General features: G+C 35.1%; 62 protein-coding genes, 1 other RNA gene and 2 pseudogenes. 40 read left to right on the top strand and 25 right to left on the bottom strand.

Going from position 1 to position 50,935, the window contains the following annotated elements; all coding sequences use genetic code 11:
- The 18 genes from DMB91_RS07680 to DMB91_RS07595 form a co-directional block, all read right to left on the bottom strand.
- Window positions 1–1,299: cache domain-containing protein (locus DMB91_RS07680; protein ID WP_185900262.1), on the bottom strand; the 1,299-nt coding region annotated here is incomplete at its 3' end.
- A gap of 95 nt (window positions 1,300–1,394) precedes the next feature.
- The gene (purF, locus tag DMB91_RS07675; protein WP_034905444.1) at window positions 1,395–2,735 is read right to left on the bottom strand and encodes an amidophosphoribosyltransferase; all 1,341 of its coding nucleotides are present in this window, start codon (window positions 2,733–2,735) and stop codon (window positions 1,395–1,397) included.
- 1 nt (window position 2,736) lies between these two features.
- Window positions 2,737–3,462 (bottom strand): 4-hydroxy-tetrahydrodipicolinate reductase, encoded by a 726-nt coding sequence (dapB, locus tag DMB91_RS07670; protein ID WP_034905447.1) that lies wholly within the window; start codon window positions 3,460–3,462, stop codon window positions 2,737–2,739.
- Window positions 3,463–3,597: 135 nt separating this feature from the next.
- Window positions 3,598–4,536 (bottom strand): NAD(P)/FAD-dependent oxidoreductase, encoded by a 939-nt coding sequence (locus DMB91_RS07665; protein WP_034905449.1) that lies wholly within the window; start codon window positions 4,534–4,536, stop codon window positions 3,598–3,600.
- Window positions 4,537–4,679: 143 nt separating this feature from the next.
- The gene (gene trxA / locus DMB91_RS07660) at window positions 4,680–4,994 is read right to left on the bottom strand and encodes a thioredoxin (protein ID WP_034905451.1); all 315 of its coding nucleotides are present in this window, start codon (window positions 4,992–4,994) and stop codon (window positions 4,680–4,682) included.
- Window positions 4,995–5,050: 56 nt separating this feature from the next.
- Complete coding sequence (locus tag DMB91_RS07655; protein ID WP_034905453.1) at window positions 5,051–5,389, bottom strand: YraN family protein; 339 nt, start codon at window positions 5,387–5,389, stop codon at window positions 5,051–5,053.
- Window positions 5,390–6,640 (bottom strand): homoserine dehydrogenase, encoded by a 1,251-nt coding sequence (locus tag DMB91_RS07650; RefSeq protein ID WP_034905455.1) that lies wholly within the window; start codon window positions 6,638–6,640, stop codon window positions 5,390–5,392.
- Window positions 6,641–6,643: 3 nt separating this feature from the next.
- On the bottom strand, window positions 6,644–7,849 hold the full coding sequence (locus DMB91_RS07645; RefSeq protein WP_034905457.1) for an LL-diaminopimelate aminotransferase: 1,206 nt from the start codon (window positions 7,847–7,849) through the stop codon (window positions 6,644–6,646).
- 11 nt (window positions 7,850–7,860) lie between these two features.
- Complete coding sequence (locus DMB91_RS07640) at window positions 7,861–8,679, bottom strand: hypothetical protein (protein WP_034905459.1); 819 nt, start codon at window positions 8,677–8,679, stop codon at window positions 7,861–7,863.
- A complete protein-coding gene (locus tag DMB91_RS07635) occupies window positions 8,673–9,596 on the bottom strand; it encodes a hypothetical protein (RefSeq protein ID WP_034905461.1) in 924 nt (307 codons plus the stop codon). The genes DMB91_RS07640 and DMB91_RS07635 overlap by 7 nt, the downstream gene beginning before the upstream one ends.
- The gene (locus tag DMB91_RS07630; protein WP_034905463.1) at window positions 9,589–10,269 is read right to left on the bottom strand and encodes a TrmH family RNA methyltransferase; all 681 of its coding nucleotides are present in this window, start codon (window positions 10,267–10,269) and stop codon (window positions 9,589–9,591) included. Before DMB91_RS07630 ends, DMB91_RS07635 begins: the two co-directional genes overlap by 8 nt.
- A gap of 3 nt (window positions 10,270–10,272) precedes the next feature.
- A complete protein-coding gene (rsmI, locus tag DMB91_RS07625) occupies window positions 10,273–11,109 on the bottom strand; it encodes a 16S rRNA (cytidine(1402)-2'-O)-methyltransferase (protein ID WP_034905465.1) in 837 nt (278 codons plus the stop codon).
- Window positions 11,110–11,117: 8 nt separating this feature from the next.
- Window positions 11,118–11,318 carry a 50S ribosomal protein L31 gene (rpmE, locus tag DMB91_RS07620; RefSeq protein ID WP_034905467.1) on the bottom strand — a complete coding sequence of 67 codons (201 nt, stop codon included), beginning with the start codon at window positions 11,316–11,318 and terminating at the stop codon, window positions 11,118–11,120.
- Window positions 11,319–11,469: 151 nt separating this feature from the next.
- The gene (locus DMB91_RS07615) at window positions 11,470–12,135 is read right to left on the bottom strand and encodes a 16S rRNA (uracil(1498)-N(3))-methyltransferase (protein WP_034905469.1); all 666 of its coding nucleotides are present in this window, start codon (window positions 12,133–12,135) and stop codon (window positions 11,470–11,472) included.
- On the bottom strand, window positions 12,116–12,535 hold the full coding sequence (locus DMB91_RS07610) for a hypothetical protein (RefSeq protein WP_034905471.1): 420 nt from the start codon (window positions 12,533–12,535) through the stop codon (window positions 12,116–12,118). Before DMB91_RS07610 ends, DMB91_RS07615 begins: the two co-directional genes overlap by 20 nt.
- Window positions 12,522–12,758, bottom strand: coding sequence for a hypothetical protein (locus DMB91_RS07605; RefSeq protein WP_034905473.1), 237 nt, complete (start codon window positions 12,756–12,758; stop codon window positions 12,522–12,524). The genes DMB91_RS07610 and DMB91_RS07605 overlap by 14 nt, the downstream gene beginning before the upstream one ends.
- Window positions 12,758–13,339: a 6-pyruvoyl trahydropterin synthase family protein gene (locus DMB91_RS07600; RefSeq protein WP_034905475.1), complete on the bottom strand. Its 582-nt coding sequence runs from the start codon at window positions 13,337–13,339 to the stop codon at window positions 12,758–12,760. Before DMB91_RS07600 ends, DMB91_RS07605 begins: the two co-directional genes overlap by 1 nt.
- Window positions 13,336–14,085 carry a 7-carboxy-7-deazaguanine synthase QueE gene (locus tag DMB91_RS07595; RefSeq protein WP_034905535.1) on the bottom strand — a complete coding sequence of 250 codons (750 nt, stop codon included), beginning with the start codon at window positions 14,083–14,085 and terminating at the stop codon, window positions 13,336–13,338. The genes DMB91_RS07600 and DMB91_RS07595 overlap by 4 nt, the downstream gene beginning before the upstream one ends.
- A 175-nt stretch (window positions 14,086–14,260) precedes the next feature.
- Here DMB91_RS07595 and exbB point away from each other — a divergent pair, with 175 nt between their 5' ends.
- The 5 genes and pseudogenes from exbB (at window position 14,261) to DMB91_RS07575 (ending at window position 17,481) form a co-directional block, all read left to right on the top strand.
- The gene (gene exbB / locus DMB91_RS07590) at window positions 14,261–14,692 is read left to right on the top strand and encodes a TonB-system energizer ExbB (protein WP_034905477.1); all 432 of its coding nucleotides are present in this window, start codon (window positions 14,261–14,263) and stop codon (window positions 14,690–14,692) included.
- A complete protein-coding gene (exbD, locus tag DMB91_RS07585; RefSeq protein ID WP_034905479.1) occupies window positions 14,685–15,077 on the top strand; it encodes a TonB system transport protein ExbD in 393 nt (130 codons plus the stop codon). The genes exbB and exbD overlap by 8 nt, the downstream gene beginning before the upstream one ends.
- A 395-nt stretch (window positions 15,078–15,472) precedes the next feature.
- Window positions 15,473–15,578, top strand: a pseudogene (locus DMB91_RS09305) (energy transducer TonB); the annotation flags it as partial.
- Window positions 15,560–15,742, top strand: a complete 183-nt coding sequence (locus DMB91_RS09300) for an energy transducer TonB (protein WP_409513474.1) — start codon at window positions 15,560–15,562, stop codon at window positions 15,740–15,742. The pseudogene DMB91_RS09305 and the gene DMB91_RS09300, both read left to right, overlap by 19 nt.
- A gap of 359 nt (window positions 15,743–16,101) precedes the next feature.
- Entirely contained in the window at window positions 16,102–17,481 is a 1,380-nt protein-coding gene (locus tag DMB91_RS07575) for an MATE family efflux transporter (protein WP_034905483.1), read from the top strand.
- A gap of 23 nt (window positions 17,482–17,504) precedes the next feature.
- On the opposite strand, the gene ybeY is transcribed toward DMB91_RS07575, so the two are convergent.
- Window positions 17,505–17,918, bottom strand: a complete 414-nt coding sequence (gene ybeY / locus DMB91_RS07570) for an rRNA maturation RNase YbeY (RefSeq protein ID WP_034905485.1) — start codon at window positions 17,916–17,918, stop codon at window positions 17,505–17,507.
- Window positions 17,919–17,967: 49 nt separating this feature from the next.
- Here ybeY and queC point away from each other — a divergent pair, with 49 nt between their 5' ends.
- Window positions 17,968–18,642 carry a 7-cyano-7-deazaguanine synthase QueC gene (queC, locus tag DMB91_RS07565; protein ID WP_081946928.1) on the top strand — a complete coding sequence of 225 codons (675 nt, stop codon included), beginning with the start codon at window positions 17,968–17,970 and terminating at the stop codon, window positions 18,640–18,642.
- A gap of 135 nt (window positions 18,643–18,777) precedes the next feature.
- On the opposite strand, the gene topA is transcribed toward queC, so the two are convergent.
- Complete coding sequence (topA, locus tag DMB91_RS07560) at window positions 18,778–20,859, bottom strand: type I DNA topoisomerase (protein WP_034905489.1); 2,082 nt, start codon at window positions 20,857–20,859, stop codon at window positions 18,778–18,780.
- A gap of 426 nt (window positions 20,860–21,285) precedes the next feature.
- Here topA and DMB91_RS07555 point away from each other — a divergent pair, with 426 nt between their 5' ends.
- Entirely contained in the window at window positions 21,286–21,603 is a 318-nt protein-coding gene (locus DMB91_RS07555; RefSeq protein WP_034905491.1) for a hypothetical protein, read from the top strand.
- A 412-nt stretch (window positions 21,604–22,015) separates the two neighbouring features.
- Here the strand turns inward: DMB91_RS07555 and DMB91_RS07550 are convergent, their stop codons facing one another.
- A complete protein-coding gene (locus DMB91_RS07550) occupies window positions 22,016–23,032 on the bottom strand; it encodes a hypothetical protein (RefSeq protein ID WP_143116885.1) in 1,017 nt (338 codons plus the stop codon).
- Between DMB91_RS07550 and DMB91_RS09160 the strand changes: the two are divergent.
- The 28 genes and pseudogenes from DMB91_RS09160 to DMB91_RS07410 form a co-directional block, all read left to right on the top strand.
- Window positions 23,006–23,104, top strand: a pseudogene (locus DMB91_RS09160) (XRE family transcriptional regulator); the annotation flags it as partial. The gene DMB91_RS07550 and the pseudogene DMB91_RS09160 sit on opposite strands and share 27 nt — an antisense overlap.
- A 166-nt stretch (window positions 23,105–23,270) precedes the next feature.
- Entirely contained in the window at window positions 23,271–23,582 is a 312-nt protein-coding gene (gene rpsJ, locus DMB91_RS07540) for a 30S ribosomal protein S10 (RefSeq protein ID WP_034905496.1), read from the top strand.
- Between the two features lie 11 nt (window positions 23,583–23,593).
- The gene (gene rplC, locus DMB91_RS07535) at window positions 23,594–24,169 is read left to right on the top strand and encodes a 50S ribosomal protein L3 (RefSeq protein ID WP_034905498.1); all 576 of its coding nucleotides are present in this window, start codon (window positions 23,594–23,596) and stop codon (window positions 24,167–24,169) included.
- Entirely contained in the window at window positions 24,166–24,780 is a 615-nt protein-coding gene (rplD, locus tag DMB91_RS07530; protein ID WP_034905500.1) for a 50S ribosomal protein L4, read from the top strand. Before rplC ends, rplD begins: the two co-directional genes overlap by 4 nt.
- A 1-nt stretch (window position 24,781) precedes the next feature.
- The gene (locus DMB91_RS07525; protein ID WP_034905502.1) at window positions 24,782–25,063 is read left to right on the top strand and encodes a 50S ribosomal protein L23; all 282 of its coding nucleotides are present in this window, start codon (window positions 24,782–24,784) and stop codon (window positions 25,061–25,063) included.
- Between the two features lies 1 nt (window position 25,064).
- Window positions 25,065–25,895: a 50S ribosomal protein L2 gene (gene rplB, locus DMB91_RS07520; protein WP_034905504.1), complete on the top strand. Its 831-nt coding sequence runs from the start codon at window positions 25,065–25,067 to the stop codon at window positions 25,893–25,895.
- Window position 25,896: 1 nt separating this feature from the next.
- A complete protein-coding gene (gene rpsS / locus DMB91_RS07515) occupies window positions 25,897–26,178 on the top strand; it encodes a 30S ribosomal protein S19 (protein WP_002779444.1) in 282 nt (93 codons plus the stop codon).
- Window positions 26,179–26,186: 8 nt separating this feature from the next.
- The gene (gene rplV, locus DMB91_RS07510; RefSeq protein WP_034905537.1) at window positions 26,187–26,627 is read left to right on the top strand and encodes a 50S ribosomal protein L22; all 441 of its coding nucleotides are present in this window, start codon (window positions 26,187–26,189) and stop codon (window positions 26,625–26,627) included.
- Window positions 26,628–27,332, top strand: coding sequence for a 30S ribosomal protein S3 (gene rpsC / locus DMB91_RS07505; protein WP_034905509.1), 705 nt, complete (start codon window positions 26,628–26,630; stop codon window positions 27,330–27,332).
- Complete coding sequence (rplP, locus tag DMB91_RS07500; protein WP_034905510.1) at window positions 27,332–27,757, top strand: 50S ribosomal protein L16; 426 nt, start codon at window positions 27,332–27,334, stop codon at window positions 27,755–27,757. Before rpsC ends, rplP begins: the two co-directional genes overlap by 1 nt.
- Entirely contained in the window at window positions 27,744–27,932 is a 189-nt protein-coding gene (rpmC, locus tag DMB91_RS07495; protein WP_034905512.1) for a 50S ribosomal protein L29, read from the top strand. The genes rplP and rpmC overlap by 14 nt, the downstream gene beginning before the upstream one ends.
- Before the next feature lie 4 nt (window positions 27,933–27,936).
- The gene (rpsQ, locus tag DMB91_RS07490; RefSeq protein WP_034905514.1) at window positions 27,937–28,188 is read left to right on the top strand and encodes a 30S ribosomal protein S17; all 252 of its coding nucleotides are present in this window, start codon (window positions 27,937–27,939) and stop codon (window positions 28,186–28,188) included.
- Complete coding sequence (gene rplN, locus DMB91_RS07485; protein WP_034905516.1) at window positions 28,188–28,556, top strand: 50S ribosomal protein L14; 369 nt, start codon at window positions 28,188–28,190, stop codon at window positions 28,554–28,556. Before rpsQ ends, rplN begins: the two co-directional genes overlap by 1 nt.
- On the top strand, window positions 28,556–28,777 hold the full coding sequence (gene rplX, locus DMB91_RS07480; RefSeq protein WP_034905518.1) for a 50S ribosomal protein L24: 222 nt from the start codon (window positions 28,556–28,558) through the stop codon (window positions 28,775–28,777). Before rplN ends, rplX begins: the two co-directional genes overlap by 1 nt.
- A gap of 1 nt (window position 28,778) precedes the next feature.
- Window positions 28,779–29,330, top strand: coding sequence for a 50S ribosomal protein L5 (gene rplE / locus DMB91_RS07475; protein ID WP_034905519.1), 552 nt, complete (start codon window positions 28,779–28,781; stop codon window positions 29,328–29,330).
- Window positions 29,323–29,508: a type Z 30S ribosomal protein S14 gene (locus DMB91_RS07470; protein ID WP_034905521.1), complete on the top strand. Its 186-nt coding sequence runs from the start codon at window positions 29,323–29,325 to the stop codon at window positions 29,506–29,508. Before rplE ends, DMB91_RS07470 begins: the two co-directional genes overlap by 8 nt.
- Before the next feature lie 9 nt (window positions 29,509–29,517).
- Window positions 29,518–29,913, top strand: a complete 396-nt coding sequence (rpsH, locus tag DMB91_RS07465) for a 30S ribosomal protein S8 (RefSeq protein WP_034905522.1) — start codon at window positions 29,518–29,520, stop codon at window positions 29,911–29,913.
- A gap of 64 nt (window positions 29,914–29,977) precedes the next feature.
- Window positions 29,978–30,514, top strand: a complete 537-nt coding sequence (rplF, locus tag DMB91_RS07460; RefSeq protein ID WP_034905524.1) for a 50S ribosomal protein L6 — start codon at window positions 29,978–29,980, stop codon at window positions 30,512–30,514.
- Between the two features lie 9 nt (window positions 30,515–30,523).
- Window positions 30,524–30,880 (top strand): 50S ribosomal protein L18, encoded by a 357-nt coding sequence (rplR, locus tag DMB91_RS07455; protein WP_034905526.1) that lies wholly within the window; start codon window positions 30,524–30,526, stop codon window positions 30,878–30,880.
- 10 nt (window positions 30,881–30,890) lie between these two features.
- Entirely contained in the window at window positions 30,891–31,334 is a 444-nt protein-coding gene (rpsE, locus tag DMB91_RS07450) for a 30S ribosomal protein S5 (RefSeq protein ID WP_034905528.1), read from the top strand.
- Window positions 31,335–31,337: 3 nt separating this feature from the next.
- Complete coding sequence (gene rplO, locus DMB91_RS07445) at window positions 31,338–31,733, top strand: 50S ribosomal protein L15 (protein ID WP_034905530.1); 396 nt, start codon at window positions 31,338–31,340, stop codon at window positions 31,731–31,733.
- Window positions 31,730–32,995, top strand: a complete 1,266-nt coding sequence (gene secY, locus DMB91_RS07440; RefSeq protein WP_034905532.1) for a preprotein translocase subunit SecY — start codon at window positions 31,730–31,732, stop codon at window positions 32,993–32,995. The genes rplO and secY overlap by 4 nt, the downstream gene beginning before the upstream one ends.
- Window positions 32,996–33,271: 276 nt before the next feature.
- Window positions 33,272–34,363 carry an NAD(P)-dependent alcohol dehydrogenase gene (locus tag DMB91_RS07435; RefSeq protein WP_143116884.1) on the top strand — a complete coding sequence of 364 codons (1,092 nt, stop codon included), beginning with the start codon at window positions 33,272–33,274 and terminating at the stop codon, window positions 34,361–34,363.
- Between the two features lie 280 nt (window positions 34,364–34,643).
- Window positions 34,644–38,219, top strand: coding sequence for a pyruvate:ferredoxin (flavodoxin) oxidoreductase (nifJ, locus tag DMB91_RS07430; protein WP_034904448.1), 3,576 nt, complete (start codon window positions 34,644–34,646; stop codon window positions 38,217–38,219).
- A gap of 2 nt (window positions 38,220–38,221) precedes the next feature.
- Window positions 38,222–38,536 carry a hypothetical protein gene (locus DMB91_RS07425; protein ID WP_052043190.1) on the top strand — a complete coding sequence of 105 codons (315 nt, stop codon included), beginning with the start codon at window positions 38,222–38,224 and terminating at the stop codon, window positions 38,534–38,536.
- The gene (gene mshL / locus DMB91_RS07420; RefSeq protein WP_143116883.1) at window positions 38,529–39,929 is read left to right on the top strand and encodes a pilus (MSHA type) biogenesis protein MshL; all 1,401 of its coding nucleotides are present in this window, start codon (window positions 38,529–38,531) and stop codon (window positions 39,927–39,929) included. Before DMB91_RS07425 ends, mshL begins: the two co-directional genes overlap by 8 nt.
- Window positions 39,926–40,597 (top strand): ATP-binding protein, encoded by a 672-nt coding sequence (locus tag DMB91_RS07415; protein ID WP_034904444.1) that lies wholly within the window; start codon window positions 39,926–39,928, stop codon window positions 40,595–40,597. The genes mshL and DMB91_RS07415 overlap by 4 nt, the downstream gene beginning before the upstream one ends.
- A 3-nt stretch (window positions 40,598–40,600) precedes the next feature.
- A complete protein-coding gene (locus DMB91_RS07410; protein ID WP_052043189.1) occupies window positions 40,601–41,194 on the top strand; it encodes a CDC27 family protein in 594 nt (197 codons plus the stop codon).
- Here DMB91_RS07410 and DMB91_RS07405 read toward each other — a convergent pair.
- A complete protein-coding gene (locus DMB91_RS07405; RefSeq protein ID WP_034904441.1) occupies window positions 41,186–42,226 on the bottom strand; it encodes an AI-2E family transporter in 1,041 nt (346 codons plus the stop codon). The two genes, DMB91_RS07410 and DMB91_RS07405, sit on opposite strands and share 9 nt — an antisense overlap.
- Window positions 42,227–42,493: 267 nt before the next feature.
- Between DMB91_RS07405 and DMB91_RS07400 the strand changes: the two genes are divergently transcribed.
- Together DMB91_RS07400 and DMB91_RS09295 are read left to right on the top strand one after the other, a co-directional pair.
- On the top strand, window positions 42,494–45,589 hold the full coding sequence (locus DMB91_RS07400) for an Eco57I restriction-modification methylase domain-containing protein (RefSeq protein ID WP_231549671.1): 3,096 nt from the start codon (window positions 42,494–42,496) through the stop codon (window positions 45,587–45,589).
- On the top strand, window positions 45,552–46,400 hold the full coding sequence (locus DMB91_RS09295) for a hypothetical protein (RefSeq protein WP_231549670.1): 849 nt from the start codon (window positions 45,552–45,554) through the stop codon (window positions 46,398–46,400). The genes DMB91_RS07400 and DMB91_RS09295 overlap by 38 nt, the downstream gene beginning before the upstream one ends.
- A 107-nt stretch (window positions 46,401–46,507) precedes the next feature.
- On the opposite strand, the gene ruvB is transcribed toward DMB91_RS09295, so the two are convergent.
- Together ruvB and DMB91_RS07390 are read right to left on the bottom strand one after the other, a co-directional pair.
- Window positions 46,508–47,509 carry a Holliday junction branch migration DNA helicase RuvB gene (ruvB, locus tag DMB91_RS07395; protein WP_034904439.1) on the bottom strand — a complete coding sequence of 334 codons (1,002 nt, stop codon included), beginning with the start codon at window positions 47,507–47,509 and terminating at the stop codon, window positions 46,508–46,510.
- A gap of 62 nt (window positions 47,510–47,571) precedes the next feature.
- Entirely contained in the window at window positions 47,572–48,522 is a 951-nt protein-coding gene (locus DMB91_RS07390; protein WP_052043188.1) for a class I SAM-dependent methyltransferase, read from the bottom strand.
- Window positions 48,523–48,616: 94 nt separating this feature from the next.
- Between DMB91_RS07390 and DMB91_RS07385 the strand changes: the two genes are divergently transcribed.
- Window positions 48,617–49,027 (top strand): hypothetical protein, encoded by a 411-nt coding sequence (locus DMB91_RS07385; RefSeq protein ID WP_034904437.1) that lies wholly within the window; start codon window positions 48,617–48,619, stop codon window positions 49,025–49,027.
- Window positions 49,028–49,388: a transfer-messenger RNA gene (gene ssrA, locus DMB91_RS07380) on the top strand. It abuts the gene before it with no gap.
- A 147-nt stretch (window positions 49,389–49,535) separates the two neighbouring features.
- Here the strand turns inward: ssrA and DMB91_RS07375 are convergent.
- Entirely contained in the window at window positions 49,536–49,751 is a 216-nt protein-coding gene (locus DMB91_RS07375) for a YqaE/Pmp3 family membrane protein (RefSeq protein ID WP_034904433.1), read from the bottom strand.
- Window positions 49,752–49,921: 170 nt separating this feature from the next.
- Between DMB91_RS07375 and zupT the strand changes: the two genes are divergently transcribed.
- On the top strand, window positions 49,922–50,782 hold the full coding sequence (gene zupT, locus DMB91_RS07370; RefSeq protein WP_034904429.1) for a zinc transporter ZupT: 861 nt from the start codon (window positions 49,922–49,924) through the stop codon (window positions 50,780–50,782).
- The last annotated feature ends 153 nt before the right edge of the window (window positions 50,783–50,935 follow it).

Here is a 50,935-nt window from a genome sequence, read left to right as displayed (position 1 = left end):
AAAAACATCACGAATGGTATTCATATTTGATCCTACTCTGTGTTGTAAGACATCAAGTAAGCGATTTAATACATTTTGAAGTTCAATGAGTTGAGGGTTTTTAGGACTTGCTGTGATCCTTGCTGTTAGATCACCTTCTTCTACTATATGCACGGTTTGAACAGCTTGTTGGACGGCAAGTTTGTCTTGCTCGAGAGTTCTTTGAATTTTGGTTATATTTTCATTGATTGCCATTCCCATTTGTCCAAGCTCGTCTTTTGATCGTAGTTGCACCATTTTTGGTGGAGTTTTACTTTCGTGATTGAGGTATTGGAAAAAGTGCAAGAGTAGTTTTTGTATCTCTTGCACTGGGGAGATGAATTTCTTGATGATATATACTAAAACAACTATACCAAGTATAAGCATTATCAAAGTGATAACAAGGCTAGTAATAGTGTTTTTGATTACAGCATCGGTATAATCACTATATAAAGCACTTGCAACCATAGTCCAGCCAAAAGGAAACTGCCTATAAAAGCCTACTCTATCTCTACCTTGTGTATCTATGTATGAGAAAGAGCCTTCTTTTGCACTTTTTAAATGTTCTTGAAGAGCGATTTCTTGTGAGTATAATTCTTGATGAGCGACGATTTCAGGGTTTTTGTGTGAAAAAATGCGTCCGCTATTATCTGTGATATAGATATCAAGGCTTGGCAATTCTGGTCTTTCAAAGTTTTTAAATCTTTCTTGAAAATCACTTACATACACATCAGCTGCGATAACACCTATAAAAACATCGTCTTTTATCAAAGGATAAGTTATTGTTGCAAGTTGTTTGCCTTTATTTGTGCCAGTTGCAGAAGTATAAACAGATGTTACTATACTTTGTTTTTTCTCTTTAGTTTCTTTATACCAAGGACGTTGTCTTATATCTATATCAAGTTGATCATGAGTATATATGTTTGGATTTTCAACTCCATATTCTTCAAGTAAAACATTTCCGCTATCTTCATACGCCACAATAAAACTTGGGTATTTAATCAAATCCGCAACAGTTTTTAAAACTTTTCTTTGTTCACCTACATCATTAGTTTTAAGAATTGCTTCACTCGCAACTTTTAAGTGTTGGATTGCTTCTGTATTCATTGTAATATTAATTGTAGTATAAGATGCGTTAAGAGCTAAATTTTGGATACTTGAATTTAAAGAAGTTACTTCTTCAGAAGTCTTTTTATAGTTATAAATCGCATTTGCGATCATAATAACAGCGAAAATCAAAGCAACGATCAACGAAAGTTTTGCGATAATACTATTTTTCATAATTTTTCCTTTAAGTTTTTCAAACGCATTTATATCAAAAATAACTTAATTAAAACTTAAAATTAGCTTATTATTAAATAAATTTTAAGTTTTAATTAACTTTTAATAAAATAATCCCCATCAAAACTGACGAGAGAGTATTGCCTTTGTGTGCCTAAACTTTGTTTGAGTTCATCTATGCTTAAAAAACTTAAAGTATCAGCACCTATATATTCACGCACTTCATCAACACTTTTGTTCGCACTGATAAGTTCTTCAAAGGTTGGGGTATCTATGCCGTAAAGATCAGGAAATTTAATCTCAGGGCAAGCAACCGCAAAATGAATAGTTTTTGCCCCAGCATTTCTAAGTAAAGAAATGATCTTTTTAGAAGTTGTGCCACGCACTATGCTATCATCAACCACAACAATTTCTTTGCCTTCAAGGACTTTATGCATGGGATTAAGCTTGAGTTTGACTCTAAGATTCCTTAGCTCTTGAGTTGGTTCTATGAAAGTGCGTCCTACATAGTGATTTCTTACTATAGCCATTTCAAGGGGGATTTTTAAACGACTTGCAAAACCTAAAGCCGCACTTACCCCACTATCTGGCACAGGCACAACAAAATCAACTTTGTGCTTAAATTTATCCGCTAGAATTTCACCCATTTTTTTACGCATTTCATATACGCTTTTTCCCTCGACTATACTATCAGGACGTGCAAAATAAATATACTCAAAAGCACAAATTCTAGGCTCAGCTTTAAAAAGTTCTATGCTTTCAAATTCATCTTTTCCAAGCGTAAAGATAAGCATTTCGCCCGGCTTTACATCTCTTATAAATTCAGCTTCTATCAAGTCAAAAGCACAGCTTTCACTTGCAACTATATAGCCTCCATCTTTAAGCTTTGCAAGGCTTAAAGGACGCACGCCAAAACGATCCCTTACCACAAAAAGCTTGCCTTTACTCGCTAATACAAAGCAATACGCCCCTATGCAGTCTTTTAAGCTTTCTATGAATCGCTCTTTTAAATTTGGCTTTTTACTTCTTGCTATAAGATGAATCACATTTTCAGTATCCATATTTGAGCGAAAAATCGCCCCTTCATTGATAAGCCTTGTCCTTACTTCGTCTTTATTCACAAGATTGCCATTGTGTGCAAGTGCAACTTCTCCTAGCATACAGCTTGCTACTATGGGCTGAGCATCAGCTAAAGAAGCACTTCCAGCAGTAGAATAGCGGTTGTGTCCGATTGCAAGCTCACCTTGAAGCGAGGCTATATTAGTTTCATTAAAGATAGTATTAACCTCGCCTTTTCCTTTTAAGGTTTGCAAATTTTTGCCATCACTTACACTAATACCACTTGCTTCTTGCCCACGATGCTGCATAGCAAAAAGAGCATAATACGCGTATAAACTTGCTTGTTTTGAATTAATCACGCCCACAACAGCACACATCTTAAATTCCTAAAAAATCATTGATCGAATAAAAGCCATTTTTTTGAATCACAAGCCATTTTGCGATTTTAATCGCTCCTTTTGCAAATGTCGCTCTTGAAGTAGCCACATGGCTAAGCTCTAAAAACTCGCCTTCCTCATAAAAGCCTATGGTATGCTTACCAACTATATCCCCGCCTCTTAAACTCATCACACCGATCTCATCAGCTTTTCGCTCTCCTATAAGCCCGTCTCTACCACTTATTCGCACCTTGTTTAAGTCTAAATTTCTGGCATTTGCAAGCCCTTGAGCTAAAGTCATAGCCGTGCCACTTGGAGCGTCTTTTTTATGGCGGTGGTGCATTTCAACAAGTTCTATATCAAAGCCTTTTAACATAAGAGCAGCCTTTTGGGCAAGATGATTAAGCACGGCTACGCCAAGGCTCATATTGCTTGCATAAAATACAGGCATTGTAAGGCTAAGTTCTCTCATCAAGGCAAAGCTTGTTTCATTAAGTCCGGTTGTGCCGATAACTAAGGGTTTGGGGTTATTTTTAGCATATGAAAGGAGGGCTAAACAGGCTTGTGGTGTTGAAAAGTCGATGATAACTTCAGCTTCATCAAAAAAAGCTTTAAGCTCATCGCCTTTATCAAATTGTGTAGCTTTGAAGTCCTTTTCATCTTCTAAGCAAAAAAGAATTTGCTTACCCATGCGTCCTTTTGCACCATAAATGCCTATACTTGTCATCATTTATCCTTTTAAAGCTCAAATTCTAGCCTTTTTTTGATTAAAAAGTAATAAAATTTGAAGGAGTTTAAGTCTTTAAAAAAGTATTTTTGAAATAATGAAAAAACTTTAAGCCCTTGATTTAGGGCTTAAAACTTAGTGTAAGCTTTCTATATAAGCTAAAGCCGAAAGTGCAGCTACAGCTCCATCGCCTGCAGCACAGATAACTTGTTTTGGTGCGTCTTGTCTTAAATCTCCAGACGCAAAAAGTCCGGCTATATTTGTTTGCATTTTAAGATTGACTTTAACTTGTCCGCCATCGCACATATCGCATAAAAAGCTTCCATTATCCTGTTTTAAAATTTCATTTCTCACATCTAAGCCTACAAAGGTAAAAATTCCGGGCACATTTAAATCCCTTATAGAACCATCTTTAAGCTTGACTTTTACGCCACAAACGCCTTTTTGATCTCCATACACTTCATCTATACTTGCCTCAGTGATAAGCTCAATTTTTGCATTTTGTTTAACTTTTTCAGTGGTGTTTGGAGCAGCTCTAAATTCAGCTCTTCTGTGGATTAGATATACCTTAGAACAAATATTTGCAAGGTATAACGCCTCTTCAAGTGCGGTATCTCCACCACCCAAAACAGCTACTTCTTTACCTTTGTAAAAAAAGCCATCGCAAGTAGCACAAGTGCTTACACCTTTGCCAAAAAACTCAGCTTCACCCTTAAAACCAGCTTTTTTAGGAGCTGATCCAGTGCAAACGATGACTGCTTTTGCCTGCTCGCTTTTTCCGCCTTCAAGCTTAATCGTAAAGGTGTTATCAGCGTTTTTGCTAATTTGTTCTACAGCTATCATTTCATGTTTTAAGCCAAAACGCATACATTGTTCATTCCAAGGCTCCATAAACGACATACCATCCATTACTTGAGCAACACCGGGATAGTTTTCTATCTCAGAACTTGAGGTAATTTGTCCGCCGGGCATACCCTTTTCAAACATAATCACATTTTTAAGCCCACCCCTTGTCGCATAAAGTCCAGCACTTAATCCAGCTGGTCCTCCACCAATAATCGCTAAATCTAACATTATTTTCTCCTTGTTTTTTTGATAATATAATAGTAAATTTTTTCTTAATATTTGTTAATAAAAATTATTATTTGAAAAAAAATACAAAGATATAAAAATAAAAAAGACTTAAGAAAGTAAAGCCACAAAAAAAGTGGCTTTTATTAAAGTAAAGAGTTGAGTTTATCAGTGATTGCTTGTTTTGATTGAGCACCGATAAGCTGATCAACGACTTGTCCATCTTTTAAGAAAATAAGTGTTGGTATAGAGCGAACATCAAATTGTTCTGAAAGTTCGCGTTCCTCGTCTGTATTGACTTTGCAAATTTTAGCTTTACCTTCAAAGTCTTCAGCAAGTTGATCGATGACTGGCGAAAGCATTTTACAAGGTCCGCACCAAGGTGCCCAAAAATCAACTAAAGCTACACCGCTTTTAGCTTCTTCAAAATTGCTTGAATTAAGTTCAATGTATTTTCCCATTTGTTTTCTCCTAAAAAATTTTGTGTTATTGTAGGCTAAAAAAGTAAAATTTTTCCTTAAAAACTTATATTTTCTCTAAAATCTATAGTGTTTGGTTTTACACAAAGCAAGTCGATTTGAAAATCGCTCATAAAACCTTGCTGTAAGAAATAATAATCAATAGCTTTCAGCAGTTTTTCATACTTTTTTTGATCAAGTCTGTATGCAACTTCATAGTTTCTTTGTGTGCTTTTTACCTCAATGAAGTGCAAAATTTCATCCTTTTTAGCGATGATGTCAAGTTCGCCAAATTTGGAGTGAAAATTGCGTTGCAATATAACAAAACCTTGTTTTTTAAGATAAGCACAAGCCCTATCCTCGCCTACAATTCCGCTTAAATACTCTTTAAGCCCCATTTAGCTTTGAATTCTCATCATAAAAGGCTTGGCTTTGATAAAATCTTGTTTTTCAAGTGTGTTTAAAAGGGTTTGAATGCTTTTTTCATAAGTATGATGTGTGGTGAAAAAAAGTGTGCTGTGATCCACTTTTGACTTTGGTTTTTGCAAAAAGCTGTCAATTGAAATTTGATTTTCACTCATAAGTTGGGTGATTTTTGATAAAACACCGATTTTATCTTCAACTTTAAGGCGAAGATAGTATTTAGTGTAAATTTCATCTTGAGACACAAGAGTATAAGGAATTTGACGCTCAAAGCCTAACATTGAAGTTTTTGATCTAGCCCTTGCACAATCCATCAAATCAGAAATCACCGCACTAGCCGTTGCCTTTCCACCAGCTCCAGCACCATAATAAAGGCTATCTTCAAGCATATCGCCCTTGATATTAATAGCATTCATCACTCCATTTACCTTAGCTAAAAGCCTGTTTTTATCAAGCATGGCAGGATGCACCCTAAGCTCAACCTTGCCATTTTGTGCTCTAGCTATGCCAAGAAGTTTGATCGTAAAGTCAAATTCCCTTGCAAAATACATATCTTCACTTGAAATTTCATGAATGCCTTGTATTAAAATATCTTCTGGTTTGTGCCTAAGTCCATAAGCAAGACTTGCTAGGATTAAAAGTTTATGGGCTGCGTCAATGCCTTTTATATCAAAGCTAGGATCAGCCTCAGCATAACCTAAATTTTGGGCTTGTTTTAAGGCTTCATCAAAACTGCAGTTTTTTTCATTCATAGAGCTTAAGATGAAATTACTTGTGCCATTTAAAATGCCTTCTATACCTAAAATTTGGTTTGCGCTTAAGCCTTCTTTGAGAATTTTGATGATAGGAATTCCTCCTGCAACGCTAGCTTCATAGCCAAAAAAGGCATTCTTGGCAAACTCTTCAAGCTCATAGCGATGATAAGCAAGCATAGCTTTGTTTGCACTGACAACAGCTTTTCCTTGTTTTAAAAGCTTTGAGATAATGGCAAAAGGCTTATTTACTCCGCCCATAAGCTCCACAAAGATATCTATATCTTCTCGTTTTATGATCTCTTCTATATCTTGCACTACAGGCACCAAAGCATTTGGCTTTGGCGTTATAGCTAAAGCTACAACAGGCTTTAATTCTTTCCCACACCTTGCTTTGATAAGCTCTTTATTTTGTATTAAAGCTTCACAAACTGCTGATCCAACCGTGCCATAGCCTAAGATCGCTACATTCATACCTTATTCACTTTTGAGGTATTTTTTGATATTTCTTGCAGCTTGACGAATTCTGTTTTCATTTTCTATTAAGGCTATACGCACATACTCATCGCCAGCTTCTCCAAAACCAATCCCAGGACTTACCGCCACGCCAGCATTTTGTAAAAGTTGCTTTGAAAACTCTAAACTTTTAAGATGAGTCTTACTTTGTGGAAGTTTTGCCCACACAAACATACTTGCACGAGATTTTTTTAAGCTCCAACCTGCATTTTCAAAGGCATCGATTAAAACATCAAGTCTTTTTATATAGGTATTTTTAATCTCCTCTATACAAGCTTGATCCCCATCAAGTGCTATAGTTGCTGCTACTTGTATAGGTGTATACATACCATAATCAAACCAAGATTTGATCTTTTTAAGTGCAGCTATAAGGCGTTTATTACCCACGACAAAACCTACACGCCAGCCAGCCATATTGTAAGTTTTTGAAAGTGTATAAGCCTCAACAGCCACATCCTTAGCACCCTCAACTTCAAAGATAGAAGGGGTTTTATAATCCCCAAAAGCAAGTTCAGCATAAGCAATGTCCGAGATGATATAAAAACGTTCTTTTTTTGCCACAGCCACAAGTCTTTCATAAAAGCTTTTTTCAGCTGTTATGGTGGTAGGATTGTGCGGGAAATTCACTACAAGATATTTTGCACGCGGTATGCTTTCTTTCAAAGCTGTTTCAAGGCTAGCGAAAAATTTATTTTCATCAAGTTCAAATTGCTCATTATAATGAAGAGGCATTTTAGCTACATTGCCCCCAGCAATGATAAAGGCTTGAGTGTGTATAGGATAAGCTGGATCAGGCACTATGGCTACATCGCCGGGATTTATGATAGCTCTTGCTAAATTCACAAAGCCTTCTTTACTGCCCATAGTCGCTACTGCTTCAGTTTCTGGATCAAGCTCAACGCTGTATTTTCTTTTATACCAATTACAAATTGCAAGGCGAAGCTTGTAAATTCCAGCTGAAACTGAATAGCCAGAAGTTTTGTCTTTATTTGCACTTTCACAGAGTTTATCGATGATATGTTGTGGAGTTTTGCCGTCTGGATTACCCATAGAAAAATCTATGATGTCTTCTCCGGCTCTACGTGCTGCCATCTTGATAGCATTTACTTCTGCAAAAACATAATTTGGTAGCCTTTCTATGGTGTTAAAGCGAATTTCTTCAAACATAGTCTTCTCCTTTATTTTGAAAGATAAATTTCAAGTCCTCTACGTATATTATCCAAATTATAAGAATCTCCAACAATCGCATAAACAGCATTCGAAGGTATGGAGCTTGAAAAATTGTTATTTTTTTCTTGACTTTCTAAATTTTCGATGAGCTTTAGATCTTTATCTACAAAGATGATCTTAGGAAACCAAGCATCAGCAGGACTTGCTTTAAGACTTATCGTGCTTGCTCCTTTAAGATCGATTATATAATCTTTTAAAGGGCGTCCTAATTTCGTGCTTTGATTAAGCATAACATTTGTATTTGTGCTTAATTTGGCTCTTGAAAAATCAAGGCTATATTCATAGCTATATGCTCCTGTTTTTCGAACATTTTCGATAAAAACGAAATTTTGTTTTAAAAGTGTATAAAAACTACCCGGATCAAGGATATATCTTGATTCAATGCGAAGTTTATAAGTGCTAAGATCAGTGCTTAAATCAAGCTGTATAGGAGTAAAATACACAAAACCGGCTTGATTTAAAGCATCATTAATAACCTTTAAAAATAAAATATTTGAAGCCTTGCTCTTAAAGCTTAACTCAAGGCTTTGTGAACTGGCTAAAGTAAGACTAAGCAAGGAATTTGTTTTGAGTATCCTTGAAATTTCACTTAAATTTGCATAACCATTTTCATCAGTATAATCTCTGCCTTCAAACAAAAGTTTCAACTTTTCTTCTAAATTTGGATTTGCTATGATATTTTGAGCAAGCTCTAAGCTACTTATAGCAAATACCTTTGTGCCAAGTAGCACACCTAAAATCAAAACTTTTGCAAACAACCTTACCATTCTTTACCCCTGTTATAACTCATAAATTCAGCCAAAGAGATACTTTTGATCTTGCCATTTTGCACCAAAAAGCGTTTTGAACTGCCAGCTGGAAATTTTTGCTCTTTACCCTCATCATCAATAAGCGTTAGTGCGGTTGCTCCGATTAAAAGGAGTTGGTTTTTATTAAGATCAACTGAAAAATTATTTTCTGCGACTACAGCACTTTTTGAATTTGAGTCAAGATCGATAAAACCAACCCAAACCTTACCAGAAGTGCTAAAAATCGCTTCTTTTGGGCTTAAATTTTCATTGATAATAGGCTGAGTTTGGGCGGTATTTTGTAAGTTGATACTTGAAATTTCATTATTTGAACTTGTATTTTGTTCATTTTTTTCTTGCTCATTTGCCTGGCTTTTTACTTCAGTGTTTTCTTCACTTGTATTTTGTTCGCTTTCATTTTCATTTGAGCTTACTTCTTTGCTATCTGTGTTTTTGACATTATTTTGTGCTTCATCGATAATTTGCACCACAGAAGAACTTGAGTTTTGCGTAATTTGCTCGCTACTTGTGCCAAATTTAAACCAGTCGTATTGATAGATAAACCAGCCAAGTGCGATGATGATGATAAGAATTAAAAACCATATCCAAAAGCTTGATGATTTGTGTGAATAGGCATCAAGTTTTGGTGGAACGCCAATTTGTTGAGAGAGCACATGGTCTTCATTTGTCTTACTTTCGTTTAAAAAAGCATTGTATTCTTCAAGAAAAAGAGTGAAATCAAGATCATATTCACGACTTAAGATTTTTAGAAAGCCTTTGACATTAAAGCGACTCAACTTTTTGAAGTCTTTTTCAATCAAAGCTTCTAAAAAAGCCATTTCTATCTGTGTTCTTTGAGAGACCTCTTTGAGGTTTAAATTTTCTAGCTTATTCATTTACCATCCTATCACAAAGTATTGCAAAAGCAGCACTCACATTGAGGCTGTCAAATTCACTTTTCATTTTTATACCTACACTTTCATCGCATTTTTTTATGACTTTTTGAGTCAAACCAAAACCCTCACTTCCCATAATCAAAACCTTTTTATCTTTTGTTTTAAGCGAACAAATGTCCTTGCCATTTTTATCACTTGCGTAAAGATAAAAACCAAGCTGCTTAAGCTCATTTAAGGCACTCAAACCATCTTGCACCAGCGTTATTTTCATATCCATCGCTGCACCTGCACTTGTGCGGATAATGCCTTCAATACCTACACTTGAGCCAACTATAAGCAAGCTTTTCACGCCAAAAACATAAGCCGTTCTTGCGATAGAGCCTATATTTCCAACATCACTAACACCATAAAGCATAATGATAAAATCATCTTTTTTAAGCTCATGAAAAGGCGTAAAAACAAAGTCTTTCACCCTCATCAAAAAACCTTGATGATTGCCACCTTTTGCCAAAGCTTGTGCGGCTTTAAAATCAAGCTTTTTAATCTTCACACCACTTTGGGCGATTTTTGCAAAACTTACTTTGTCGCATTCTTTGGCTAAAAAAAGCTCTTCAATCTGCTCTTTATGCCTTGCAAGAACATAGAAAAAGATTTGTTTTCCGTAAATTATCATCGCTCATTCTACCTTATTTTGACTTAAAAGCAGTTTGTTATAAAGCTCTTTTGCATTTTTTTGAGTGATTTTTGCTAAAAGTTTGCTTTTTTCTTTTAAGGAAATATCAAGAGCTAAGATATCACTTTGACTTAAAGTGCCTCTGGCAAAATTTGTTTCTTTGTTAGCATCGATAACTAGCACCCATTCGCCATTTAAATTTTCATTTTGAAGTATGTTTAAAAGTTCTTGTGCTGGGGCTTTAAATTTTTTTTCAAATTTTTTGCTGATCTCTTTGATGATAAAGATTATTCTTTGTGGATCAAGTAAAACTAAGCTTTCAAGTAAAGCTAAAATACGAGTTGGAGCTTCATAAACTATACTTACAAAAGGATTTAAAAGCAAATTTTCAAGCTCGTTTTGTCGTTGCTTGCCTTTACCGCTTAAAAAACCCATAAAAATAAATTCTTTTGCCTCAAAACCACTTGCTACAAATGCAGTGATAGCAGCATTTGCTCCGGGTAAAACCTCATAAGCTATATTATTTTTCAAAGCAAAATCAACCAAAATACTGCCCGGATCACTCACGCAGGGCATACCTGCATCACTCATAAAAACAATGTCTTGTTTAAAAAAATCAGTATTTAAAGAAGCAAGCACTTCTTTTTCGTTGTGGCTATGAAAGGAGATGAATTCTTTACTTTCAAAACAAAGCTTAAATTTTTGGCTTAGCAAATGAAGCAAGGATTTACAAACCCTTGTATCTTCACAAAGCACTATTTTACAAGTTTTTAAAAGCTCTATCGCCCGATAAGAAATATCAGCTAAGTTGCCTATGGGCGTGGGGATAAAATAGAGCATAAAAAGGCTTATTGCATAGCGTATTTTTTCTTGAATTTCTCTACGCGACCTGCAGCATCGACGATTTTTTCACTACCGGTAAAGAAAGGATGGCAGTTTGAACAAATATCAACGCGGATTTCAGCCTTGTTTGACTTTGTTGTAAAGCTGTTTCCACATGCACAAGTTACTTTGCATTCTATAAATTCTGGGTGTATATCTTTTTTCATTATCATGCCTTTAAAAATATTTTGAAAATAAACGCAGATTATACCCAAAATAAAATAAATTTAAACTAAAATCTTAAAAAGCCTTTAATTTTATAAAAATTTAAACTTATTTTTGAAAAGCTTTAAGACAAGGTATCTTTATCTATAAAATTTAACCTAAACTTAAATTCGCAACCACGCTTATAGCAGCACTTTGGCTTTTGAGGATATAAGGGTGTATGAATTTTACTTTTTTTGCAAAAAGCTCTCTTTCTCGCTGAGAAAATCCCCCTTCTGCACCAATGAAAAAAATTTCTTTTTTATAATCGCTAAAGCTTTTTAACTCTTCTCCTTCAAAATCAAGCAAAACAGCTTCAGGATAAGCTTTTTTAAACTCATCGCTGCTCTTAAAAACTGAAATTTTCATTAAATTTGCTCGCCCGCACTGCTCGCAAGAAGCAATTAAAATTCGCCTCAAACGCCCTAAATCAAGTTTAAAATTGCGTTGGGAAAAGTCAGCATACACAAGCAGAAGCTCTTCTAAGCCAAGTTCGTTTAAAATGGGCAGGGTTTTCTCAAGCACGCCTGTATCAATCATACCTAAAGCAAGCCTTATATCACTTGAAAATCCCGGCTTTTCTTCACTTTTTTTCAGCTCAAGCAAGATGTGCTTTTTATTAAGTTGGCAAAGCTCATACTCATATAAAAAAATATCGTTTAAATTCCTAAGTTTTAGGCTTTCATTTTGTTTCACTCTTCTTGCTTTAAGGTGCAAAAAGGCTTCATTTTCTAAACAAATGCAAGCTTCGCCGGCTTTTTCATGATATAAAAACTGCATAATATCGCTGATATAAATATGGCAAAGCTAGCAAAAAAAGCGTGATAAGCAAGATAAAAAAACTCCACGCCCTAAAACCTTGATAGCGTCTCCTTTGCCTTGCTTTTTTAAAGCGGTTAAATTGAAAGATATTCAAAGCGACAATGAGACACCAGCTAGCAAGCATTAAGCCGCGAAAAAAACTCAATTCAAAGCTTTTTAAAGCTAAAAGCAAAGAGCCGGTAAAAAAAACTATACTTAAAAAAAGATAATACACCGGTAAAAAAAGCCGAATGCGTCTTATAAAATAAAACTCTGTCCTAAAGCTACTTTGCGTTAAAACCAAATAAAAAACCATCAAAAACCCACTCGCATAAAGGCTATATATATGAAAAGCAAGCACGAGATCATAAATTTGCATACCCTGCTCCGCTTTTTAATTTTTTACTTTCAAGCTCAAAGCTTAGATCATCTTGCACCGGCAAAGGCACATTGGTATCATTCACTTCGCTTTTTTCATCATCTTGCTCGATAAGTATGTTTGTATCATTGAACTTTGGCGTGATTTTTTCGCTTTTATCTTCGCCACAAGCGATAAAAAAACAGAGTAACAATAAAATCCAAAGCTGTTTATAACTTTTCATCAAAGCTCCTTTTTGTTGATAAATTCATACTCACCTTTGAGTTTTTCAAAAAAAAGCTCATCGTCCCAATCACTTTGAATTTCTTTTGAAAACTCGATCTCATCAAGCTTTATAGGTGATAAATACTTGCTGTAAGCATCTTCTTTAAAGCCTTGTGCATAACTGCTTCGTGTTTCATGCACGATGATACTTTGTAAATTTACGCCTTTTTCGCCATTTTGCATTTTTGTTTTTGAAAGCAAGGTATCAATCAGCACAAAAAATACGCGACAAAAATTCTCCGCACTTGCATTTACACCCAAGCTCACCCAACGTTTAGAATGCTTCTTCATATCCTTTAAATACTGCTCATCATCATTTTTAAAAAGCGTGATGGCATGATCAAAGCTATCAATGATCTGGCGAATTTCTTGTTTTAAAAGCCCAAAATCATACACCATGCCAGCATTATCTAAAAATTTGCTTTCAAGCAAAACTTCTACCTTATAAGAATGTCCATGAATGCTTGTTTTACACCGCTTTGAAGTGCAAAATCTAACTATATGTGCGTTTTCAAACTCAAATAATTTTCGTATAATCATACGCCTTCTTTTTCTCCCCAAAGCCTGATGTGAATTCTATCTGAATAATTATAGCCATTTTTTATGCAAAATTCAGCAATTTTTAAAGCATTAGTTTGAAGTTGGAGCTCATTATGCCCCATAGGCATACAAAAAACTTCAGCTTTGGCTTTTTGAAGTATGTATTCTATCTCCTCGCAAGCCTTGTTTGAAACGATCATCTTTTCATCTAAAACAAATTTATAAAAACTCATCTTAGCATTGAAAATGATCGCTTTTATAGCATCAAAACGAAGTCTTTCTTTTTCACTTAAGCCACTATTGCTTAACTTTACGCCCATAGCAAAAATGCAGTTTTTATAGAGTGGAAATTTTTCAAAATCAATAAAAATGCTCGCATTCGTCTCAAAATGCACCTCAAAACCACTCTCAAGCAAAGCCTTGATAAAATTGATAAATTCAGCACTTTGATGATGGAGCAGAGGCTCGCCTCCTGTGATAACGATGATAGGCTTTTTATCTTGAGTAAGTTTTGAAATTTTATCTAAAAGCTCTTTAGCACTTAAGTTTTGATAAGAGTTTTTAAATTCTTTTGTCCAAACAGCACGTAAGGTATCACAGCCCACAAGGATTTTATCTTGTATTTGTTTTTCTACTCCAAAACCAAAGCAGTTAAAATTACAGCCCGCAAAACGCACGAATAAAGCTAAATTCCCAGCAAATTTACCTTCGCCTTGTATGCTTAAAAAATACTCTACAATTTGCAAAATATCACCTTTTTTTAAAAAAATAAAAACATAATTATAACCTAAGATATAATAAAATGTATCATTAAAAAGCAATGAAATTTATTTTTGATTGTTTAAATCAAAATTTAGTTTTCTTACTATATAATTATTAATAATATTTTTTAAAATATTGAAAAGTAAAAAGGTATATTTTATGGAATTTTTAAAGGCTTATATGGATTGGATTATCTTAGGAATTCTTGGAATAATGGCTTTTTTAGCACTTTGGTGCGTGATCGAACGACTGCTTTTTTTTAGAAAGATTAATATGAACGAATATCAAAATCATCAAGAATTTGATAATGCTTTGAGTGAAAATTTAACAACCTTATATATCATTTATTCAAATGCGCCTTATGTAGGACTTTTAGGAACGGTTGTCGGGATTATGATAGTGTTTTATGATATGGGATTTTCAGGTAATATTGATGTAAAATCCATAGTCGTAGGACTTTCTTTAGCCTTAAAAGCTACAGCTTTAGGGCTTTTAGTGGCTATTCCTTCTTTGATGGCGTATAATGCTTTGCTTCGTAAAATTTCAATTTTAAGCTCACGCTATCAAAATAAAGACGCAAAAAATGATTAAAGTACCTAAAAACGAGGGTTTAAACATAGTGCCTTTCATAGACATTATGCTTGTTTTGCTCGCTATTGTTTTAAGTATTTCAACCTTTATCGCTCACGGACAGATCAAAGTTGAGCTTCCAAAGTCTGAATTTGCCACTTCCACAAATGATAATAAAGAGAAATTTCTCATTACTATTGATGAAAAAAATTTATTTTATCTTGATGATAAGCCCATTAGTTTAGAAAGCCTAAAACAAGAACTTAATAAACTTGATAAAAAAACTCTTGTCGAACTTAAAGCCGATAAAAACGCTAAATTTGAGAGCTTTATACAGATCATTGATCTGCTTAAGGGCATAGAACACGAGAATTTTCAAATCATTACAGAAAAGCAAACAAGATGAAAAGCACGCAAAAACAAGCCTTTGTTTTAACTTGTCTGATATTTTTGCCACTTTTTCTTTTCGCTGTCCTAAGCGATCCTTTTAAAAGCGAGATTAAGGGCGATGATAGCGTTACTTTGGTGATGAGTCAATTCATCGCACAAGGACAAACTGATCAAGTCGGCGAAGCTAATGCCCAACCCGCACCAGAAGAAGACAAACCAAAAGAACGCAAGAAAGAACATAAAAAAGAGCAAAAAAAGCGAGAAATTCACAAATATGCTAGAAAAAGCATAAAAGAAAAACCTCAAGAAGAACTTACTCAAGCTTCAGCTCCAGCAGGGGGAGCTCAAATTAATAACAATGCTTTAACCCAGATTGGCACACTTGCTTTTGGCAAAGATGACAATCCTTTTTTAAGAGAGATTAAAAAAGCCATTGATGAGGCAGCAAGAAGGGCTTATCCAAGACAAGCACGCAAAATGCGTTTAAGTGGTGAAGTTTTGCTTGAATTTGTTTGGCTATATAATCAAACCCTTGATAAAGTAAGGGTAGTTAAAAGCTCGGGACATGAAATTTTAGACTCAAATGCACTTAAAGTGATCGCTAGAGCTGCTAAAAACTTCCCACAATACGAAAAAAATGTGCGAATTCAAATCCCTGTCGTGTATAATCTCAAAGATTAAAACAAGATCAAGACACAAAAGCAAACAATGGATTTTGTGTCTTTGATTTATTTATGACAGCTTGTGGTAATTCATTTAAATTTTGTGATGGTAAGAACTAAGTCAAGCAAATTTGTTGGTGTATAAATTTCAAATCTTACTTTTTTAAGCTTTACAAAAATTAAATTTTTTATCAAAATTGTCCTCTTTCTTTTTTGTATTTTATCTTTTAAACCATTTTGCTCACTCTAGCTTACAATGACTAAAAATGAGCTGCTTGAATGTTTTTGTTTTCCTCCTTTTTTCAAGCGATAAATCAATGATTAATTTGTCTTGCTTACCCTTTTTAGCTATAATTTCGCTTTCAAAAGGACAAGACCATGCAGGCAATCGATCTTGAAAAACACAGCATAGCTAAGCTTTATTTTAGGTATTTTATCCCCTCTCTTTGTGCTATGCTTGCACTTTCAACTTATTCTACCATAGATGGCATTTTTGTAGGGCAAAAGCTTGGTAATGATGCTCTTGCCGCTGTTGGTATAGCATGGCCTGTTTTTCCTGTGTTGATCGCGTATGAGCTTTTATTTAGCATAGGTGCAGCAAGTTTAAGTTCTTATTATCTTGGTAAAAATGAACCTGAAAAAGCAAGGCTTATCTTTAGTTCAGTATTTTATTTTGCTTTACTAAGTAGCTTGCTTTTGGGCTTTGTGTTTTTTATCTTTTGTGATGAAATTGTGATCTTTCTTGGTGCAAGTCAAACTATCGCTCCTTTAGCTGCTGAATATCTTGAAGTCATTTTTCTTGGCTCTTTTGTCATCGTTTTACACCCATTGCTTGATATTTTTGTGATGAATGATAAACGTCCTGTTTTAGCTATGGTAGCTATGATTAGTGGATCTTTAAGCAATGTCGTGATGAATTATTTTTTCATTTTTGTTTTTGAATGGGGGCTTTTTGGTTCAGCTTTAGCGACAATTTTAGGGCATTTTATAGGTTTTTTGATCTTATTTTGGCATTTTATCTCAAAAAAGGGACAAATTTATTTTATCAAAGCCTTTAAATTTTTTACACTTTTTAAATCCGCACAAAATGGCATAGCTCAAGCTAGTGCAGAATTGAGTGCAAGTGTTGTTATGCTCATAGCTAATCATATCTTAGGTTTTTTAGGTGGAGATAGAGCCATTGCAACCTATAGCGTTGTGATGTATTCTGGCATAATTTTATTTACAGCCTTACTCTCAGCTTCACAGGCTATCCAGCCTATAGCAAGCTTTAATTACGGCGCAAATGTGTATGCAAGGCTTGTTAAGATACTTCGTTTTGGCTGTGCGTTTAGCCTTGTGCTTGGAAGTTTGATGTATGTTTTATCTTATCTTTTTAGCGAGCATTTAGTGGTATTGTTTTTACAAAAAAATGAATTTGGTGACATTGATGAGGATTTTCTAGCTGGGTGTATAGAGGCGATGCGGATTTATTTTCTAGGTTTTATTTTGCTTGGCTTTAATATGAGCGTGGCAAGCTTTTTTCAAAGCGTGCAAAAGCCTTTAAGTTCATTTATCGTTACTATATCTTATACTTTGGTTTTTGTATGTATATTTTTTCTTATTTTACCAAGCTTTTTTGACATAAAGGGCATATTTTTTAGCTATCCTTTGGCTGAACTTTGTTCCTTTTTTGTAGCTTTAGCTGTGATCTTTTGGACGTTTAAAAAAGGAAGTTTAAAGCAAAATAGGAATTTGCAGGAAGTAAAAGCGATATAAATATCTTAAAGCAAATATTAAATTTAGCCTTCAGTTCTGATGATAAGGCTTTTTGGGAGTTTAAATTTCAAAATGAGTTCTTCTTCTTTTGCTCTCATTTGTCCTTCGTCATTTTCGTGATCATAGCCAAGAAGGTGCAAAAATCCGTGCAAAAAAAGCAAAGCTAGCTCTTCTTGCTTGCTGTGTCCTAGTTCTCTAGCTTTTTGTTCGGCTAGCTCTGTGTTAATAACTATACTTCCAAGTGGTAAATTTAAATCAAACTCATCTAAAAGCGGAAAAGATAACACATCAGTGCTTTTATCTATGCCTCTTTGCTCTAAATTGATCTTTTTCATCGCCTCATTATCTACTAAAAGAAGTTCTATATCTTTAAGGCTTAGCTCATCAGCTAAAATTTGCAAAAAATTACAATCCACATCCTCTTGGCAAAGTATCATTGAATTCCTTTTGATAAAATAGCCTTTATTATATCAAATTTCAAGGAAAATTGTGAAAAAAGCTTTATGTATCATCAGTGGGGGTATGGATAGCACAACTTGTGCGTATCTGGCGAAAAAAGAGGGCTTTGAGCTTGTAGCCTTACATTTTGACTATGCTCAAAGGACACAGGAAAAAGAAAGGGCTTGTTTTGAGGCTATTTGCGAGAACTTGGGCATAAATTTAAATAATCGCTATATTTTAAATACTGATTTTATCAAGATCATAGGGGCAAATTCGCTTACTGATACTAGCCTTGAGATACCTAAAAATGAATTTGGTGTAAATGAAACGCCAAATACTTATGTGCCTTTTAGGAATGGCATTTTTTTAAGTATAGCTGCAGCAATTGCTGAAAAGCACGAATGTGAGGCGATTTTTATAGGTGTGGTTGAAGAAGATAGTAGCGGTTATGCTGATTGCACTGAAAGTTTTATCAAAAAGGCTGAAGCTTTTATCAATGAAGGCAGAGCTACAAAACTAAAAACGCAGATAAAAACTCCCTTAGTGCATCTTAAAAAAGCTGATATAGTCAAGCTTGCTTTAAAAGAAAAAGTGCCTTTAGAGCTAACTTGGAGCTGTTATGAAAGACAAGATAAGGCTTGCGGGGCTTGTGATAGTTGTTTGTTGCGTTTAAAAGGCTTTAGCGAGGCTGGGCAAAAAGATAAGATAGAATATGCTTAAATACTCACTAAAAAATTTGCGTCAGCTTTGTTTTATCCATTATAGGCAAAATAGCAGATAAAATGAAGTGTTTTATATTTTATGAAGTTAAAAACTAAAAAGCTTTTTAGTTTTGTTAAGGTGTAGCCAAAAAGCTTAAATTTGCTTTTTGATTTTACATTTAGGGCATTCTAAAAAAGTGCCTTTTTTAAGCTCTTTGATAATCATATAAGAGCCGCATTCCTCGCATTTTTCATCGCTTGGCTTGTAATTACTGACAAATTTGCATTTTGGGTATTCACTACAACCATAAAATTTACCCCTCTTGCTAAAACGTTCAACAATCTCTCCTTTTTGACATTCAGGGCAAATTATGCCTGTGCCATTAGTCTTTTTTTGTAGGCTTTGAGCTTGCTCTTTGTTTTCTAAATTTCTTGAGTATTTGCATTTTGGAAAATTCAAACACGCTATAAACTCGCCATATCTACCCTTACGAATAGCAAGTTCGCCACCACATTGAGGACAAGTTTCACCAAGCTTAATAAGGGTTTTTTGACTAGCAATTTTTATTTTACCCTCTTCTACTTTCCGCATAAAAGGATAGTAAAACTCTTTTAAAGTTTCCTGCCAGTCTGCTTTTTTTTCAGCTATTTCATCAAGGGTATTTTCAAGCTTTGAGGTAAATTCAGCATCAACTATGTCGCCAAAATGTTTTTCTAAAACCTCAACCACACTAAAAGCAACTTCACTTGGCACAAGTTGTTTTTTATCTATCTTTACATAATCACGACTTGTAAGTATAGAAATGGTTGGTGCATAAGTTGAGGGGCGTCCTATACCTAGACTTTCAAGCTTTTTTACAAGTCCAGCTTCAGAATAACGAGGCGGAGCTTCAGTAAGATGAGAGCTAATGTCAATTTTTTGAGTTTTTAGCCCTTGTCCTATTTTTAATTCTGGTAAAATTTTATCCTTATCCATATCCCCATAAACTTTATAATATCCGTCAAAAAGGATTTTACGTCCGCTGATCTTAAACACAGCCTTATCGCCGCTTACAAAAACACTTTGACTTGATGATATAGCAGGATTCATTTGACACGCTAAAAAGCGGTTATAAATCAAAGTATAAAGTCTTAGTTCATCTTTTTCAAGAAAATTTGTAGCAATTTGTGGGGTAAAGCTTAAATTCGTAGGACGTATGGCTTCATGGGCTTCTTGAGCACCTTTTGACTTTGTTGCATACACTAAAGGCTTAGCGGGCAAATAAGCCTTTGAATAGTTTTTTTCTATAAAGTCCCTCGCACTTTGCACAGCTTCTTTGGCTAAATTTAAGCTATCTGTTCTCATATAAGTGATCACACCCATCACGCCTTTATGTGTTTTTACGCCCTCATAGAGCTTTTGAGCGATCATCATGGTTTTTTTAGGATTAAAGCCAAGTGTATTACTTGCACTTTGTTGTAGGGTTGAGGTCATAAAAGGCGGTGGAGCTGGAAGTTTTCTCTCCTTACTTTCTATATTTACAACCTTAAATTCAGCCTTTTTACAGGTTTCTAAAATGAGTTTGGCTCTGTCTTTATTAGTAAGTGTGAGTCTTTCTATCTTTTTTTTATCAAATTCAACAAGTTCAGCTTCTAAATCTTTAGCAAAAATCATATCTATGCTAAAATACTCAAGTGGCACAAAGGCTCTAATCTCTCTTTCTCTATCAACGATAATCTTAAGCGCAGCACTTTGCACCCTGCCAGCTGAAAGCCCTTTTTGAATTTTTTGTCCAAGTAAGGGGCTAAGTTTATAGCCTACTATGCGATCGAGCAAACGTCTTGCTTGCTGGGCATTAACTGAGTTCATATCAAGTTTTCTTGGATTGTTTAAAGCATGTTCAATCGCACTTTGAGTGATCTCGTGAAAGACTATGCGAGGTAAGGAGTTTTCATCTTTGTCAATAGCCTTAGCGATATGATAGGCTATAGCTTCGCCCTCTCTATCCTCATCAGTTGCAAGATAAACTTGCTTGGCTTTTTTTGCCTTTGTTTTAAGCTCTTTTACTAGCTCGCTATGATCTTTTGAGATGCGGTATTCTGGGATGAAGCTATCATCATCGATTTTAATACCAAAACTACTTTTTGGTAAGTCCCTAATATGCCCTTTTGAAGCGATAACTTCATAATCTTTGCCTAAGAAATTACCTATAGTTCTAGCTTTTGCTGGGGACTCTACGATGATGAGATTTTTCATTTAACTTGCCTTTTTATTTTAAAATTGCAAGATTTTACTAAAAATTTGTAAAATCTTGACTTTAATTTAACATTTTTTAGTTTTCATTCCAAAAAGCTTGCAAATCAAGCTTGATTTTATCGCTATTCGCAAATCACCTTCTCATCAAAAGTTGCTGATAGCTCATCACGCAAATCTGTCGCTAAAAATCCTATGTAATCTGTCAAATCAGTTTGCATTTATCCTTCCTTTAAGTCTTAAGAGAGCAAATCTAGCACATTTTACTTTAACTTTTTATTTAAAAAATTTTCATTTTTTATTATAATAACTAAAAATAAAAATAATATAAAGATAAATATTAATATAAGCTTTCTTGATTCTTTTGAATTTGTAATTCAAGTTTCGAATTTGTTGATTTTTAAAATTATGTTAAAAGGGAAAGACTAAATGGCAAGTAGTGTGGAATTTAAAGACTTTGTTTTAGAATGCTTGCAAAACTGCGAAAGTGGTTTTGATTTTAAAACAAGAAAAATGTTTGGCGAGTATTGTTTTTATATACTTGATAAAAGGCGCGAAGCCAAGCCTTGCTTTTTGCTGTGTGATGATATGCTGTTTGTCAAAGCACACAAAGAGCTTGAAAGCTTGCTTTGTGGGAATGAAAAAGCCAAACCCTTTGAAAAAGCAAAGCTTTGGTATGTGCTTGATCCTGAAAATTTAGAGCTTTTAAAACAAGTCGTGCAAACTTTAGCCTTGATCAAGACTTAAATTTGATCTATTGTTTTTTTGAGCTTTGAAATTTCAAAACCAAGCCTTATATAGCCAAGCTTAAAGGGCGATTTATCAGCCTTTTTTTGAGCTCGCCTATTTGAAATTCTAAGCCCTTTTTGAGTTCATTTGCTTCTAAAAAATCCGCATATTCAAACATAAGTAAATTTTGAACCTTAAGTTCTTCAAGTATATTTTGATAAACCTTAAACTCAACCCTTGTTTTTCTTAAGGCTTGAAAAAGTGAAAAAATTGAGTTTCAAGATAAGCCTTTCCAAGCCTGTAACTGAGCATATTTTCCACTCTTTTTACAGCACCGATTTTGTTTTATCAAGTCTTTCTTTTGTTTTTACTTTAAAAATGGGTTTTTGTAGGTTTTTAAATTTATGAATTCCTTGTGCTGTATTGGTATTTAAAATATTGCATTTAACTTCCTTAAAGCGAGTATATAAAGCCCCTTTGAAAAGGTAGCTAAAAAATGCTTCTTCATTATCTTTAAAAAGCTTTCTAGCCACATTTCAGCTTGCGAGTATTGCTTTTTTGAAAGCAAGATATCTAAAAAGGCAATTTTGTAAAATAAGCTTTCATTATCAAGTTTTAAAGCTCTTGAAACGATTTTTTCAAGCTCATCTACACGTGCTAATCTTGCACGTGCTAAAAAATACAAATACATATAAGAATGGACTTGCATAAGATTATGAACTTTTATCTTTTCTAGGTGTTTTGTTAGGTTTTTTGCTTGTTTGATGATAGAGTTGATATACTTGCTAAATTGAATTTTTGCGTAGAATTTTGGTAGCTCCTTAAGATAGTCTTTATCCACTCCGCTAATATGCATACCACTATCTTGGTAGCTGTAGCCAAAAGCCCCTGAAAATGGAAGCTCATTTTGAATTTTGTCAAGACTAATGCCTCTTGCAAGATGCTTTGTTTGTCTTTGAATGACACTAATATAAGAATGCGTTTTGATAAACTCATCATCAAAGATATATTCTTCATTTTGAATTTGAGGCAAAAGTATATCAAAACCATATTGTTTTACATTTGCTCTTAGATCATTAGTGCCACAAGCATTAAGCTCGCTTTTCCACGCAAAACCAAATTTAAGTCCGCTGATATGAGCTAGATACATAGTTACGATTAAATTCATCAGTCTACAACCCAAACCATCATCAGTTATACTGACAAAAAGTCCGTTATATTTGCGTGCTAAAAGCTTTAAATTTGAAAGTTTGAAAGGTTTTGTTGTTTGTGTAAAGATGAGGATTTTAGCAAATTTTTGTTTTGAGTGAAGCTCTAAACTTAGTTTTTGATCTTGAGCTTTAGCAGTGTGGCTAAAAAGCAAAACATTATCTAAACTCAAAAAGTCAAATTCATAATCCCCCCCCCCCATTGATATCGTTGCGAAAGCAATCGCTATGGCAAACACTTCAACCTAGAACATATCTACAAAATCTGCAAAAGCTTAGACATACCCATGAAAGAATTATTTTGCTTTTAAAGATTTTTAAAATTTTAAACTCTTAAATTTGCATTTTTATCCTTTTTAAAAGGAAAAAAACTTTAAAATTTAAGGCTAAAAGCTTGACAAAACAATGAAGTTTTTATACAATCACCTTTTTATTTTCGTTAGCTCTGTGCTAACAAGTTCTTTGTAAAGGAAAATTATGGAAAGGATTAGGCTTAAGCTTAAAGCTTATGATCACCGGGTTCTTGATCGAACAGTTGCAGCCATAGTTGAGGCTGTTAAAAGGACTGGTGCGGACATTCGTGGTCCTGTGCCAATGCCAACAAAAATCAAACGTTACACCGTTTTGAAATCTCCACATATCAACAAAGATTCAAGAGAACAATTCGAGCTTAGAATTCACGCAAGAATACTTGATATAGTAGCAGCTACACCTGATACGGTGGATTCTTTAACCAAACTTGACTTAGCCCCAGAGGTCAATGTCGAAGTTAGGGCTATGGGCAAGTAAAAGGATAAAAGATGGAATATATCGTAGAAAAAATAGGTATGAGTAGAACCATTTCTAATCCAAGTATAGCTGTAACCCTACTTAAATTAGTTAATACTAAAGTATGCGAGGTAGAAAATGGCAAGGCATTAGTCGCTTTTGCAAAAGGCAAAGCAAAAAACAAAAGCATAACTGGACAACAAAAAAAATACAATCTTTCAACTGAATTTAACCGCTTTGCAAGCCTAGAAGTAGCCAATACTGAAGCTGGAGACATCGATGAAAGCCCATTAAAAGAAGCTAAAATTTTAAAGGTTAGTTTTAATTCAAAAGGTAGAGGCTATAGTGGCGTGATTAAAAGACACGGCTTTTCAGGCGGTCCGGCAAGTCATGGTTCAAGATTTCACAGAAGACATGGTTCTATTGGTAATAGAGAGTGGCCAGGTCGCGTGCAACCGGGTATGAAAATGGCTGGACATTATGGCAATGAAAAAATCACTGTTAAAAATGAACTCATTTCATATGATGCTGAAAACAAAATCCTTGTGCTTAAAGGAGCAGTTCCAGGATATAATGGTGCAATGGGTAGAATAAGGATAGCCAAATGAGTAAAGTAATAGTTTTAAATGATAAATTTGAAAAAGCAAGTGAGCTTGATTTGCCTCAAAGCTATGCACAAATCAATCCGCATAATCTTTATTTGTATGCAAAATCATATCTTGCAAGCTTAAGAGCAAACAACGCTCACACTAAAAATAGAAGTGAAGTAAGCGGTGGGGGTAAAAAGCCTTGGAGACAAAAAGGAAGAGGCGGAGCTAGAGCTGGTTCAACACGAACAAATGTTTGGGTAGGCGGTGGCGTAGCCTTTGGTCCTACAAATAACAAAAATTACTTCCAAAAAGTGAATAAAAAGCAAAAAAGATTAGCCCTAGAAAGAGCTTTGGCTGAAAAGGCTGAAAAAGGTGCTTTATTTGCAGTACCAAGCTTGATTGTAGAAAGTGGCAAAAGCAAAGATGCTCAAGCTATCATCAAAAAGCTTAATCTTAAAGATGTGCTTATAGTCAAAGATTTCGTTGATGAAAAAACTTTTTTAGCATTTAGAAATTTAGCACATTCTTATGTGGTTGATCTTAGCGAAGTCAATGCTTACTTAATCGCTGTATTTAAAACAGTGATCATAGAAGAGCAAGCTTTAAAAACACTCACGAAAGAGGCGTAAAATGGCAGATATTACAGATATAAAAAGCATACTCTACACTGAAAAAAGCTTAAATTTACAAGAACGAGGTGTGGTGGTGATCCAAACAAGTCCTAAGATGACAAAAAATAGCCTTAATGCAGTGCTTAAAGAGTATTTTGGCGTGAGTGCTGAAAAGATCAATTCTTTAAGAATGAATGGCAAAGTCAAACGTTTTAGAGGACGTATAGGACAAAGAAATGATTATAAGAAATTTTATGTAAAGCTTCCTGAAGGGGTAAGCTTAGAAAGTAAGGAGGCTTAAGATGGCGATTAAAACTTATAAACCATACACTCCAAGCAGACGTTATATCACTGACTTAAGCTCTGAAGATATCACAGCAAAACCAAGCGTGCGATCTTTACTTGTAAAACTTTCTACCCATGCTGGACGCAACAGCTATGGACGCATTACAAGTCGCCATAAAGAAGCAGGTGCGAAAAAACTTTATAGAATCATCGATTTTAAACGTCGTAAATTTGGCGTTGAAGGCAAGGTAGAAGCTATAGAATACGATCCATACAGAACTTGTCGTATAGCACTTATCTCTTATAAGGATGGCGATAAACGTTATATACTTCAACCAAGAGGCTTAAAAGTAGGCGATATTATAGCAGCAGCTGAAAGCGGACTTGATATAAAGCCGGGCAATGCTATGAAGCTTAAAAATATACCAGTTGGAACCATAGTGCATAATGTAGAACTTAAGCCGGGCAAAGGCGGACAAATAATACGCAGTGCTGGAGCTTATGCTCAACTCATGGGTAAGGAAGAAAAATATGTTATCTTACGTTTAGCGAGCGGAGAAATGCGTCAAGTTTTAGCTGAATGTATGGCTAGCATTGGTGAGGTTGGCAATGAAGACTGGGCAAATATCACTATAGGTAAAGCCGGACGCAATCGCCACAGAGGAATTCGCCCTCAAACAAGAGGTTCGGCAATGAACCCAGTTGATCACCCACACGGTGGTGGTGAAGGTAAGAAAAATTCAGGTCGCCACCCAGTTACACCTTGGGGCAAACCAACTAAAGGTGCAAAAACACGTCGTAAAAAAGCAAGCGATAAGCTTATAATCTCAAGAAGAAAAGGAAAATAAGATGGCTAGATCACTGAAAAAAGGTCCTTTTGTCGATGATCATGTAATGAAAAAAGTCATCGCAGCAAAGAAAGCAAATGATAATAAGCCTATAAAAACATGGAGCAGACGTTCAACTATAATACCGGATATGATAGGATTAACCTTTAATGTCCATAATGGCAAGAGCTTCATTCCAGTGTATATCACTGAAAATCACATAGGCTATAAGCTTGGTGAGTTTGCACCAACACGCACATTTAAAGGGCATAAAGGCTCTGTGCAAAAGAAAATCGGTAAGTGAGGTTGATGATGAGCAAAGCATTGATTAAATATATCAGATTATCGCCTACTAAGGCAAGACTTATCGCTAAAGAAGTGCAAGGTATGAATGCTGAACTTGCATTAGCAAGCCTCCAATTTACTCCAAATAAAGGTGCAAAATACATAGCAAATGCGATTAAAACAGCAGTTGCAAATGGAAATTTTGAAGCTAATGAAGTCATAGTAAGCTCGTGTAGAGTAGATGCTGGCTCTGTGCTTAAAAGATTTAGACCAAGAGCAAGAGGTAGTGCAAGTCGCATTAGAAAGCCTACTTCTCATATCTTGGTAGAGGTTGCTAAACAAGTTGAAAAAGAAACTCAAAAAACAGAGGCTAAAAAAACAGCGCCAAAGACTAAAACTTCAGCCACAGTTAAGCCAAAAGCAAACAAAGCACCAGCGAAAAAAGCCACAGCAAAGAAGGAAGATTAAATGGGACAAAAAGTAAATCCGATTGGTTTAAGACTAGGTATTAACAGAAATTGGGAGTCAAGATGGTTTCCAACCAAAGCAAACTTTGTCGAAAATATAGGCGAGGATTACAAAATAAGAGCCTTTTTGAAAAGAAAGCTTTATTATGCTGGAATTTCTCAAATTCTTGTTGAAAGAACAGCAAAAAAGCTTCGTGTAACCGTTGTGGCAGCAAGACCGGGCATCATCATCGGCAAAAAGGGAAGCGATGTTGATAATCTTCGCAAAGAGCTTCAAGACTTAATCCACAAAGATGTAAATATCAACATTAAAGAAGAAAGAAAGGCAGGTGCTTCAGCTCAACTTGCCGCTGAAAGCGTAGCCACTCAACTTGAAAAAAGAATAGCTTTTAGAAGAGCTATGAAAAAAGTTATACAAGGGGCTCAAAAAGCTGGTGCTAAAGGTATAAAAGTCAGCGTTTCAGGACGTTTAGGTGGAGCTGAAATGGCAAGAACTGAATGGTATCTTGAAGGGCGTGTGCCACTTCATACCTTAAGAGCAAAGATTGATTATGGTTTTGCTGAAGCAAGGACGACTTATGGAAATATAGGCGTTAAGGTATGGATTTTTAAAGGCGAAATTTTACAAAAAGGCGTTCAGGCTGATAAAAGTGAGGAAGCAACAGCTGAAACTAAAAAGCCAAGACGCACAAGAAGGAGTAAATAATGTTACTACCAAAAAGAACAAAATATAAAAAGCAAATGAAGGGCAGAAACCGCGGCTATGCAAGTCGTGGCACTGAGCTTACTTTTGGAGATTTTGCTTTAAAGGCTGTTGAGGCTGGACGCATTAATTCACGTCAAATAGAAGCAGCTCGTATCGCTCTTACTCGTTTTGTAAAAAGACAAGGCAAAACTTGGATACGCGTTTTTCCAGATAAACCACTGACTAAAAAACCTTTACAAACTCGTATGGGTAAAGGTAAAGCTGGGATTGAAGAATGGGTAATGAATATCAAACCGGGTAGAATTATTTATGAAATGGCTGGAGTTGATGAGGCTATGGCAAGACAAGCTTTAACCTTGGCCATGCATAAACTTCCTTTCAAAACCAAATTCGTTACAAGAGAGAGCCAAAATGAAATATATTGAGCTTAAAGATAAAACTAAAGAAGAACTAAACACTATGCTTAAAGAGCAAAAGTTGCTTTTGTTTACTGAAAAACAAAGGCTTAGAACTATGCAGCTTACTAATCCTAAGCTCATAGGACAGATCAGAAAAGACATTGCTAGAATAAGCACTGCAATCAACGCTTTAAAAGGATAAGATTATGGCATTTAAAAGAGAAATTCAAGGCGTTATTGTCCAAATCAGTGGTGATAAAACCGCAAGTGTCTTGGTTGAAAGAAAAGTGGTTCATCCAAGGTATAGAAAAATCGTTAAACGCTTTAAAAAATACCTCATACACGATGAGAAAAACGAAGCTAAGGTAGGCGATACTATAGTAGCTGTAGAATGTCGCCCACTTTCAAAAAGAAAAGCTTTTCGTTTAAAATCTATATTAGCAACAGGAGTTGAGTAATGATACAAAGTTTTACAAGGCTAGCCGTTGCTGATAACAGCGGTGCAAAAGAGCTAATGTGTATAAAGGTTTTAGGCGGTAGTAAAAGACGCTATGCTACCATAGGTGATGTTATCGTTGCATCAGTAAAAAAGGCTTTGCCAAATGGTAAAGTAAAAAAAGGACAAGTGGTAAAAGCAGTTATTGTTCGCACCAAAAAAGAAATTCATAGAGAAAATGGCTCACTTATCCGCTTTGATGAAAATGCTGCGGTGATTTTAGACAATAAAAGAGAACCGATAGGAACGCGTATCTTTGGACCGGTTGGTAGAGAAGTAAGATATGCAAATTTTATGAAAATTGTTTCTTTAGCACCGGAGGTTTTATAATGAAGCTTAAGATTAAGAAAAACGATGAAGTTAAGATCATTGCTGGTGATGATAAGGGTAAAACAGGCAAAGTTTTAGCTGTATATCCTAAAAAAAATCAAGTTTTGGTTGAAGGTTGTAAGCTTGCTAAAAAAGCTGTAAAACCAAGTGATAAAATCCCAAATGGTGGTTTTATCAACAAAGAAATGCCAATACATATTTCTAATGTAGCAAAGGTTTAAAATGAGACTTAAAAACAGATACAAAGAACAAATTAAGCCAGCTTTAGTAAAAGAATTTAACATTAAAAACCCTATGCTTATCCCAGCCCTTGAAAAAATCGTTATCAGTGTAGGTGCTGGCGAACTAGCAAAGGATCAAAAGGTTTTGCAAAATATCGCTGATACTATCTCTTTGATCGCTGGACAAAAAGCTTTGATTACTAAAGCAAGAAAATCAGTGGCTGGTTTTAAGGTGCGTGAAGGCTTCCCAGTAGGCGTTATGGTAACGTTAAGAAAAGATAATATGTTTGCCTTTTTAGACAAGCTCGTCTCTATAGCTTTACCTAGAGTAAAAGACTTTAGAGGCTTAAGCAGAGATGGTTTTGATGGAAGGGGAAATTATAATTTTGGGCTTGATGAACAGCTTATGTTCCCAGAAGTAGAATATGATAAAATCCTACGCACACACGGCATGAATATTAGTATAGTTACAACAGCACAAAAAGATATTGAGGCGCAAAAGCTTTTAGAATTGTTTGGTGTGCCTTTCGCAAAAGGGAGAGTAAATGGCTAAAAAATCAATGATAGCAAAAGCAGCTAGAAAAGCAAAATTTAGCGTAAGAGCTTATACAAGATGTCAAATTTGTGGGCGTCCGCATTCAGTATATAGAGACTTTGGAATTTGTAGAGTTTGCCTTAGAAAAATGGCAAATGAAGGTTTGATTCCCGGACTTAAAAAATCAAGTTGGTAAGGACAAATAATGATCAATGATATAATTTCAGATTCACTCACTCGTATCAGAAATGCAAGTATGAGAAAGCTTGAAAGCACTAAATTACTTCACTCAAAGGTGATTGAAGCCTTGGTAGGAATTTTTCAAGCAAAGGGTTATATAGAAAGTTTTAGCATTATTGAAGAAGATAAGAAAAAATTCATCTCAGTTGTGCTTAAATACGATGAAAGAGGCTCAAGCGTGATCAATGAGATCAAAAGGGTTTCAAAGCCGGGTCGTCGTGTATATAAGGGCAAAGATGAGATCAAACGTTTTAAAAATGGATATGGAACCATAGTTGTAAGCACAAGCAAGGGCGTTTTAGCTAATGATGAAGCTTATAAAATCGGCGTAGGTGGCGAGGTTTTATGCACCATTTGGTGAAAAACTCGCTTAGCTTTTATGGCATTTGGTAAATTCTTACCTTAGACAAATAAAAGGAAAAAATATGTCTCGTATAGGCAAACAACCAATCGCCATTCCAAACGGAGTGGAAGTAAAACTTGAGGGAAATATACTCAAGTTTAAAAAAGGAAATTTAAGTAAAGAGCTTGACACAAAAGCAAATGTGCTTGTTGAGCTTAAAGATAATACCATAGTTTTTGCTCCTAAGGGCGAAGATAGACAAAGCAGGGCTTATTGGGGAACTTATAGAGCCTTAGCAAATAATGTCGTCATCGGCTTAAATGAGGGCTTTAGCAAAACCTTAGAAATCAACGGCGTTGGCTATAAAGCAGCTTTAAAAGGCAAGGTGCTTGAACTTGCACTTGGTTTTTCTCACCCTATCAACTATGCTATACCAGAAGGTATTGAAATTACTGTTGATAAAAATAATATCATCATCAAAGGAAGTGATAAACAAATCGTAGGACAAGTTGCTGCTCAAATTCGTGAGTTTAGACCACCAGAGCCTTACAAGGGTAAGGGTGTAAAATATGCTGATGAACGCATAATCCGCAAAGCCGGAAAAACTTCTAAGAAATAAGGGCGTAAGATGAGAGCAAATGTATTAAAAAGAAAATTAAGTCTTAGAATCAAAAGAAAAAAACGCATTAGAGCTAAAATTTCAGGCACACAAACCTTGCCTAGAATTTCAGTATTTAAATCAAATCGCACCTTATATGTGCAAGCTATTGATGATGTTAAAGCTGTAACTTTAGCTGCTGTTGATGGACGCAAACTTGGGGTAAAAGCCAACAAAGAAGGTGCTAAAAAAGTAGGCGCTGAATTTGCAAAAGCTTTAAAGGCTAAAAAGCTTGAAAATGGTGTATTTGATAGAAATGGCTTTGTGTATCATGGCGTTATCGCTGAACTAGCAAATGCCTTAAGAGAAAATGGCATAAAGCTATAAAGGAGTTTAAATGCAAAAGTATAATAAAGAAGAATTCGAAGAAATCATCGTTGATATAGGCAGAGTAACCAAAGTCGTTAAAGGCGGGCGTCGATTTCGCTTTACTGCTCTTGTAGTTGTCGGCAATAAAAAAGGACTTGTAGGCGTTGGTTATGGCAAGGCAAAAGAAGTTCCAGATGCGATTCGTAAGGGAGTTGATGATGCTTTTAAAAATATAGTTGAAGTAAAAACCAAGGGTTCAACCATAGCTCATGATGTGGAAGTAAAATACAATTCAAGTAGAATTTTACTCAAACCAGCTAGCGAGGGAACAGGTGTTATCGCGGGTGGCTCAACGCGTCCTATAGTTGAACTAGCAGGTATTAAGGACATCTTAACAAAGTCCTTAGGATCAAACAATTCAGCCAATGTCGTTCGTGCGACGATTAAAGCACTTACTATGCTTAAAGGATAAGAAATGAATTTAACAAAAGCAGCCGGATCAACACGAAAGATCAAAAGAATAGGACGCGGACAAGGTAGCGGACACGGAAAAACAGCAACCAAGGGTGGCAAAGGGCAAACCGCAAGAAAAGGTTATAATGAAAAAAGAGGATTTGAAGGCGGACAACAACCTTTACAAAGACGTTTACCAAAGGTAGGTTTTACCTCAAAGATACAAAAGCCTTATGTGATTAATGTTGAAAAGATAAAAGCTATCGCAGAACTTAGCGAAATCAGCTTTGAGAGCATTAAAGGCGTGCATAAATTTGCAAAGTCAGTTGAAAAGATTAAACTCATCGGCAAATCAGCTAAAACTCTTGCAGGCAAAATCAAAGATGAAAAAATCAGCGTAAGCGGAAGCAAAGAATGAGTAAAAGTTTAATCAATAAAATTCTCATCACGCTTGCTTTTTTATTTGCTTACCGCGTTCTAGCCTTTGTGCCAGTTCCGGGGGTAAATGCTGAAGTGATTGCTGAGTTTTTTAACCAAAACAGCCAAAATGCGCTTGGGCTTTTTAATATGTTTAGCGGTGGGGCGGCTGAACGATTTTCTATCATCTCACTTGGCATTATGCCTTACATTACAGCTTCTATTATCATGGAGCTTTTAGCCGCAACCTTTCCTAATATAGGCAAGATGAAAAAAGAACGCGATGGTATGCAAAAATATATGCAAATTATTCGCTACGCAACCATAGCTATAACTTTAGTGCAAAGCATAGGTGTAAGCATAGGACTTCAAAGCTTAAGTGGAACAGGTGGCAAAAGTGCGATTATGATCGAGGATATGAACACCTTCATCGCACTTTCAGCTGTTTCTATGTTAGCTGGAACTATGCTTTTAATGTGGCTTGGCGAGCAAATCACTCAAAGAGGCGTGGGAAATGGAATTTCGCTCATCATCTTTGCTGGTATAGTTTCAAGCATACCTTCAGCCATCAGCAGTTCAGTAGGATTAATTAATACAGGCGAGATGAATATACTTGTAGCAGTGATTATACTTGTTATCATTTTACTGACTATTTGGGTGATCATTTATGTTGAACTTGGAGAAAGACGCATACCTATTTCTTACTCAAGAAAAGTTGTTATGCAAAATCAAAACAAACGCATTATGAATTATATCCCTATTAAAGTGAATTTAAGCGGGGTTATACCGCCTATTTTTGCTGGTGCGATTTTGACATTTCCAACAACCATTTTGCAAGCTAGCACAAATGAATACATAAGAATACTTAATGATTATCTTAATCCACAAGGCTACTTGTTTCATTTGCTTACTTTCTTGTTTGTGATTTTCTTTGCGTATTTTTATGCAAGCATAGTTTTTAATGCTAAGGATATAGCTGAAAATCTCAAAAAACAAGGTGGCTTTATACCAGGAATTCGACCAGGCGAAGGCACTTCAAACTACTTAAATGAAGTCGCTTCAAGGCTTACGCTTTCAGGCTCAATTTATCTTGGCTTAATTACAACTTTACCTTGGCTTTTGGTGAAGTTCTTGGGTGTGCCATTTTATTTTGGTGGCACTTCTGTGCTTATCGTTGTTCAAGTTGCTCTTGATACGATGAGAAAGATAGAAGCTCAAATTTATATGAACAAATACCAAACTCTCAGTGCTGTAAATCTTTAAAAACTCAAAGTAAGGCTTTATAAAATTTAGCCTTACTTTTGTATAGTTTTTTTATCAAGTGTTTTATTTTTTATTTTTAATGCTTCCTCTACTTCTTCTATAATCATTTTTTGAAAAAGAGAAAGATTAATACCAAAATTTTAGATTTTTAATATCTTTAATTAAGCTTTTTACTTCTCTTTTTTTATCTTTCATTTTTTAAAATTTGCTCTTGACAGACATTAAGTATCTGGTTGTATAATTTCATCATTATTAATAAATTTAGAAGGAGAAAAAATGCAAAATTACATTAGTGAAGCTCTTAGTGGCAAGCGAATTTCAGCAAAAGGTTTTGCTGTGGCTGATAAAAATGCTCAATTTAAACCTTATGATTTTTCGCGTCATGCGCTTGGAGAAAAAGATATTTTAATCGAAATCCTTTTTGCAGGCATTTGTCATAGCGATGTGCATAGTGCAAAAAGCGAATGGCATGAGGGAATTTATCCTATGATTCCGGGTCATGAAATCGCTGGTAGAGTTATCGCTGTAGGCTCAAAAGTGAGTAAATTTAAGGTGGGTGATTATGCTGGTGTTGGTTGTATGGTGAATTCTTGTGGAGAATGCGAAGCTTGCAAAAAAAGTCAAGAGCAATTTTGTATGAATGGCAAGGCAACTTTTACTTATGATTGTATAGATAGCTTTCATGATAATGAACCAACTTATGGAGGATATAGTAACAACATAGTCGTTCATGAGCATTTTGCAGTATGTGTGCCAAGTGATGCTCCACTTGAAAAAGTAGCTCCTTTGTTATGTGCTGGCATTACGACGTATTCACCTTTGAAATTTAGCCAAATCAAAGCTGGGGATAAAGTCGGCGTAGCTGGCTTTGGTGGGCTTGGCTCTATGGCGGTAAAATACGCTGTAAAAATGGGTGCAGAAGTTTATGTCTTTGCAAGAAATGATAAGAAAAAAGAAGAAGCCTTGAAAATGGGTACAAAAGCTCTTTATACCTCAACCAAACCAAGTGAGGTAAAAGAGCGTTTTGATTTTATCATCTCAACTATACCAACAGCTTATAAAGTAAGTGAGTATATCGATCTTTTAAAATACGGCGGTGAACTTGCAATAGTAGGCTTACCACCAGCTGAAGCAATGCCACAAATCAACATAGATACACTTGTGTTTAAGGCTGGTAAAAAAGTGTATGGTTCTTTAATCGGGGGTATGAAAGAAACTCAAGAAATGCTTGATTTTTCCCTCAAGCATAAAATTTATCCAGAAACCGAAATCATCACAGCAGATAAGATAGATGAAGCCTATGATAATCTTACAAGTGGCAAGGCTAAATTTCGCTATGTGATTGATATGAAAAAATCTTTTAGTTAAAATAGTTTCATAAAAGTTTTGTTATAAATTTACAAATACCATTTAATATTTTTAAAATATTTTTTAAATGGTATTTGTTCTTTGATTTACTTTTTAAGCGATACAATCTCCTCGGATAGTATCGCTTAAATGTGTAAATTCCGCTCAAAACATTGTCACAGTCTTGATTATCAAAATGGTTTAATTAGCTTTTAAGAAAATAAATAGTATCCTAAATGGCATAAATGACATAACACAAAAACAACCCTAACAAAAATATAAATAAAGAAAGGAATTCATTATGGCTAAGAAAATGAAAACTATGGACGGCAACGAAGCAGTCGCGTATGCCTCTTATGCTTTTACTGAAGTTGCTGGGATTTATCCTATCACGCCAAGTTCACCTATGGCTGATCATGTGGATGCTTGGGCAGCAGCTGGAAAAAAGAACCTTTTTGGAACAGCTGTTAGGGTTGTGGAAATGCAAAGTGAAGCAGGAGCTGCTGGAACTGTGCATGGTTCGCTTCAAGCTGGAGCTTTAACGACTACTTTTACAGCCTCTCAAGGGCTTTTACTTAAAATTCCAAATATGTATAAAATCGCTGGACAACTCCTACCTTGCGTGATCCATATCGCAGCAAGATCAATTGCTTCTCAAGCCTTGTCTATCTTTGGGGATCATCAAGATGTATATGCGGCTAGACAAACCGGCTTTGCTATGCTTTGTTCGCATTCTGTGCAAGAAGCTATGGATTTAGCAGGCTTAGCTCATCTTGCAGCCATCAAAGGTCGTGTGCCTTTTATGCACTTTTTTGACGGCTTTAGAACAAGCCATGAAATTCAAAAAATCGAGCTTATGGATTATGCTGATTTTGATCGCTTGCTTGATAAGGACGCTGTTCGTGAATTTAAAAACTCCTGTCTTACACCTGAAAATCCAAAGACAAGAGGAACAGCACAAAACGATGATATTTACTTTCAAACTAGAGAATTATCAAACCGCTTTTATGATGCCTTGCCTGATGTTGTAAATGAGTATATGGTTGAGTTTTCAAAGATTACCGGTAGAGAGTATAAACCTTTTGTGTATTATGGTGTACCTGATGCTGAAAGGATAGTTATCGCTATGGGTTCTGTTACTCAAACTTTAGAGCAAGTTGTGGATTATCTCAACAAAAAAGGCGAAAAAGTAGGGCTTTTAAAAGTCTATCTTTACCGCCCATTTAGCCTAAAATACTTCTTTAATGTTATGCCAAAATCAGTGAAAAAAATCGCTGTTTTAGATCGCACAAAAGAACCGGGATCTCTTGGAGAGCCACTTTATCTTGATGTACGCACAGCTTTTTATGATCAAGAAAACACTCCTTTAATCGTAGGTGGAAGATATGGTTTAAGCTCAAAAGATGTTAATCCTGCTCAAATGTTTGCTGTATTTGAGAATTTAAACCAAAAAGAGCCAAAAAACAACTTCACAGTCGGCATAGTTGATGATGTAACTCATACTTCACTTGAGATAAAAGATAATATCTCTTTAAGCAATGATAGCACTACAGAATGCCTTTTTTATGGACTTGGAGCAGATGGAACCGTCGGAGCAAACAAAAACTCCATTAAAATCATCGGTGATAATACAGATTTTTACGCACAAGCCTATTTTGCATACGATAGTAAAAAATCAGGTGGCTATACAAGAAGCCATTTAAGATTTTCTAAAAAGCCTATTCGTTCAACCTATCTTGTGACAACACCTCACTTTGTGGCTTGTTCAGTGGCTGCGTATCTTGAGACTTATGAAGTGCTTGAGGGCATTAGAGAAAATGGAACTTTCTTGCTTAATTCTATTTGGAGTGAAAAAGAAACCATAGAACATATCCCAAATAAAGTCAAAAAAATTCTTGCCGAGAAAAAAATCAACTTCTATATCATCAACGCTACCAAACTTGCACGCGATATGGGCTTAGGAAATCGCACAAACACTATTATGCAATCAGCTTTCTTTAAACTTACTAATATCATTCCTTTTGAACAAGCTCAAAAATATATGAAAGAGCTTGCTTATAAAACTTATGGTAAAAAAGGCGATGTTATCGTTGAGATGAATTATAAAGCGATTGATGTGGGTGCTGATGGACTTATAAAAGTCAATGTTGATCCAGCTTGGGTAAATCTCAAAGATGAGGTAAAAGAAGAAGTGCATGCGTATAAAGGCACAGAATTTGTTGAAAAAATCGCTCGTCCTATGGAAAGAGCAAGAGGAAATGATCTGCCTGTTTCAGCCTTTTTAGGTTACGAAGACGCACACTTTGAAAGCGGAACAACTGAATTTGAAAAACGTGGCGTAGGTGTTATGGTGCCTCGTTGGATAGAAAAAAACTGCATTCAGTGCAATCAATGTGCTTCAGTTTGTCCTCATGCTGTTATTCGTCCGTTTTTGATTAATGATAATGAGCTTTCTTTAGCTCCACAAGGCGTTAAAGAACATCATCTTGAAGCTAAGGGAACAAAGGGTGAAAAATTGCAATTTAAAATTCAAGTTTCTCCACTTGACTGCACCGGTTGTGAGCTTTGTGTGCATGAATGTCCTTCTAAAGAAAAGTCTTTAGTTATGGTGCCTTTAGAAGAAGAGATTGACTTTGGCGAGCAAGAAAATGCGGATTATTTATTCAAAAAAATCACTTACAAAGATGAAGTTATGGCAAAAGAAAATGTCAAAGGCGCACAATTTTCCCAGCCTTTATTTGAATTCCACGGAGCTTGCCCAGGGTGTGGCGAAACACCTTATATCACTCTTGTAACAAGACTTTTTGGTGAGAGAATGATTATCGCTAATGCTACAGGGTGTAGCTCGATTTATGGCGGATCAGCTCCTTCTACGCCGTATAGAAAAAGCGTAAAAAATGGGTATGGACCGGCTTGGGGAAATTCACTTTTTGAAGATAATGCTGAATTTGGTTTTGGTATGAAAGTAGCTACTCAAGCTGTTCGCCACCGTATAGAAACGATTATGAATGAAAATATGTCAAGCGTGCCAAATGCACTTTCAGCTTTATTTAAAGAGTGGATTGCTAACAAAGATAGTAGTGCAAAAACCCTAGAAATTCGCGATAAACTCGTGCCTATCTTAGAGCAAAATAAAGACAACAAAGCTGCTGCTGAAATTTTAGACATTAAGCATTTCTTAACCAAAAAATCACACTGGATTTTTGGCGGTGATGGTTGGGCGTATGATATAGGCTATGGTGGGCTTGATCATGTTTTAGCTAGTGGGGAAAATGTCAATATTTTAGTGCTTGATACTGAAGTGTATTCAAACACAGGCGGACAAAGTTCTAAATCAACGCATACCGGAGCTGTGGCTCAATTTGCTGCTGCTGGAAAACCAGTGCAGAAAAAAGACTTAGGGCAAATTGCTATGACTTATGGCTATATTTTTGTCGCACAGGTTAATTCAAACGCTAATTATAACCACCTCATCAGAACCTTAATAGCGGCTGAAGCGTATGATGGTCCTTCTTTGGTGATTTGTTATTCGCCTTGTATAGCTCATGGTATTAAAGGTGGGCTTGGGAATTCAGGCGATCAAGGCGAACTTGCTACAAAATGTGGATATTGGCCTTTATATACCTTTGATCCACGTTTGCAAAATGAGGGTAAAAATCCACTTAAGCTTGAGAGCAAAGCTCCAGATTGGGATCTTTATGAAAGCTTCTTACTCAATGAAGTGCGTTATAATTCGCTTAAAAAATCAAGTCCAGAGCATGCAGCTGAACTATATGCAAAAAACAAGGCTGATTCACAAAGAAGATACCGCCAGCTTAAACGTTTTGCAGCAACTGACTTTAGTGATGAATTAGGACAAAATCACGGCAAGGATTGAGCTTGAAAAAATGGATTTTTTGCTTTGGTATAGCTTTTTTAGCTTCTATTCAAGCCGTGCCTTTGCAAAAATCCATTGACATCACACAATTTAAAAATCCTTTTTATGATGAAGATATAAAGATTGATACAAATCTAAAACTTCAAGCAATTTTTAATCAAAAAGCCAAAATAAACGGAATTTGGTATCAAGTAAATGAAAGATTAGACAACGCTCGTTTGCTTGAAATTTCAAATGACTCTGTGCTTTTGCAAAGAGAACAAGAGCTGTTTTATCTTAAGCTAAAAAGGATTAACCATAAAGTTTTTATTGACTAGCTTCTTTTTGCTTGTAGTGTTGCAAAACCACTTAAATGCGTGTTCTAAACGCCTTTTTGACTTAAGCGTGCTTGAAGAAGTAAGCACCGAAGAAATTTTAGAAGAACTTGCTTTAGAGTGCTCTTTTAGCATTATCGTTGCTGATGAAAACGCAAGAGATAAAATCGCCCTTTTACAAAAAAATATCCATATCAAACAAATGAGCTTAGATGAGATTTTTCATACTCTTATTAAAGAGCAGAATTTGCATTTTGACTTTAATGGTAAAATTCTTAAAATTTCAAGCCTTAAAACCCAAATCTTTAAACTCAACTATATCACTTCCATTCGTGAGGGACAAAGCGTAACTAAGGCTTCTGTTGATTCGCGTTCAAAACAAAATGATTTTAGTGGCGTTGAAACAAACACTGAAGATAATGTTGTAAAAAGCTTAGAACGTTTTAATTTTTGGCAAGATATACAAGATCAGCTTTCAAATTTACTTGAACTTGAAAAAGAAAATAAAGCTATCATCATCAATGCAAACACCGGACTTATCACGATCACAGGCACACCAAATCAACTCTTACGAGCTAAAAAATACATCGATATGCTTAGAGCTAGACTTAAAAAACAAGTCATCATTGATGTTTCAATCATCGCAGTAAGCCTTAATGAAACACATTCAAGCGGGATTAATTGGCAAAACTTCAGCCTTGATTTTAACAGCCAAAACAAAGACGGCACAAACTCAAATTTAGGCTTTCAGTCAAATCAAAATGGAAACTTATTTGTGAAAAATTTAGGCTTAAATACCAATGTAAATTTAAGTTCAGTGCTTAATTTTCTCTCACAAAATGGACAAACAAAAGTGCTTTCAAATCCAAAACTTGTTGCCTTAAACAACCAGCAAGCCATCATTTCAGTAGGCGATACGATTAATTATCAAGTCAAAGAAAGCTCAAAAAGCACAGAAAGTGGCACAACTGTAAGTGAGGTGTTTAATAACTACTCCATTTTTGTAGGTATTTTGCTGAATATACTGCCAGAAATTTCAGATGATAATAAAATTATGTTAAGGATAAATCCTAGTCTAAGCAGTTTTAAATACCCTCAAGATAGCCGCAGACAAGACATACCACGAAACATAGCCCCTGATACCATACAAAAAAAGCTCTCCACAGTCGTGCAAATGGATAATAACCAAACACTTATTTTAGGCGGATTGATTAGCCATGATGAGTTAAGCGATGAAAATTCAGTAAATTTTTTATCCTCAATCCCTCTTTTAGGGGCTTTGTTTCGCAGTGAAAATCAAGGCAAACAAACAAGCGAAATCGTTTTTATCATCACGCCTCGCATTATTGAAAACTCAAGCTTACCAAGCCTTAAAGATTTAGGATATTCGCTATGAGTGAAGTTTTTGTGCCACTTCATTCACAACTTTGTGTTTTAAATGAGCTTTTAAATGCCTTAAAACTCAAGCGAAATTTGATCTTACTTGTGGGAAAAAGTGGTAGCGGGAAAAGCATTTTGCTTCATCAGCTTCAAAAAGAACATAAACTCGCACTTTTTAATGAACCTTTTACTGATGAAAATGCTTTTTTAAAAGCTTTAAGCAGAAGTATTTTTAAACAAGAGCTTGAATTTAAAGAGTTTTGCTTAAGATTAAAAGAACAAAAGCGTCTTATCATTGCCCTTGATGAGCTTGGTATGTATGAAAAAAAGGTGCTTGAAAAGTTACGTGTGCTTAGCGATATAGGCAATATAAGCTTTATTTTAAGCACGCACAAAATGCTTGATGATTTTCATAAAGAACATTTTAAAAGCCGAATTTCAAGCATTTTTGAGCTTTCAAATTTAAGTTTAAATGAGCTTGAAGCTTATCTTGAACTTAAGCACAAACTTAAGATTAAAATTTCAAATGCAAAATGGCTTTTCAAGCTTGCAAAATACAATCTAAGAACCCTTGATAAGCTTATTTTGAGTTTTAAAGACTTGCAAATTCATTATAAAAATAAGCCAAAAAGTGAAAAAAGTTTGCTTGAGCTTAGTGCTTTATATCACAATATTTTAGGATAGCTTATGACTCAATATCAGCTTCAAGAACTCGAGCAAAAATACAAAACCTATAAATTCAAATGTTTTGCTTTAAGATTTGCATATTTTGCTTTATGTGTGGGGTGTTTGGCTGGAATTTTTTTCTTTTTGCAAGAGCAAAATTTGCAAGAAGAGCGGATTAAAATTGCTTTATATGAGAAAAATAAAATGCTTCAAAGACTAGAGCTTGCAAAGGCTAAACTCGCAAAAGAAGAACTTTTAGCAAAGGTAAATGCAAAAGAACAAATTGTAAATTTAGCCCCTTTAGCACCACAAAAGAAAGTCATTCTTAAATCCTATCCCATAAATCCAGCCAAATTAAAAGCTGAATTTTACACCAAAGAAAATATGCAAAGTGCTTTAAAGCTTGCTTCTTTTCATCTTGAAAATAAAGACTATGAAAAAGCTATATTTTGGGCTTTAAAGGCGAATTCTATAGACACAAAAGAGCCAAATTCATGGCTTATTTTTGCAAGGGCTAAAAATTTGCAAGGTAAAAAAGAAGAGGGCTTAAAAGCCCTTGAAAGCTATCTTAGCTTTTATGGAAGCGATGATATGCAAAATTTCGTTTTAGACTAATTTTTTGTTCTTTAAAATCACATACATTTTTATAGTTGAGATGAAAAAAGTTAAAATCGCTGGCCCTAGTATAATGCCCCAAAAACCAAAGCTTGAAATTCCAGCAAGCATAGATAAAAAAATGAGAAGTTCATTAATCTGCGTTGGGGTTTTTACAAGCTTTTCATTGATCCACTTGATAATTAAAGGCTTGATAAAAGTATCGGCAATAAGCGAAATAATGATGATAGAAGCTAAAAATATCCAAAGAGCGTTTTGCCAACCATTTAAAGCAAATTCATACAAGCTTAAAGGCACATATACTAAAGCCCCGCCAACAGCGGGGATAAGTGAAGAAAAAGCAAAGATAATGCCAAAAAGCACGCCATCATAGCCAAAAAAAGCAATGATAAGGGCAAATAAAATACCCTCAAATATAGAAATAACAGCAGTTGAGTAAAACACCACCGCCATAACATTACCTACTTCGCTTAAAATTTCATTAAATTCTTCTTTATTGATAGGAATGACGGATTTTAAATAGATGATAAGTTGAGTGCCATAAAGATTGGCAAAGAAGTAAAAAACGATGATTAAAACCATATCGGTAAGGAATTTTGCCCCAATTTTTGTGAAATTTCCAAGATAAGAAAAGATATCTTTTGAAAAGCTATTTAAATCAATACTAGCGATAAATTCTCTTATCTTTGGTTCTAAAAAGGCTAAAGATTCAGGCAAGTTAAACTGGTAGTTTTTAAAATACAACAAAGCTGCGTTTAAATGGCTTATATCAAGATCTTTTAACGCTATACCCATTTTTGTGATCGCATAAAAAAATGGCACAAAAAAAAGCAAAAGCATAAGCATAGTTGTCGAGCTTGTTGCAAGCACTTTTTTACCATGAAAAAGACTTAAAAATTTAGCATTGATATTTGAAGTAGCAACCGCCATCAAAGAAGCGATAGCTATAACCATCAAAAAGCTTTTAAACAAATACAAAAGTAGGCACAGCACCACTAAAATCAAACCGATGAAAAAAAACTTTCCATTCATGAGTTTTGCCCTTTAATTTAAAAAAGTATTATAACACAAATGTATTAAAAGTAGAAATTTGCTCGCTAGCGTTAAAAACTGCTTTAGGGTTAGATTGAGTTTTTTATTTATTTTTCAAAGAATTGTAGATTATATATTAAAATAATAAAAAAATTTAGTATTTTTTGCTAGAATTTCACAATCTTAAATGAAGATATAATAATAAAAATAAGCTTAAAAAATATAAAATGCTTGATGAAGCGGAATTTAAAGTAGGGAGTAAAAACAATGCCACAAATTGATACTTTTTCATTCCTACGCAACAACCTCTTTACTGCCTACACACTAGAGGTGGATTTTCCTAAAATTTATAATTTTACAGCCCCCAAACAAGAGCAAAACGCTTTAAATGCCTTTTCTTCTATACAAGCCCTTTATGATAAAGCAAAATTTCAAAAGCAAAACGAACATCAATTTGAGGATGATTTTATCGCCAAAACCTTAGAAATTCTAGGTTGGCATTTTGTGCGTCAAGATGAAAAAATCATTCAAGGCAAGCTAGAAAAGCCGGATTTTTTACTTTTTACTACGCCAGAGTCCAAGCAAGCTTATCAAAATATAGACAAAGAAAAACGCACAGCGAGCAACGAATTTATAGATGTGATTTTAGAATCCAAAGCCTACAGCGTAGAAGTAGATAATGGCAAAGTCAAAGACAATCCTCACTTTCAGCTTTTACGCTATCTAAACAATCTAAGGCTCAATTTTGGCTTTTTAACCAATGGTCGAATTTGGCGTTTTTATAACAACGAAAAACTCACAGCCAACAAAGTCTTTTATGAAATCAATTTAGAAGCCATACTAGAAAACACCGACACAAATCAAGCCTTAAAGGATTTTAAATATTTTTATTTTATCTTTCAAGCCCATAACTTCGCTCAAATTGATCAAGCTGACAAAGAAATAAAAACAACCATACACCAAACTCTAAGCTATAATGAAAACGCTAAAATAGAGCTAGAAAATGATTTGCAATCTATCATTTATGGGATTGAGGGTAAAGATTCTTTGTTTGAGTTTGTCGGTAGCACGCTTTTTAGGGCAAATCCACAGGCAAATTTACAAGAAATCTATGAAAATTCGCTTTATTTTATCTTTCGTATGCTTTTCATCGCGTATTTTGAGGACAAATTTGATGAGCTTTTGTCCTTGCATTCTTGTTTTAAAAAAGAACTAAGCTTGCAAACACTTTTAATCAATCTTGATGAAGAAGAACAAAGCTTTAGCGGTATAGTCAAACTCAATCAAATCTTTAGAATCTATGACAAAGGCGAGCCAAACTATGATATGCCCGTATTTAATGGCGGACTTTTTGATGAGAGCAAAGCCCCGCTTTTACTTACTCCAAAGATTTTTAACAACAAAGATTTAAGATATATCTTACACCAGTTTTTATTTTATAACAACAAAAACTCACTTTTTAAAAGAGATTATAAAACCCTAAATGTAGCCCATTTAGGCACGATTTATGAAGGGCTATTATCTTACTTTTTTGAGCGAGCAGATGAAAATCTTGTCTATGTCATTTATAGTGATAAAAGATCAGGCAAAAATACAGCAAAAAGTATGGAAGGCTATTTTGACAGCTATGATTATAAAAATTTAGAAAAAGTTTATAAGATACAACGCATCCAAAACTACCAAAAAGGACAAATTTATCTTAAAAACACAAGCAATTCACGCAAAAGCACCGCTAGCTTTTACACTCCTGATACTATCACCAAATTCCTCGTTGAAAATGCCTTAAAAGACACGCTAACAAATGACAATATAACGCATTTTAAAATTCTTGATAATGCCTGCGGAAGCGGACATTTTCTCGTTGAAAGCTTAAATCAAATCACACAAATCATAAGTCAAGATTTTGACTCTTTTCCAAAGCTAAAAGAGCTTTTTCTAGCCGAAAAACAAAGCATAGAAGCTAATATCAGCAAATATATAAAAGACTACACAGCTGATGAAAATGATATTTTAAAACGACTGCTTTTAAAACGCGTCATTTTTGGAGTGGATTTAAACCCATTTAGCATAGAGCTAACCAAGCTTAGCCTTTGGATTGATAGCTTTATCTTTGGCACCCCGCTAAGCTTTATAGAACATCATATAAAACAAGGAAATGCACTTATTGGCACGAGCATAGCTGAATTTAAGCAGTATTTTGAAGCTCATCAAAAGAAAGAATCAAGCCTTTTTGTCAGTGATTTTTTAGATATTTTTAGCGAACTTTCCTCTGTTTTTGCTTTGCTTGATTCTATCACTGATACCACTCAAAATGATATTTTAGAATCAAAACGCATTTATAAAGAACAAATAAAACCAAAATTAGACAATCTCAATATGTATTTAAATTTCATCACCGCAAAAAGCTTTTGTGATTCAAAAGAATTACAAATTCTAAAATCCGGCGAAGTCTCAATCAATGAAATTTTAGAAATAAAATACAAAGATCTGCAAGAAATCATCTTAAAGTATGCGAAAAAATTGAGCTTTTTTAATTACGAGATAGAATTTCCAGAGATTACAGCAAATTCAAGTTTTGCAGGCTTTCAAGCCATAGTAGGCAATCCACCTTGGGATAAAATCAAATTTAGCGATAGTGATTTTTTTCCACAATACCGCAGTGATTATCGCACTTTAAGCAATAGTGGCAAAAAGGAAGTGCAAGAAAATCTCCTCGCTAAAAGCTATATCAAAAAACAATACGAAGAGACAAAAGCCCTTATCACAGCACAAAATGAATATTACAAAGCTCATTTTCCGCTAAATCGTGGCAGTGGCGATGGGAATTTATTTCGCTTTCTTGTAGAACGCAATTTAAGCCTTTTAGCACACAATGCAAGCCTCAATTATGTGCTACCAAGTGCTTTAATGCTTGAGAAAGGGAGCTACGCATTAAGAAAAGAGATTTTGGAGAATAAAAGCTTAATATACTTTTATGCCTTTCAAAATAGAAAATGGCTTTTTAGTAGTGTGGCGGATAATTATAAATTTGCTTTAATGCAGATTGTCAATGCCAAGTCAGAGCCAAAGCACACCATAAAAACAATGTTTTATAAAACAACTATTGATGAAGTGTATAATAAAAACAACATCATCACCACAACCCTGCAAGATATCAAAACCCTAAGTCCCAATCAACTTGCTTTCCAAGAAGTGCGTAGTCAAGAAGATTTAGAGATTTTAAAAAAATGCTATGCTGCCTTTGCTCCGCTTGATTTACAATGGCTTGATTTTCGGCGAGAACTTGATACAACTATAGATAAAGATTTATTTATAGAATCCCCTAATGCTCTTAAGGGGGGGGGGGCTTTATCCACTCTATGAGGGCAAGATGATTCACCAATTTAATGCAAGTTTTAAAGAATCACAATATTTTTTAGATAAAAAGGCTTTTGATGAACGATTAAGAAGCAAAGAAATTTATCGTTTAAAGCAGGATTTAGGACTAGATAATAAAGCCTATGAAAGGCTTTTACAATCCTTATATCCAAAAGTAAGCAAAGAAGAGGCAGAAGATTCCTTTATCGCTTATGATAGAGAGTTTTACCGCTTAGGGTTTCGTGCTATTGCAAGGGATACTGATGAACGCACCTTAATTTTTTCGCTTCTGCCGAGAAATTGCGGTGCGGGGAATAGTATTTGGAGTAGTGTGCCAAAATTATATATACAAGCAAATGGCAAAATCACGCATTACAAAGTGAGCCATATTAGGATTCTCTTTGCACTTGGAATCTTTAATTCTCTGGTCGTAGATTTTATCACTCGTGGAATGATTCAGATAAATGTAAATAAAACTTATCTTGAGAGAATCCCTATCCCTCAACCAAGTGATGAGGAAATTGTAGCCAATCCACTTTATAAAGAATTAGCCCTAAATGCCTTAAAACTTCAGCTTTATAATGATAAAGCAGGGGATTTTAAAGAATTAGCAGATGAATTTCAAATACGCAAAAATGAAATTCCAAGCACACCAAAACTCTATGATACATTAAAAGCAAAAAATGATATTTTAATCGCAAAAGAAATTTACAAACTCAACAAAAGCCAATTTTTCTATATGCTAAGAACTTTCAAAGTCTTAAGCACAAAACAACCCGCCTTTATAGCCTTGCTTGAGTCTTTATGGCAGGAGTAAATATAAAAGCCAAAATAAAGCCTTGCTCAATGGAAAGTCTTATAAAGATTTTCCAAATTTTTGAGTAAAATTTGTTTTCTTTGCTTTAAGACATTATTTTCTCACTCTTAATCAAACAAACCCTTCTCATAGCCAAGCTTTAAAATTTCATAGCTTTTAAGGCTAGCTATGCGTCCTTTTGCGGTGCGTTCTATGTAGCCATTAGCGAGCAAATAAGGCTCTATCACATCTTCTATAGTATTTTCATCTTCACTTAACGCTGCTGCTATGCTAGCAAGCCCTATAGGACGCCTTTTAGCTGCTGTTAAAAGCTCTAAATACCTTAAATCCATAGTGTCAAAGCCAAGTTCATTTACCCCAAGTGAATTTAAAGCCTGCACGGCTCTTGCTTCACTTATGCTTGCTTCATCATTGACTTCAGCAAAATCCCTTACTCTTTTAAGCAAACGCAAGGCTATTCTAGGCGTTGAGCGACTCCGTTTTGCGATTTGTAAAGACGCGGCTTTTTCACACTCCTTATCAAGCTTAATAGCCGCTTTTTGTATGATTAAAGCAAGCTCTTCGTCGCTATAAAACTCAAGACGAAACTGCATACCAAAGCGATCACGCAAAGGATTGCTAAGCATTCCAGCCCTTGTTGTAGCCCCAATAAGCGTAAATTGAGGCAGGTCGATTTTAATGGTTTGTGCTGCTGGTCCGCTTCCTATGATAATATCAAGCCTAAAATCCTCCATAGCAGAGTATAAAATTTCTTCAATAGCCGGACTTAAGCGATGAATTTCATCGATAAAGAGCACATCGCCCTGACTTAAATTTGTTAAAATCGCTGCTAAATCCCCGCTTTTTTCTATCATAGGTGCGGCTGTGGTTTTGATACTTGCACCCATTTCGCTGGCGATGATATTTGCAAGCGTGGTTTTGCCAAGTCCTGCTGGTCCGCTAAAGAGAGTATGATCAAGGCTTTCACCTCTTTTTTTAGCCGCTTGAATAAAAACATTTAAGTTTTTTTTAATCGCCTCTTGTCCTATATAGCCTTCAAAATTTGAAGGACGCAAAGAGCTTTCATAAACTTCGTCTGGAATGAATTTTTTAATTTCAAATTTTTCCATGTTCAATTTTTTCCGTGAATGTGCTAAATTTTTAAATGAAATTTTAGCACATTTTATTGAGTTTATTTGATTTTTCTAAGATAAATTGAACCTGAATCTCTAGCATCATATTTGCCTAAGTTACCCAAATAATTTGGCCATAGCAAAATTTCAAAATGATCGTTATATTCTAAAAAGGCACGTAAAATATAGGCTTCATTATAAGCACGGCGTTGATTTATTGTCCAAACAGATCCATACTCGAATGGATATCCGATGTCGTGCAGATGGATAATGGTGTTTTTAGGGAGATTTGGTAGAATTTGAAAAAACTGGCGATTTACATCGCTAAAAGGGCGCGAAACGTGTGAGGAATCAATAAAAAGCCATCCCCCCCCCCCACTATTATTGATACTATCAGAGTTAGAATTTGCAAAAAAATCCGTAAAAAATTCTAAAGGTAGATTTTGTTGATCTTGCTCTAGAATTTGAATATTATCACTATCCTTCAAAAGTGCCTTAAGTCTTTGTGGGCGTGGTTCTATACAAGTAATTTCTACGCCATTGTTTAAAAAATACTCATTTGTATCAAGCATGACACTAGTGCTAAAACCACTCCCAATCTCAAGCACTTTGTGCGGTTTAAAGTGTCTTAGCATAGCAAAAAGGGGATAAGCATCGCCCGTAAACCAATCATTTTTAAAATAAAAACGAAATTTTTCTTCCTTGTAGCTTGGAAATGGACATTGGTTGACAAGTGGTTTTAATTTTTCAAGCAAAGCAAGTTGATTTGTTGTATTTAAATCGATGCCATACATGTGTTTTTGTTCTTCAAAAAAGCATTCATAACCCCTGTGCAATTCAGCTTCGCTAGGATATGGGCTTTCATAATTCCCAATTGGTACGACTTTCTCAAAACCAGCAAATCTTGCTTTAAGCCTATCTAGTTCGTTTTCAAGCTCCCAAAATTTGTGGCGATTTTTGATAAGACGCCATACTTTTCTAAGCCTTTTGTAAGGTCTTGTTAAATCCATTTTCCTTCTTCCTCCTTTTAGTTTATAAATTGGGTATAATTTTAGCTAAAATTTGCTAGAATTAGGTTAAAAATAAAAAGACTTAGCGGAAATTATGGGGATATTACAGAATTTAGAGCAAGATTTTGAGCATGATGATATAGAGAAATTTTTGCAGTTTTTTCGTGCTATGTGCGATCAATTCGAGCCTCTTATCATCAAGCTTGCAAGTGATACAGATAAATACAAGCAGGCTATTAACGAACTTGAAACCCTCGCACACAACACAGCTTGGGCATCAAGAAGGCTTGAACTTGTTGAAGTTACTGATTTGTGCGTGTTTTGCGAGGAGCTTATGAACCAAGCAAAACATTTTACTGGTCCAGCAAGTGATGAATTTACGGATTGGCTTTTGCTTTTAAGCGATCAGTTTGAGAAGTATTGCAGGAGCTATGAAAATGATGATGCGGTTTTAGCTGTTTTTAATCCAACTTTAGTTAAAATGCCAAATTCTATATCCAAGTAAGGGGGCGACTTGGCTTCGACAGGAGCAGAGTGGTTTAGGTGGCATACCGCTTTGGACAAAGCGTTAAAAGTCCAACTCAATTTAAACGCAAACAACGCGAAATTTGCTCCTGCTTACGCTAAAGCTGCGTGAGTTCAGTTGAGCCTTGCTTTTTGATGATACTATCTAGTTAAAACAGCGAGTAACCCTTTTGATAGCGTAGTTTCAAGCTTGACGATCTTGAGATGAATTTGAGTCTTAGCTGTGCTTAAAAGTTTTGGAAGATGAGCTTGGTGCAGTGAAGTTTTCATCTTTGCTAAGTATGTAGAGGCTTAAGTTGTTTTGTTTTTGGACAGGGGTTCGATCCCCCTCGCCTCCACCATATAAAAACGCCAAATAAAATCATCGTTGTTTTATCACAAGCTAGAAAAAAAGCAGAGCAAAAATACAAATCAATTCAAAAGGCTAAAGAAAAAAAGTAAAATTGAGTTTTTAAGGAGCTTAAGAAGCAAAGCCCCTTGGATTTACACTATGCTTGAGTATTTTGATTTTTACTTATTGCATCGATCATTTCTTCGTGTCGTTTTTGGTTTATTTTTTGATTAATTGCCATAAACGCCCAAATAGTAGCCGGTAGCCAACCTATCACGGTGCATTGTAAGATAAGGCAAAAGATACCTTGTATCCACAAACCCTTGATCATCAAAGCAAGCCAAGGGAAAAATATAGCCAAAGCATAGATCATTTTCTCCTCCTAAAAATAAGATAAAAAATTGTAACCCCCCCCCCCCTGAAAAAATGCTTAAATTTAAGGGTATTTTTATAAAATTTTTGTGTTTTATTTATCATTTTTCAAAATTAATATGATACAATTCTTATTAAAGGAGAATTTTTATTATTTAAGGTTTTTTATTTATGGATATAAGTTCAAATCAAGTTTTGTTTGCATTTTTGCTTGCCGCTTTGGCTGGTTTTTCGACGGCTATTGGCGCGATTATCGCCTTTTTTTCAAGACAAGATAATTTAAAAGTCCTTTCTATAGGGCTTGGATTTTCAGCTGGAGTGATGATTTATATCTCTTTTATGGAGATTTTGCCTCAAGCCTTTAAGGATTTTTCTCAAGTATATGGGGGATTTTTGGGTGAGTTTATCGCTATAGTGTGCTTTTTTCTTGGTATTGTGTTATCAGCTTTTGTCGATAAACTTATCCCTGAAAATTTACACCTTGATGAAAAAGGGCAGTATGATGAGCTTAAAATTCGCTCTCTTGTTGAACACAAAACAAACGCAAATATCAAACTTCACAACTCAAAGCAAAAGGCACTTAAACGCACTGGAATTTTAACCGCCATAGCCATAGCTATACACAATTTTCCAGAAGGCTTTGCGACTTTTGTTTCCTCGCTTGATAATCTTTCTTTTGGCACAGCCATAGCTATCGCCGTTGCTATTCACAATATCCCAGAAGGTATGGCTGTTTCCTTGCCAATCTACCACGCCACCGGAGATAAGAAAAAAGCCTTTATCTACTCGGCACTTTCAGGACTTACTGAACCAATTGGTGCTTTGGTTGGTGTATTTTTGCTGCTACCTTTCGTTGGGGATTTGACTTTGGCTTTTACCTTTGCAATCATCGCTGGGATTATGGTATATATCTCTTTTGATGAACTTTTGCCAGCTGCTAGAGTATATGGAGAGGCTCATCACTGCTTGTATGGCTTGCTTGTGGGTATGGGTGTAATGGCTTTAAGCCTTGCTTTGCTGAATAATGCTTGAATTTGTTTTGAAAGTAAAAGAGAGATACAATGAGCTTAAAGATAGCTTAAACACCCACCAACATAAACTACCCCAGATCAATTATTAAACGAGGGGTAGTTTAAGGATTTAGAAAGTTAAGTTTTGTATCACACTTTGAAAGCTTTCAAACAA

Source organism: Campylobacter sp. MIT 97-5078, assembly GCF_006864455.1.
Classification (GTDB): domain Bacteria; phylum Campylobacterota; class Campylobacteria; order Campylobacterales; family Campylobacteraceae; genus Campylobacter_D.
Note: the sequence above shows the minus strand (reverse complement) of the source record. Positions and strands in the feature narration are given on the sequence as shown.

What these genes read in the sequence shown, in the direction of transcription:
- purF (WP_034905444.1), bottom strand. Translation starts at nt 2,735, where the DNA reads ATGTGTGCTGTTGTGGGCGTGATTAATTCAAAACAAGCAAGTTTATAC.
- dapB (WP_034905447.1), bottom strand. Translation starts at nt 3,462, where the DNA reads ATGACAAGTATAGGCATTTATGGTGCAAAAGGACGCATGGGTAAGCAA.
- DMB91_RS07665 (WP_034905449.1), bottom strand. Translation starts at nt 4,536, where the DNA reads ATGTTAGATTTAGCGATTATTGGTGGAGGACCAGCTGGATTAAGTGCT.
- trxA (WP_034905451.1), bottom strand. Translation starts at nt 4,994, where the DNA reads ATGGGAAAATACATTGAACTTAATTCAAGCAATTTTGAAGAAGCTAAA.
- DMB91_RS07655 (WP_034905453.1), bottom strand. Translation starts at nt 5,389, where the DNA reads ATGGGGCTTAAAGAGTATTTAAGCGGAATTGTAGGCGAGGATAGGGCT.
- DMB91_RS07650 (WP_034905455.1), bottom strand. Translation starts at nt 6,640, where the DNA reads ATGAATGTAGCGATCTTAGGCTATGGCACGGTTGGATCAGCAGTTTGT.
- DMB91_RS07645 (WP_034905457.1), bottom strand. Translation starts at nt 7,849, where the DNA reads ATGTTTGAAGAAATTCGCTTTAACACCATAGAAAGGCTACCAAATTAT.
- DMB91_RS07640 (WP_034905459.1), bottom strand. Translation starts at nt 8,679, where the DNA reads ATGGTAAGGTTGTTTGCAAAAGTTTTGATTTTAGGTGTGCTACTTGGC.
- DMB91_RS07635 (WP_034905461.1), bottom strand. Translation starts at nt 9,596, where the DNA reads ATGAATAAGCTAGAAAATTTAAACCTCAAAGAGGTCTCTCAAAGAACA.
- DMB91_RS07630 (WP_034905463.1), bottom strand. Translation starts at nt 10,269, where the DNA reads ATGATAATTTACGGAAAACAAATCTTTTTCTATGTTCTTGCAAGGCAT.
- rsmI (WP_034905465.1), bottom strand. Translation starts at nt 11,109, where the DNA reads ATGCTCTATTTTATCCCCACGCCCATAGGCAACTTAGCTGATATTTCT.
- rpmE (WP_034905467.1), bottom strand. Translation starts at nt 11,318, where the DNA reads ATGAAAAAAGATATACACCCAGAATTTATAGAATGCAAAGTAACTTGT.
- DMB91_RS07615 (WP_034905469.1), bottom strand. Translation starts at nt 12,135, where the DNA reads ATGCAGTTTTTATATCATGAAAAAGCCGGCGAAGCTTGCATTTGTTTA.
- DMB91_RS07610 (WP_034905471.1), bottom strand. Translation starts at nt 12,535, where the DNA reads ATGCAAATTTATGATCTCGTGCTTGCTTTTCATATATATAGCCTTTAT.
- DMB91_RS07605 (WP_034905473.1), bottom strand. Translation starts at nt 12,758, where the DNA reads ATGAAAAGTTATAAACAGCTTTGGATTTTATTGTTACTCTGTTTTTTT.
- DMB91_RS07600 (WP_034905475.1), bottom strand. Translation starts at nt 13,339, where the DNA reads ATGATTATACGAAAATTATTTGAGTTTGAAAACGCACATATAGTTAGA.
- exbB (WP_034905477.1), top strand. Translation starts at nt 14,261, where the DNA reads ATGGAATTTTTAAAGGCTTATATGGATTGGATTATCTTAGGAATTCTT.
- exbD (WP_034905479.1), top strand. Translation starts at nt 14,685, where the DNA reads ATGATTAAAGTACCTAAAAACGAGGGTTTAAACATAGTGCCTTTCATA.
- DMB91_RS07575 (WP_034905483.1), top strand. Translation starts at nt 16,102, where the DNA reads ATGCAGGCAATCGATCTTGAAAAACACAGCATAGCTAAGCTTTATTTT.
- ybeY (WP_034905485.1), bottom strand. Translation starts at nt 17,918, where the DNA reads ATGATACTTTGCCAAGAGGATGTGGATTGTAATTTTTTGCAAATTTTA.
- topA (WP_034905489.1), bottom strand. Translation starts at nt 20,859, where the DNA reads ATGAAAAATCTCATCATCGTAGAGTCCCCAGCAAAAGCTAGAACTATA.
- DMB91_RS07555 (WP_034905491.1), top strand. Translation starts at nt 21,286, where the DNA reads ATGGCAAGTAGTGTGGAATTTAAAGACTTTGTTTTAGAATGCTTGCAA.
- rpsJ (WP_034905496.1), top strand. Translation starts at nt 23,271, where the DNA reads ATGGAAAGGATTAGGCTTAAGCTTAAAGCTTATGATCACCGGGTTCTT.
- rplC (WP_034905498.1), top strand. Translation starts at nt 23,594, where the DNA reads ATGGAATATATCGTAGAAAAAATAGGTATGAGTAGAACCATTTCTAAT.
- rplD (WP_034905500.1), top strand. Translation starts at nt 24,166, where the DNA reads ATGAGTAAAGTAATAGTTTTAAATGATAAATTTGAAAAAGCAAGTGAG.
- DMB91_RS07525 (WP_034905502.1), top strand. Translation starts at nt 24,782, where the DNA reads ATGGCAGATATTACAGATATAAAAAGCATACTCTACACTGAAAAAAGC.
- rplB (WP_034905504.1), top strand. Translation starts at nt 25,065, where the DNA reads ATGGCGATTAAAACTTATAAACCATACACTCCAAGCAGACGTTATATC.
- rpsS (WP_002779444.1), top strand. Translation starts at nt 25,897, where the DNA reads ATGGCTAGATCACTGAAAAAAGGTCCTTTTGTCGATGATCATGTAATG.
- rplV (WP_034905537.1), top strand. Translation starts at nt 26,187, where the DNA reads ATGAGCAAAGCATTGATTAAATATATCAGATTATCGCCTACTAAGGCA.
- rpsC (WP_034905509.1), top strand. Translation starts at nt 26,628, where the DNA reads ATGGGACAAAAAGTAAATCCGATTGGTTTAAGACTAGGTATTAACAGA.
- rplP (WP_034905510.1), top strand. Translation starts at nt 27,332, where the DNA reads ATGTTACTACCAAAAAGAACAAAATATAAAAAGCAAATGAAGGGCAGA.
- rpmC (WP_034905512.1), top strand. Translation starts at nt 27,744, where the DNA reads ATGAAATATATTGAGCTTAAAGATAAAACTAAAGAAGAACTAAACACT.
- rpsQ (WP_034905514.1), top strand. Translation starts at nt 27,937, where the DNA reads ATGGCATTTAAAAGAGAAATTCAAGGCGTTATTGTCCAAATCAGTGGT.
- rplN (WP_034905516.1), top strand. Translation starts at nt 28,188, where the DNA reads ATGATACAAAGTTTTACAAGGCTAGCCGTTGCTGATAACAGCGGTGCA.
- rplX (WP_034905518.1), top strand. Translation starts at nt 28,556, where the DNA reads ATGAAGCTTAAGATTAAGAAAAACGATGAAGTTAAGATCATTGCTGGT.
- rplE (WP_034905519.1), top strand. Translation starts at nt 28,779, where the DNA reads ATGAGACTTAAAAACAGATACAAAGAACAAATTAAGCCAGCTTTAGTA.
- DMB91_RS07470 (WP_034905521.1), top strand. Translation starts at nt 29,323, where the DNA reads ATGGCTAAAAAATCAATGATAGCAAAAGCAGCTAGAAAAGCAAAATTT.
- rpsH (WP_034905522.1), top strand. Translation starts at nt 29,518, where the DNA reads ATGATCAATGATATAATTTCAGATTCACTCACTCGTATCAGAAATGCA.
- rplF (WP_034905524.1), top strand. Translation starts at nt 29,978, where the DNA reads ATGTCTCGTATAGGCAAACAACCAATCGCCATTCCAAACGGAGTGGAA.
- rplR (WP_034905526.1), top strand. Translation starts at nt 30,524, where the DNA reads ATGAGAGCAAATGTATTAAAAAGAAAATTAAGTCTTAGAATCAAAAGA.
- rpsE (WP_034905528.1), top strand. Translation starts at nt 30,891, where the DNA reads ATGCAAAAGTATAATAAAGAAGAATTCGAAGAAATCATCGTTGATATA.
- rplO (WP_034905530.1), top strand. Translation starts at nt 31,338, where the DNA reads ATGAATTTAACAAAAGCAGCCGGATCAACACGAAAGATCAAAAGAATA.
- secY (WP_034905532.1), top strand. Translation starts at nt 31,730, where the DNA reads ATGAGTAAAAGTTTAATCAATAAAATTCTCATCACGCTTGCTTTTTTA.
- DMB91_RS07435 (WP_143116884.1), top strand. Translation starts at nt 33,272, where the DNA reads ATGCAAAATTACATTAGTGAAGCTCTTAGTGGCAAGCGAATTTCAGCA.
- nifJ (WP_034904448.1), top strand. Translation starts at nt 34,644, where the DNA reads ATGGCTAAGAAAATGAAAACTATGGACGGCAACGAAGCAGTCGCGTAT.
- DMB91_RS07415 (WP_034904444.1), top strand. Translation starts at nt 39,926, where the DNA reads ATGAGTGAAGTTTTTGTGCCACTTCATTCACAACTTTGTGTTTTAAAT.
- DMB91_RS07410 (WP_052043189.1), top strand. Translation starts at nt 40,601, where the DNA reads ATGACTCAATATCAGCTTCAAGAACTCGAGCAAAAATACAAAACCTAT.
- DMB91_RS07405 (WP_034904441.1), bottom strand. Translation starts at nt 42,226, where the DNA reads ATGAATGGAAAGTTTTTTTTCATCGGTTTGATTTTAGTGGTGCTGTGC.
- DMB91_RS07400 (WP_231549671.1), top strand. Translation starts at nt 42,494, where the DNA reads ATGCCACAAATTGATACTTTTTCATTCCTACGCAACAACCTCTTTACT.
- DMB91_RS09295 (WP_231549670.1), top strand. Translation starts at nt 45,552, where the DNA reads ATGCTCTTAAGGGGGGGGGGGCTTTATCCACTCTATGAGGGCAAGATG.
- ruvB (WP_034904439.1), bottom strand. Translation starts at nt 47,509, where the DNA reads ATGGAAAAATTTGAAATTAAAAAATTCATTCCAGACGAAGTTTATGAA.
- DMB91_RS07390 (WP_052043188.1), bottom strand. Translation starts at nt 48,522, where the DNA reads ATGGATTTAACAAGACCTTACAAAAGGCTTAGAAAAGTATGGCGTCTT.
- DMB91_RS07385 (WP_034904437.1), top strand. Translation starts at nt 48,617, where the DNA reads ATGGGGATATTACAGAATTTAGAGCAAGATTTTGAGCATGATGATATA.
- DMB91_RS07375 (WP_034904433.1), bottom strand. Translation starts at nt 49,751, where the DNA reads ATGATCTATGCTTTGGCTATATTTTTCCCTTGGCTTGCTTTGATGATC.
- zupT (WP_034904429.1), top strand. Translation starts at nt 49,922, where the DNA reads ATGGATATAAGTTCAAATCAAGTTTTGTTTGCATTTTTGCTTGCCGCT.